The sequence below is a fragment of the Staphylococcus sp. HMSC063F05 genome, from assembly GCF_001837075.1.
Taxonomy (GTDB): Bacteria; Bacillota; Bacilli; order Staphylococcales; family Staphylococcaceae; genus Staphylococcus; species Staphylococcus epidermidis.
The window spans coordinates 17,917-70,367 of sequence record NZ_KV831340.1 but is presented as its reverse complement, the minus strand read 5'-3'; the positions used below and the strand labels follow the sequence as shown (position 1 = coordinate 70,367).

The following is a 52,451-nucleotide window of genomic DNA, read 5'->3' as shown; positions in this document are numbered from 1 at the left end:
TTTATGAAAACTCATTTACTGGCTATTTTGCTAGAAATTAGGTCCCAACCACTATTTTTATTATTTTTTATACCCTATATTTTTATTATTTTTTATACCCTAACATAGTGATATAGCAATGTTGGAATAAAATTTACATAAAAGTCATTTTGACATATTTAGGTATGTTAATTTAGACGTTTTTTTTAAATTCTAGTAGTTAATATGAAGTGCTGTAAACCTTACGTCCGTGCACTAAAATATAGATGACTAAAGTTGTAAATCCTAAAATACCCATGATTCCATATAATTGACTATAAGAAATCATATGTGTGAAAAGACCTAGTAAGGATGGTCCAAATCCAATTCCTATATCTAAACCAATAAAGTAAGTTGATGTAGCTAAGCCATATTTATTTGATGGAGATACTTTTATTGCGATAGCTTGCATACAAGATGACAAGTTACCATAACCAATTCCTAATGCGATACCTGCAATAAGTAATACCCATCCGTTAAAACTAAGCATCAGTAGAACAAAAGATAATACTAAAAAGATAAATGCTGGATAAACAACTACATTTTCGTTTTTATCATCCATCAATCTTCCAGCAATAGGTCTTGTTATGAGGGACGCAATAGCATAAAAAATGAAAAAGTAACTTGCTGATGTAACTAGATCTCTTTCAACAGCAAAAGCCTGTAAATAAGTTAAAATTGCAGCGTAAGTAACACCGATTAATAGCATGACGAATGCTACCGGAATGGCTTCTTTGGCTACAAAATGAGCCAAATTGAATCGTTTATGTGTAATTGTGTTTTCTTTAACTGTTGTGAAATTAATTTTAATTAACAGTGATAATAGACCACTTATGACACCTAAAATTACACAAATAGTAAATAAAATATTGATAGAAAAGGAATTCATCAATAACATACCAAAAAATGGGCCAATAGCGGTTCCCAACACCAAACTTAATGAGAATAAACTGATACCTTCACTTTTGCGTGTAGGTGGTGTAATATATGCTGCTATTGTTCCTGTAGCAGTTGTAGCAACCGCTGTTGCTAAGCCGTTCAGTAAACGCACCATCATTAAGAACCAAACAGAACCAGGTATAAAATAAAGTAGCTGTGTTACTACTAAACATATTAAACCAAAAATGAGAATTTTTTTTGGACCAAATCGATTGACGTATTTACCTGTTACAAATCGACCTATTAATGATCCTACTATAAAAAGTCCGACTACGAGTCCAGCAACAGAATCAGAAGCATGGTATTCTGATTTACTATAGCTCGCGATAACGACAATTAATAAATACATACATAGATAAACAAAAAAGTTAATAGCAAAGTTAATATTAAAACTCTTCGTAAAGATGGGGTCTTTAATTATTGTAGACTGATTCATTACTGTTCCTCCTTTATCATTGCTTCATGAATTTGAGACATCGCATTTGTAATATCAAATACTTGCTCATCAGTTAATCCAGTTTTTTTTATAATATCTTGTTGAATGACAGTGATCTTTTTATTAATAGTTTCAAAAAGTCTTTGGCCTTTGTCAGTTAAACTCAATAATTTCTCTCTCTTATCAACTCCTGTTTTTGTCATGACCCAACCATTGTCTAACAACACTTTAATCAACTTTCGTGTTGTAGGCTTTTCTATTGAACGACGATGAGAAATTTTTACAAGGGTAGTAGGTTGATAATTGGCAATATCTCTTAGCACAAGCCATTGGCCAGTATGAATCTGATGCTGATCTAATATAGGTTGTGTAAGTTTAATATAGGGTCTATATATACCTATAAAACTATTGAAAAATTCATTGGTTAAAATATCTAACACCTCATTGTTATATTAGTTAGCTTGGCTAACTATTTAAAAGACAGAGACAATTATATGACTAAAATGTGAATTTTGCAATGGTCTTAGATTCCTTTTTAATATTTAAAGTAATTAAAGTTAGATTTTGTTAAAATGAGCAATAACATGTGGAGGGGGGAGAAAGTTGAACTTAAAATTAGACCATATCATTCACTATTTACATCAATTAGAGTCATTTAAGTTTCCCGGAGAAATATTAGAATTGCAAAATGGTGGAAGACATCATCATTTGGGCACCTTTAATCAAATAGCACCGATTAAAAATAGTTATATCGAATTGCTAGATGTTGAAAATGAGTCAAAACTTAGCAATATAGCTAAAACTGAAGAAGGTCGTGTATCATTTGCTACAAAAATAGTGCAGGATCATTTTAAACAAGGGTTTAAAGGTATTTGTTTTAGAACAAAGGATATAAATCAGGTTAAAAGTACTTTAGAAAATAGAGGCGTTGATGTGATAGGTCCTATTGATATGGAAAGAGAAAATAAAAAAGGTCATCAAATTCGTTGGAGATTGCTATATATTGCTAACCCTGACTATACAGTCAAACCACCTTTCTTTATAGAATGGGATAACAACAAAAAGCAAAACCTATCACAAATACATAATTTCAACTTGTCATCGTTTAAAATTAAAGAGGTGATTATTACTAGCACTCAACGTGAAACAACAGTAAGTCTTTGGAAAGAATGGTATAACCTGAAAATAGTAAATGAAACGGCTACATCTACTGATTTCAAATTAGAAACTGATGAAGTTATCTATAAAATAGAAGACGGCAAAGATTCAGGTTTTCATACATTAATAATGACCGATATCAATGCCACAGCACCATATTCAATATTTATACGTGGTGCTAAATATCGTTTTGAGCCACCCAACTAGTATAAATATAGATAGGCACTGTGAATAATTAAACCGATGTGTATGAAAGCGAAAACGGTAGATAAAATACTTAGAATCAATTCATAGTTTGTGGTACGTAAAAAAATAAAAAAAATGGATATAATAAATATAAATGCTACGAAGATGACACGAAGACTAAAATATGAAATTGTTAGTGGGTGATTGATTGTAATAATGATTGCCACGAGATTTAGGATAATAAATAACAATAAAATAAACTTTCTCATATAAAAACCTCTTTACTAGTGGTTAGTAATCATTATATCAAGGGTAATAGTATTGAAAGAACTAAAACGGTTTGAAAGTGACATCGTCGACATCGTTCTCATTAAGATGTATAATTAAAATTACTGTAAAATAAAGGAGATATTTTAAACCATGGAAAAGATGAACATCACTAATCAACAACATGACGCATTTGTGAAATCTCATCCCAATGGTGATTTATTACAATTATCTAAGTGGGCAGATACGAAAAAATTAACAGGATGGTATTCAAGAAGAATTGCTGTCGGTGAAAATGGTCAAATTAAAGGTGTTGGCCAGCTACTATTCAAAAAAATACCTAAACTTCCATACACTTTATGCTATGTATCTAGGGGATTTGTAGCTGATTATAATAATAAAGAAGTGTTAGAAGCTCTACTTAGCTATGCTAAAGAAGTAGCAAAAGATGAAAAGTCGTATGCTATCAAAATAGATCCCGATGTCGAAGTAGATAAAGGTGCAGAAGCACTTAAAAATCTACGTGAGCTTGGGTTTAAACATAAAGGTTTTAAAGAAGGACTGTCTAAAGACTATATTCAACCAAGAATGACTATGATTACGCCTATTGACAAAACAGATGATGAATTAGTTCAAAGTTTCGAACGTCGAAATCGTTCAAAAGTAAGACTTGCACTGAAGCGTGGAACTAAAGTAGAACGATCAAATCGCGAGGGGCTTAAAATCTTTGCTAATTTAATGAAGATAACTGGGGAGAGAGATGGTTTTTTAACTCGAGATATTAGTTATTTTGAAAATATATATGATGCACTTCATGAAGACGGTGATGCAGAACTCTTCCTTGTTAAATTAGAGCCTAAGCCAGTATTAGATACGGTTAATCAAGATCTTGAAGCACAATTAGCTGAGAAAGAGAAATTACAATCAAAAAAGCAAGATAAAAAGACACTTAATAAACTTAATGATATTGATAATAAAATTAAGAAAACAAATGAATTAAAATCGGATTTAACAGAACTTGAAAAAAGCGAGCCAGAAGGTATTTACTTGTCAGGAGCGCTCTTAATGTTTGCAGGAAACAAATCTTACTATCTCTATGGCGCTTCCTCGAATGACTATCGTGATTTCTTACCAAACCATCACATGCAATTTGAAATGATGAAATATGCACGTGAGCATGGTGCAACAACCTATGACTTTGGTGGTACAGATAATGATCCTGATAAAGATTCAGAACATTATGGGTTGTGGGCTTTTAAACGAGTTTGGGGTACATATTTAAGTGGAAAAATTGGAGAATTTGATTATGTATTAAATCAACCGCTATATCATTTAGTTGAGAAAGTGAAACCTCGTTTAACGAAAGCTAAAATTAAAATATCACGTAAACTTAAAGGTAAATAACTACTACATTCAGATCTGAACGCTTCTATAGATAAATTGAGAGCGTTCAGATTTTTTATAAGAAAGGAAAAAATGAATGATTAAAAAATTATTACAATTTTCGTTAGGTAATAAATTCGCTATTTTTTTGATGGTAGTTTTAATTATATTAGGTGGCGTTTATTCAAGCGCCAAATTAAAACTTGAATTATTACCAGATGTTGAAAATCCAGTTATTTCAGTTCAAACTACAATGTCTGGAGCAACACCCCAGTCAACACAAGATGAAATAAGTAGCAAGATTGATAATCAAGTACGCTCGTTGGCCTACGTAAATAGTGTACAGACTGAATCTATACCTAATGCTTCTATAGTAACTGTAGAATACGATAATGGTACAGATATGGATAAAGCTGAAGAACAATTAAAAAAAGAAATCGACAAAATTAAGTTTAAAGATGGCGTTGGTGAACCCGAATTAACAAGGAACTCTATGGATGCTTTTCCAATTGTGGCATATTCTTTTACGAGTAATAATCAAAAGTTAAAAGACGTTACTAAAAAGTTAAATCAACAGCTCGTACCAAAATTACAAACCATTGATGGTGTACAAAATGCACAATTAAACGGTCAAACTAATCGTGAAGTATCGTTAAAGTTTAAACAAAAAAATTTAGATGAAAAAGGTTTAACTGCAAATGATGTTGAGAACTATATAAAAACGGCTACACGTGAAACGCCATTAGGACTTTTCCAATTTAATAAGAGTAATAAATCTATTGTTGTTGATGGTCAATTTAAATCTGTAGACGCTTTTAAAAATCTTAAAATCCCTTTATCTATTTCTGGACAAGCTGCACAAAATGATAGCGATTCCGACAGTGATAGTCTAATGCCAAGTGATAATACTCGCTCGACTAATAGTTCAACTCATATGGCACAGAAAGGCCAAATGCCATCTGTACCACTTAAAGATTTAGCAGATATTAGTGTCGGTGATGAACGTACTTCTATATCCAAGACAAATGGAAAAGATGCTGTTAACTTACAAATTATGAAATCACAAGATGCTAATACTGTGCAAGTTGCGAGAGAAGTTCAGAAAAAAGTAGATGAATTTGTACGTAATGAGAGTGGAATGAAATCTATTAAAACAATGGATACTGCTAAACCTATTGAAGACTCTCTTTATACTATGGTTGAAAAGGCCGCTCTCGGTACGATTGTTGCTATTATCGTTATTCTTCTGTTTTTAAGAAATATAAGAACTACAGCTATTTCAATTGTATCTATACCAATGTCAATATTAATTGCGCTCATAGCATTAAAATTAAGCAACGTATCATTAAATATTCTTACTTTAGGTGCATTAACGGTTGCAATCGGGCGAGTTATAGATGATTCTATAGTTGTCGTTGAGAATATATTTAGAAGATTATCTGATCCGAATGAGAAGCTCAAAGGTGAAAATTTAATTATAAGCGCTACTAGAGAAGTATTTAAACCTATTATGTCATCGACCCTTGTTACTATAGTAGTGTTTTTACCACTAGTGTTTGTGTCAGGTTCAGTAGGCGAAATGTTTAGACCATTTGCGCTAGCCATTACTTTTAGTTTATTAGCTTCACTACTTGTTTCGATTACCCTAGTGCCTTCTTTAGGTGCAACATTTTTTAAAAATGGCGTTAAAAATAGGGAACAAAAAGAAGGTCTAGGAACAGTTGGGAGAGCCTATAGAAGCGCTTTGAATTGGTCACTTAATCATAAATGGATTGTGCTTATAGTTAGTATTTTTATTTTAGTTGGAAGTGTGGTCATAGGCGCAAGAAATCTAGGAACGAGTTATATTTCAACTGGAGATAATAAATTTTTAGCTCTAACATATACTCCAAAACCTGGAGAAACACAGAAATCTGTGACACAACATGCTGAAAAAGTACAAAATTATTTAGATAAAAAAGATAAAGTAGAAACTGTTCAATATTCTATAGGTGGTCCTACACCACAAGATCCTACCGGTAGTACCAACAGCATGGCAATTATGATTAAATATCAATCTGACACGCCTAATTTTGATGAAGAGCCTGATAAAGTACTTAAACATATCGAGACATTTAAACAACCTGGAGAATGGAAAAATCAAGATTTAGGAACAGGAGCAGGTAATAATTCTGTTGAAGTAACTGTCAAAGGACCTAATACAAGTGCAATGAAAGATACAGTCAACCGTGTAGAGAAAATGATGACTGATATTAAAGGCATAACGAATGTTAAATCTGATTTATCACAGACGTATGACCAATATGAAATAAAAGTTGACCAAAATAAAGCTGCAGATAATGGTATTTCTGCTGCACAACTTGCGATGAATCTTAATGAAAACTTACCTGAGAAAACAATTTCTACAGTTAATGAAAAGGGTAAATCTATAGATGTAAAGGTCAAACAAAATAAGCAAACAGATTGGTCTTCTCAAAAAATTAAAAACATTAAACTAAATAAGCCTACGGGCGGTACGATTAAACTTAGTGAAATAGCATCTCTTAAAAAATCATATACACCAAGTAAACTGACTCAAGAAGATGGCGATTATGCTACGACTGTTACAGGTAAAGTGACTGATAAAGATGTGGGTGGTAAATCTCAACAAGTTATGGCTAAAGTGAAAGACCTTGAGAAACCTAGTCATATTAAAATTAATGTCGGCGGTGCAACTGATGACATTGATAAGGCTATTTCTCAGCTTGCTATGGCGATGATAGCAGCAATTATCATTGTTTATTTAATTTTAGTTATTACATTTAGAGGTGGTCTGGCACCATTTACAATCTTGTTCTCATTACCATTTACGGTTATCGGTGTAGTACTTGCACTCATCATTACCGGAGAAACTATTTCAGTTCCAAGTTTAATAGGTATGCTTATGTTAATTGGTATCGTTGTTACGAATGCTATAGTATTAATCGATCGTGTTATTAACAATGAAAAACAAGGTATGCCGATGAAACAGGCATTGATAGAAGCGGGTGGTACACGGATAAGACCTATATTAATGACAGCAATTGCAACAATAGGTGCACTAGTGCCGTTGTTATTTGGTCATGACAGTTCAATATTAATTTCAAAAGGTATGGCTGCAACAGTAATAGGTGGATTAATTTCTTCAACGCTACTCACACTCTTTGTAGTACCGGTTATATACGAAATTTTATTCACTTTAAAAAATAAAATTACTAAAAAGTTTAATATGTAAAAAAACGACTTAGGTAAGATGATTATACTTACCTAAGTCGTTTTTATTTTTTAATATAGTATAAAAATTAAAATAATAAATATAACAAATAATAAAAGTGATAAGATATTCAAGATACTAACACCTTTTTTATCATCTTTTAATTCTTTAAAACCAGTCACTTCAACATTACCAACTAAAAGCAATAAAACGACAAATACCCACCAATTTTCTTTAGGGAATTGTAACGTTGTCAAAGCAACTACAAATAGTAACAATATGCCCATAACAATTCTCAAGATTCGAGTTATGACAGAATGCATTTTAAAAATACTAATGTACGAAACAATTAAGTATAAAACAGGCAATAAAATAAGATAAAGTTTCATAAAGAGCCACCCTTTCTATTACGAATAATATATTAGCACGATAAAAATCATATGACTAGAATACGAGTAGAGATTAATTGGTTGTCGTAGCTTCATAAGTTGCTTTGCAAACCAAAATTTAAAAATTCTAGATATACGTGTTTATTAAATCAGTTATTGATTGTCAATATGATAACAATGTTTAAAACATTGATTTTTAGATTCTAATGTCATCTACAATTGGCAAAAAATTTTAATAAATTTTGTAGTTTAAATTTATACTTATGGGTTAAACAATCAACGTGCTAAATTTTAAGATTGTTGATTTAATTTTGAACGTATATAGGAGATTTCTTGTTCAATATTTTCAAGTTGTTTAAGTAGAGGGTCAATATCTTGATGAAGCGACTCACGTTTTTCTAAATCGTTTTGTAATCGTGTATAATCATATTTAAGTTCTGATAACTTTGAATTCAAGTCCATCGTATCATTCTCCTCTTCAAAGGGTTAATAGTAGTAATTTTTACATTTAATAAAGATTATATCACGAAATACGATACTTCTAAATAAGTGGGACACGATATCAAAGTACTCATTTGTATAAACTAGAAAGAAGGAATCAATGTGACTGAACAATTTGTCATAATTATATTATTAATAGCACTTGGTTATTTTCTTAAACGTATGAATTACTTGAAAGCAACTGATAGTCAAGTACTTTCAACTTTAGTGTTAAATGTTACATTACCTTCACTCGTTATAGTTAACTTAAATAGTGCAAAATTAGATGTATCTTTTTCAATATTACCTATAATGATGATTATTTACGGTATAGTAGCTAAAATTATTGTAATTTGGTTCTTTAGAAAATATGATAACCATATGCGTGGTTCTGTTGGTATGATGACTGGATCTATGAATATTGGTTTGTTTGCTTATCCGTTGGTTGAAGCGATATGGCCATCTAAAGGTATGATATATTTCGGAATGGTTGATATTGGTGGGGCCATTATCATGTTTGGTATTACTTATTTTGTAGGAAGTTATTTTAGCGAAGGTAGTGACCAATTTAACTTCAAATTTTTAGGAAAAAAATTAGTTCAATCAGTCCCATTAGTAACCTATATGATTATGTTTGGATTGAACATGTCTCATATTCATATATGGCAACCAGCTATTGATTTCTTTAGTGTATTATCAAAGGCGAATATGCCTTTATCCATGATATTATTAGGTGTAATGCTTAATTTTAGTATTGAGAGAGAATACCTCCCTGTAACAATTAAATATCTTTGTTTACATTACGGGTTAGGTATGTTAGCTGGAACACTAGTTCACTTTTTATTACCTGTATCTGATGATATGATTAAAACAACCTTGCTTATAACGTGGTTATTACCAGTAGGAGTAGCAATCATACCATATTCGATTCAATTCAAATATAAGACATTACCATTTGTTGGAATGGTAACTAATTTAACCATTATTATTAGCATTATCATTTTGTATATTTATCAAGCTGTATTTGTATAAAAATTGATTGCATAATCAATATACTTATTTATATAACTAAAAAAGCTATGAAGAAATGTATCATTGTAGATATCTTCATAGCTTTTTTATTATAGTTTGTCACTTATATTCAGTCGATGACTGATACTTTTTAAGACTACTATTCATTACTAATTTATGACATTTTATTTCTAGTTAAAATTGAAAAATGCTACTTAACCTTTACCACCCATAAATGCTGGATAGTTCATCATGCCACCATCAACGTACAATGTTGTACCGTGTATATAACTTGCAAGATCTGAAGATAGGAATAGTACTGCATTAGCTACATCTTGAGCATTTCCAATTTCACGTGCAGGTATCATTTTTATTGTTTCTTCACGCGTCGTTGGGTCAGAAAATTTTTCTTCAGTGTGTTCAGTAACAATTGCCCCAGGAGATATATTATTAATACGAATACCGTATTGGGCATATTCCATTGACATTGTTTCCATCATTAATTTTAAGCCACCTTTACTTGCGGCATAGTGTACATAATTAGGCCATGGAATAGTGTCATGAACACTCGAAATGTTAATAATAGTACCTTTCTTGTTTTCCTTTAAAAATTGATTGATGGCTTCTCTTGAACCCACAAAGGCGCCAGTTAAGTTTATGTCAATAACTTTTTGCCAGTCGTCAATCGACATTTCATGAGTTGGGATTGAATTTTCGAATCCAGCATTATTAATTATAATGTCTAAAGTTCCAAAGTGATTAATTGTTGTTTCAATCATTCGTTTAATATCTTCTTCAATTGAAACATCACCTTGAACCACCAATGTTTGACCACCAAATTTAGCAACAGTTTGTTTAATTTCCTCAATTTCATCATGATGTCGATCAGAACGGTAATTTATAACAACCTTGGCCTTAGCTTTACCAAAATTTTCCGCAATAGATTTGCCAATTCCAGTGGCAGCTCCAGTAATAAGAACCACTTTATTTTCTAATTCTTCAAACACTATGTTACCTCCCTAAAGTTTAAAATTCTATTTTAAGTTGCCTAAAATGATTGAAGCTATAACTATAACGATAATACCTGACCAAATACCAATCATTTGGCGACGATCTTTTTTCTCCCCTAGAATAAAGATACCCCCTAAAGTTGAAACAATAACAAGCAGTTGTGATAATGAGAAACTAGTTGCTACACCAACTTTAGGTTGTGAATAGAACATAAATAAGTTACCGATACCCCAGATAACACCTGGTATAAGATTTAGAGCAGTAGATTTAATTGAAGTATTATGGTTCATTGAAAGGATTAATCCTCCAATTGCCATACCAATTGATTGGAAGAAGAGAGCATCTGTACCACTTACTCCAAAAATATCTCCAAGAACGACATAACCTACGTAACCGATTGTTGATAGAAGTAATATTCCCATTGCTTTTTTAAATTCTGGGTTATCGGATTTGCCTTCGCTTTTGGCTTTAAGTGATGTTAAAGAAATACCTACAACCAATAAGATCATTGCTATAAGTCCCATCACTACTTGAACAATCGTGCTCCATTCACCTAAGAAAATAGCGCTAAATAGAGTGGTACCGACAAGTTGCATACCCGTTGAAATAGGCATCGTTTTAGATACACCTATTAAATGCACTGATTTTAATTGATTACCTTGACCAAAAGCCCATAGAGCTCCTGATACTAAACCGACAATAATTACTGTAAGGTTATCAAACGCTGCGTGTCCAGTAGCAAGTAGAGAAAATCCGATAAAAAGTGTACCTAAAGTTGTACCTCGAATCTGATTATATGGTCCACCACCTACAAAAACATTTATAATGACTACACTACCCCAAAACAGGGCTGGTAAAAGTGCTATCAAAAAATCTACAATTTGCACTTATTACTCACTCTCCTAAGAACAAAATTAAGTGTCCCAATTACACTCGAAATCATTCTATAGTAATTAAAAAAAGAAGTAAAAAACAACACCTTAAAAGTGTTGAAATTTTTAGTAAGTAAATATTCGTATTAAGTGATAATGTGTTTTTGAACTATATGATTGAACAAGATATGTATATATAACTATCTTAATTAATTTTATATATAGTAATTTACAAAAAGATACATGTTACAATGTATGTAATTCTATAACATGATGTATTTTATAAATGTGAAAGGAAAATTAAAATGAAATCTTTAATCTTAGCTGAAAAACCATCTGTCGGAAGAGATATCGCTAATGCTTTGAATCTTCAACAAAAAAGTAATGGTTATATAGAAGGGAAACAGTATATAGTAACTTGGGCATTGGGGCATCTTGTGACAAATGCAACGCCTGAACAATATAACCCTTCATATAAAGAATGGAATTTAGAAGACTTACCTATCATTCCTAAGAAAATGAAAACAGTAGTGATTAGTAAAACAAATAGACAATTTAAAATTGTAAAATCTTTAATTTTAGATAAAAATGTTAAAGAAATTATTATAGCAACAGATGCTGGACGAGAAGGTGAACTAGTAGCTCGTCTTATTTTAGATAAAGTAGGTAATAAAAAACCAATCAAGCGTTTGTGGATTAGTTCGGTTACAAAAAAAGCCATACAAGAAGGATTTAAACAGTTAAAAAATGGAAACGCGTATCAAAATTTATATGAAGCAGCACTTGCACGAAGTGAAGCAGATTGGATAGTAGGGATTAATGCAACACGTGCACTAACGACAAAATATGATGCACAATTATCATTAGGTCGTGTACAAACTCCAACAATACAAATAGTTAAATCAAGACAAGATGAGATTAACTATTTTAAACCAGAAAAATATTACACGTTATCCATTAATGTTGATGGTTACGATTTAAACCTTAAGCAACAAAAGCGATATAAAGATAAAAAAGAATTAGAATTGATTGAACATAAAATTAAACATCAAGAAGGAAAGATATTAGAAGTTAAAGGAAAAAATAAGAAATCTTACGCGCAACCTTTATTTAATTTAACAGATTTACAACAAGAGGCATATAAACGTTACAAGATGGGGCCAAAGGAGACACTAAATACATTACAACATTTATATGAGAGACATAAGTTAGTAACCTATCCCCGTACAGATTCTAATTATTTAACAGATGATATGGTCGATACAATTCAAGAACGGTTAAGAGCAATTTTAGCTACAGATTATAAATCTCATGTTCGAGATTTAATTTCTGAGTCCTTTTCTTCTAAAATGCATATTTTTAATAATCAAAAAGTTTCAGATCATCATGCGATTATTCCCACAGAGGTTAGACCATCTATTGAACAATTGAGTCAACGAGAGTTTAAAATTTATATGCTAATCGCAGAAAGATTTTTAGAAAATTTAATGAATCCTTATTTATATGAAGTTTTAACAATCCATGCACAACTGAAAGATTACAATTTTGTTTTAAAAGAGATAATACCTAAACAATTAGGATATAAAGCTTTAAAAGATCAAACCTCTTCGCATACTTTAACGCATTCTTTTAAAGAAGGTCAGTTATTTAAAGTACATCGTATTGAGATTCATGAACATGAAACAAAGGCACCGGAATATTTTAACGAAGGTTCATTACTTAAAGCCATGGAGAATCCACAAAATCATATTGATTTGAATGATAAAAAGTATGCAAAAACACTCAAACATTCGGGGGGGATTGGAACTGTAGCAACTAGGGCTGATATTATAGAAAAGTTATTTAACATGAATGCTTTAGAGTCGCGAGATGGCAAAATTAAAGTTACATCAAAAGGAAAACAAATTTTAGAATTGTCTCCAAGTGAATTAACCTCACCTATACTAACAGCCCAATGGGAAGAAAAATTAATGCTTATCGAAAAGGGGAAATATAATTCTCAGAAATTCATACAGGAAATGAAAAACTTTACATTTAAAGTAGTAAATAAAATTAAAAGCAGTGAGCAAAAATATAAACATGATAATTTAACAACAACCGAGTGCCCAACATGTGGTAAGTTTATGATAAAAGTCAAAACTAAAAATGGACAGATGCTTGTATGTCAAGATCCCAAATGTAAAACTAAGAAAAATATTCAACGCAAGACTAATGCACGTTGCCCTAATTGTAAGAAAAAAATGACTTTATTCGGTAAAGGGAAAGAAGCTGTTTATAGATGTGTATGTGGCCACACAGAAACTCAATCACAAATGGACAAAAGAATGAGAGATAAAACGAATGGTAAAGTTTCACGTAAAGAAATGAAAAAATATATAAATAAAAAAGAAGAAATCGACAATAATCCATTCAAAGATGCTCTGAAAAATCTCAAATTGTAGATAAATATCGAACTTCTTTGTGACTTTCAACTAAAAAGTTCGTTTTTGGTATTGTTTTTTAAGAAATTTGATATTAAACTATTAAAGTATTTCAAATAAAGGAGCATTCATTGTGAAAAAGTACTTCCAGTTCGATAAGCATGGGACAAGTTATAAAAATGAAATTTTAGGTGGAATTACGACCTTTCTATCAATGGCATATATTCTAGCTGTAAACCCGCAAATTTTAAGTTTAGCTGGTGTAAAAGGTGCAACAAGTGATATGAAGATGGATCAAGGTGCCATCTTTGTAGCGACAGCTTTAGCAGCGTTTGTTGGATCATTATTTATGGGATTAATTGCTAAATATCCAATTGCTTTAGCACCTGGTATGGGGTTAAATGCATTTTTTGCTTTTACAGTAGTATTAACTATGGGAATTCCTTGGCAAGTAGGATTAACAGGTGTTCTATTCTCTGGTATATTTTTTGCATTACTTACTGTTACTGGTTTAAGAGAAGTTATTATCAATGCTATCCCTCATCAAATGAAGCTAGCTGTTTCGGCAGGGATTGGTTTATTTATCACATTTGTGGGGTTACAAAGTTCAGGGATAATAATTAAAAGTGATTCAACTTTAGTAAAATTAGGACATTTGACTGAAGCACCAGTACTTTTAGCGATTTTCGGAATCATTGTTACGGTCATTTTATATGCTATGAAAATTCCTGGTTCAATTTTTATAGGAATGATTGTAACTGCCGTAGCGGGTATGCTAACTGGTCAAATTCATCCACCATCAGGAATAATTGGAGAAGTTCCAAGTATCAAGCCAACCTTTGGTGCGGCATTTGAATCATTTAAAGATCCTGGTCAACTGTTTACTATTCAATTCCTAATTGTTATTTTAACATTCTTGTTCATTGATTTCTTTGATACAGCTGGTACGTTAGTAGCTGTTGCCACGCAAGCAGGATTGATGAAAGATAACAAATTACCGAGAGCTGGAAGAGCGTTATTCTCTGACTCTTTAGCAACTATTGTAGGTTCTGTGTTTGGTACAACTACCACAACATCATATATTGAGTCTACTTCTGGCGTAGCTGTAGGGGCTAGAACAGGATTTGCAAGTATAGTCACGGGTATTTGTTTCTTATTAGCATTATTCTTTAGTCCGTTAATAGAAGTTGTAACAAGTGCAGTAACTACACCTGCTTTAGTTGTAGTAGGTGTATTGATGGCGGCTAATTTTGCTGATATAAATTGGAAGCAATTTGAAGTTGCAGTACCAGCTTTTATTACAATCATTATGATGCCATTGTCTTATTCTATTGCCACTGGTATTGCATGTGGATTTATTTTTTATCCAATAACAATGATTATCACTAAAAAGTATAAAGAAGTTCATCCAATTATGTACTTTTTAATGGCTTTGTTTATATTATATTTTATATTCGTTCATAAATAATAAAAAGGAGTTGAAACGTTGAAGTTTCAGCTCCTTTTTGTATAATAGTATGAATTTTAATCATTATCTCCTTTAATTCGTTTTTTATATTGAGTATAAACGACCCTTGCATTTTTATTAGGGATATAAGTGGGTGCAGCTAAGACAATAAATACGAAGAAAATCATTAAGAAGAATAAAATCCAATGAATTACCATACCTATAACTGGTAAGAACGCAACGAAGGATCCTATTAATCCTAAGAAAGGAATGACAAACATAGGTTTAATTGAGTTCTGTGAATCCACTAATAATATAATGATGAGCACAAGATATAGAAGAGCGTTAAACAACAATGGTTGCCATCCAAAACTTAGAATTACACTGCCACCTAGAAATGGAATACCATAGAAAAATTCACAGACAATAAGAAAGACTCCTATGATTGCCAAAGATATTTTCACTCCATTTTTCATTTTATCACTCCCATTCAACTACTATTATATATAATAATTGAGAATAATAATATTGATTTGATTTAGAATGTTTAACATTAGAAAATAAAAAGTAAAAAAATTTCTCTAAAATGGTTGAACAACATCATCATTTAAAGTACAATTATCAAGTATGTGTTAGACAGTTATATATAAGATTACTGGAAAACCTTGAATTATCAATGTTTTTCATGTATTATATTTAATGTTGGACTTTATGAAAAGCGATGAAGCGAAAGGTTACTGACACACCCGGCCGCTTTGCCATGGCGTTGTGTGAGATAGTTTTCGTGGAGAAGTCTATCACTTAAATGTAGACGAATAAGGAGGGAAAATTATGGCAAAACAAAAAATCAGAATCAGATTAAAAGCTTATGATCATCGTGTGATTGATCAATCAGCAGAAAAAATTGTTGAAACTGCAAAACGTTCTGGTGCAGATGTTTCTGGACCAATTCCATTACCAACAGAAAAATCAGTTTATACAATTATTCGTGCTGTGCATAAGGACAAAGATTCTCGTGAACAATTCGAACAACGTACTCATAAACGTTTAATCGACATTGTTAATCCAACACCTAAAACGGTAGATGCTCTAATGGGCTTAAACTTACCATCAGGTGTAGACATCGAAATTAAATTATAATAGAACAATATAGGAGGTGGACTTTCGATGACCAAAGGAATCTTAGGAAGAAAAATTGGGATGACACAAGTTTTCGGTGAAAATGGTGAATTAATCCCTGTAACAGTTGTAGAAGCTAGTCAAAACGTTGTATTACAAAAGAAAACTGAAGAAGTTGATGGTTATAATGCTATCCAAGTAGGTTTTGAAGATAAACAAGCATATAAGAAAGGTTCTAAATCTAATAAATATGCTAATAAACCAGCTGAAGGTCATGCTAAAAAAGCTGACACAGCACCTAAGCGCTTCATTCGTGAATTCCGCAACGTTAACGTTGACGAATACGAAGTAGGTCAAGAAGTCTCAGTTGATACATTCGAAACTGGTGACATCATTGATGTTACAGGCGTTTCAAAAGGTAAAGGTTTCCAAGGTGCTATTAAACGTCATGGACAAGGTCGTGGACCAATGGCTCACGGTTCTCATTTCCATAGAGCGCCAGGCTCTGTAGGTATGGCATCAGACGCTTCAAAAGTGTTTAAAGGACAAAAAATGCCAGGACGTATGGGTGGAAACACTGTTACTGTTCAAAACTTAGAAGTCGTTCAAGTTGACACTGAAAATAGTGTGATTTTAGTAAAAGGCAATGTACCTGGACCTAAAAAAGGTTTAGTAGAAATCACAACTTCAATAAAAAAAGGTAATAAATAATTAAGAAGCGAAAGGAGGAAATTGCATAATGGCTAATTATGATGTTTTAAAAGTAGACGGATCAAAATCAGGTTCAGTTGAATTAAACGATGCAGTATTTGCTATCGAACCTAATAATAGCGTTCTATTTGAAGCTATTAACTTACAACGTGCGTCATTACGCCAAGGTACTCACGCTGTTAAGAATCGTTCAGCAGTACGTGGTGGTGGACGTAAACCATGGAGACAAAAAGGTACAGGTCGTGCACGTCAAGGTACAATCCGTGCTCCACAATGGCGTGGTGGTGGTGTAGTATTCGGACCAACACCAAGAAGCTATGCATATAAAATGCCAAAGAAAATGCGTCGTTTAGCATTACGTTCTGCATTATCTTTTAAAGTTCAAGAAAATAGCTTTACAATTGTAGATACTTTTGGTTTTGAAGCACCAAAAACAAAAGAATTCAAAAATGTATTAACTACTCTTGAACAACCTAAGAAAGTATTAGTTGTAACAGAAAACGAAGATGTAAATGTTGAATTATCAGCACGTAACATTCCTGGTGTTCAAGTTACAACTGCTCAAGGATTAAATGTACTTGATCTAACAAGCGCTGACAGTGTAATCATTACAGAAGCAGCTGCGAAAAAAGTTGAGGAGGTGCTCGCATAATGGAAGCAAGAGATGTTCTTAAGCGCCCCGTAATCACTGAAAAATCTTCTGAAGCTATGGCAGAAGATAAATACACTTTCGATGTAGATACTCGTGCAAATAAAACACAAGTTAAAATTGCTGTTGAAGAAATCTTCGACGTTAAAGTTGATAGTGTAAATATTATCAACTACAAACCTAAGAAAAAACGTATGGGCCGTTACCAAGGCTATACAAACAAAAGAAGAAAAGCGATTGTTAAACTAAAAGAGGGTTCAATCGATTTATTTAACTAAAAAATTACCAATAAGGAGGTAAGCGACAATGGCTCTTAAAAAATATAAGCCAATTACAAATGGTCGTCGTAATATGACTACTTTAGATTTCGCTGAAATCACAAAAACAACACCTGAAAAGTCATTATTACAACCGCTACCGAAAAGAGCGGGACGCAATAACCAAGGTAAATTGACTGTTCGCCATCATGGTGGTGGACACAAACGTCAATACCGTGTTATCGATTTTAAACGTAACAAAGATGGAATCATTGCTAAAGTTGATTCAATTCAATATGATCCAAACCGTTCAGCAAACATTGCATTGCTAGTTTATGCTGATGGTGAAAAAAGATATATCATCGCACCTAAAGGATTACAAGTAGGTCAAACTGTCGAAAGTGGTGCTGAGGCAGATATCAAAGTTGGTAATGCTTTACCATTACAAAATATTCCAGTTGGGACAGTAATTCATAACATCGAGTTAAAACCTGGTAAAGGTGGACAACTTGCTCGTTCTGCTGGTGCTAGCTCTCAAGTATTAGGTAAAGAAGGTAAATATGTATTAATCAGATTAAGATCTGGTGAAGTACGTATGATTTTATCTACATGTCGTGCAACAATTGGTCAAGTTGGCAACTTACAACATGAATTAGTAAATGTTGGTAAAGCAGGACGCTCTAGATGGAAAGGCGTTCGCCCAACTGTACGTGGTTCTGTAATGAACCCTAATGATCACCCACACGGTGGTGGTGAAGGTCGTGCTCCAATCGGTAGACCATCTCCAATGTCACCATGGGGTAAACCTACGCTTGGTAAGAAAACTCGTCGTGGTAAAAAATCTTCTGACAAACTTATCGTTCGTGGACGTAAGAAAAAATAATATTAAAAACTTATTTGGGTGTGCGGCGTAAAGCTGCACGCACACAATAAGAAGGGAGGCGCCCAAATGGCTCGTAGTATTAAAAAAGGACCTTTCGTCGATGATCACTTAATGAAAAAAGTAGAAGCTCAAGACGGAAGTGAAAAGAAACAAGTGATTAAAACATGGTCTCGTCGTTCTACAATTTTCCCAAATTTCATTGGCCATACTTTTGCAGTATACGATGGACGTAAACATGTACCTGTATATGTCACTGAAGATATGGTAGGTCACAAATTAGGTGAATTTGCTCCTACACGTACTTTTAAAGGACATGCAGCAGACGACAAGAAAACAAGAAGATAATTTTAATAAGTAGAGGAGGAAATCCTGATGGAAGCAAAAGCGGTTGCTAGAACAATAAGAATCGCACCTCGTAAAGTAAGACTTGTTCTTGATTTAATCAGAGGTAAAAATGCTGGAGAAGCTATTGCTATTTTAAAATTAACTAATAAAGCTTCATCACCAGTAATCGAAAAAGTATTAATGTCCGCTTTGGCAAATGCTGAGCACAACTATGATATGAATACAGATGAATTAGTTGTAAAAGAAGCATATGCTAATGAAGGACCAACTTTAAAACGTTTCCGCCCACGTGCACAAGGACGTGCAAGTGCAATTAATAAACGTACAAGCCACATTACAATCGTCGTAAGTGACGGTAAAGAAGAAGCTAAAGAAGCTTAATAACTTTCTAAGGAGGGAATACTGTGGGTCAAAAAATTAATCCAATCGGACTTCGTGTCGGTGTTATCCGTGATTGGGAAGCAAAATGGTATGCTGAAAAAGACTTTGCTTCACTTTTACATGAAGACTTAAAAATCCGTAAATTTATTGATAATGAATTAAAAGAAGCGTCAGTTTCTCACGTAGATATTGAACGTGCAGCAAATCGCATCAATATTGCTATCCATACTGGTAAGCCAGGAATGGTTATTGGTAAAGGCGGTTCAGAAATTGAAAAACTTCGTAACAAATTAAATACCTTAACTGATAAAAAAGTACACATCAACGTAATTGAAATTAAGAAAATTGATATTGATGCACGTTTAGTTGCAGAAAATATTGCACGTCAATTAGAAAATCGTGCTTCATTCCGTCGTGTACAAAAACAAGCTATTACAAGAGCTATGAAAAATGGTGCTAAAGGTATCAAAACTCAAGTATCAGGTCGTTTAGGCGGAGCTGACATCGCTCGTGCTGAACAATACTCAGAAGGAACTGTTCCACTTCATACATTACGTGCTGACATTGATTATGCACACGCTGAAGCCGATACAACATATGGTAAATTAGGCGTTAAAGTATGGATATATCGTGGAGAAGTTCTTCCTACTAAGAACACTAGTGAAGGAGGAAAATAAAAATGTTACTACCAAAACGTGTAAAATATCGTCGTCAGCATCGTCCAAAAACAACTGGTCGTTCTAAAGGCGGTAACTACGTAACATTTGGTGAGTATGGATTACAAGCTACAACTACATCTTGGATCACATCTCGTCAAATCGAATCAGCTCGTATTGCAATGACACGTTACATGAAACGTGGCGGGAAAGTTTGGATTAAAATCTTCCCTCATACACCATATACTAAAAAACCTTTAGAAGTACGTATGGGTGCTGGTAAAGGTGCGGTTGAAGGCTGGATAGCAGTTGTTAAACCTGGTAGAATTTTATTCGAAGTAGCTGGTGTACCTGAAGAAGTTGCTCGTGAAGCATTACGTTTAGCAAGTCACAAACTTCCAGTAAAATCTAAGTTTGTAAAACGTGAAGAATTGGGTGGTGAAACAAATGAAAGCTAAGGAAATTAGAGACTTAACCACTTCAGAAATCGAAGAACAAATCAAATCTTCAAAAGAAGAGCTTTTTAACCTACGCTTTCAGTTAGCTACAGGTCAATTAGAAGAAACGGCACGTATTCGCACAGTAAGAAAAACGATTGCACGTCTAAAAACTGTTGCTCGTGAAAGAGAAATTGAACAAAGCAAGGCTAATCAATAATAATTGAAAGAGGAGGTTACGAAAGTGAGCGAAAGAAACGATCGTAAAGTTTATGTAGGTAGAGTTGTTTCAGATAAAATGGACAAAACAGTCACTGTTCTAGTGGAAACTTACAAAACGCACAAATTATACGGCAAACGAGTAAAATACTCTAAAAAATATAAAACTCATGATGAAAACAATTCAGCTAAATTAGGAGACATTGTTAAAATTCAAGAAACTCGTCCTTTATCAGCAACAAAACGTTTTCGTTTAGTAGAAATTGTTGAAGAGTCAGTAATTATTTAATCAAGATTAGAGATAAGGGAGGTTTAACGAATGATCCAACAAGAAACACGCTTAAAAGTAGCAGACAATTCTGGTGCTCGTGAAGTTCTTACAATTAAAGTATTAGGTGGATCTGGTCGCAAAACAGCGAACATTGGTGATATTATTGTATGTACTGTTAAAAATGCAACACCAGGTGGCGTTGTCAAAAAAGGTGACGTTGTAAAAGCTGTTGTAGTTCGTACAAAATCAGGTGTTCGTCGTGAAGACGGTTCATATATTAAATTTGACGAAAATGCATGTGTTATCATCCGTGATGACAAAGGCCCACGTGGTACTCGTATCTTTGGTCCTGTTGCTCGTGAATTACGTGAAGGAAACTTCATGAAAATTGTATCACTAGCTCCAGAAGTACTATAATACCAATCAAATAAATTCACATAATTTAAGGAGGTGCCCACATGCATATCAAAAAAGGTGACAACGTAAAAGTTATCGCAGGTAAAGACAAAGGTAAAGAAGGTAAAGTAGTAGCTACTGAACCAAAAAAAGGCCGTGTCGTTGTGGAAGGTGTTAACGTTATAAAAAAACACCAAAAACCAACTCAATTAAACCCTGAAGGTGGAATTTTAGAAACAGAGGCAGCAATCCATGTTTCTAACGTACAATTATTAGATCCTAAAACAAATGAACCTACACGTGTAGGATATAAAACAGTTGATGGTAAAAAAGTTCGTATCGCTAAAAAATCAGGCGAAGAAATTAAAGCTAATAATTAATAACTAGTTGAAAGGAGGATCCACTTTGAACCGTTTAAAAGAAAAATTTAATACAGAAGTTACTGAAAACTTAGTGAAAAAATTCAATTATAGTTCAGTGATGGAAGTACCAAAAATTGAGAAAATCGTTGTGAATATGGGTGTAGGTGACGCAGTTCAAAATTCTAAAGTTTTAGACAATGCTGTTGAAGAGTTAGAATTAATTACTGGTCAAAAACCATTAGTAACAAAAGCTAAAAAATCAGTTGCAACATTCCGTTTACGTGAAGGTATGCCAATCGGTGCGAAAGTCACTCTTCGCGGAGAAAGAATGTATGAATTCTTAGACAAACTCATTGCAGTTTCATTACCACGTGTACGTGACTTCCAAGGTGTTTCTAAAACAGCTTTTGATGGTCGTGGAAATTACACACTTGGTGTTAAAGAACAATTAATTTTCCCAGAAATTGACTACGATAAAGTAACAAAAGTTAGAGGAATGGATATTGTTATCGTAACAACTGCTAACACTGACGAGGAAGCTCGTGAATTGTTAACAAACTTCGGTATGCCATTTCGCAAATAATCTCTAAAAGGAGGCTAATAAAGTGGCTAAAACTTCAATGGTTGCTAAGCAACAAAAAAAACAAAAATTCGCTGTACGTGAATATACTCGTTGTGAACGCTGTGGTCGTCCACATTCTGTGTATCGTAAATTTAAATTATGCCGTATTTGTTTCCGTGAATTAGCTTACAAAGGTCAGATTCCTGGCGTACGTAAAGCTAGCTGGTAATAATAAGAGTCTGAAAGGAGGCAACAATCAATGACAATGACAGATCCAATCGCAGATATGCTTACTCGTGTAAGAAACGCTAACATGGTTCGCCACGAGAAATTAGAATTACCTGCGTCTAATATTAAAAAAGAAATTGCTGAAATCTTAAAGAGTGAAGGTTTCATTAAAAATGTTGAATATGTAGAAGACGATAAACAAGGTGTTATTCGTTTATTCTTGAAATATGGTCAAAACAATGAACGTGTTATCACAGGTTTAAAACGTATTTCTAAACCAGGTTTACGTGTTTACGCTAAAGCAAATGAAGTGCCAAAAGTATTAAATGGCTTAGGTATTGCATTAGTTTCAACTTCTGAAGGTGTTATCACTGATAAAGAAGCAAGAAAACGTAATGTTGGTGGAGAAATTATCGCATACGTTTGGTAATAAATAATAAGGAGGTGCCATAACATGAGTCGTGTTGGTAAGAAAATTATTGACATTCCTAGTGACGTAACAGTAACTTTTGACGGAAGTCATGTCACTGTAAAAGGTCCAAAAGGTGAATTAGAAAGAACTTTAAATGAAAGAATGACATTTAAACAAGAAGAAAACACTGTTGAAGTTGTAAGACCATCTGATTCTAAAGAAGACAGAACAGATCATGGTACAACTCGTGCTTTATTAAATAATATGGTACTAGGTGTTTCTCAAGGTTACGAAAAAACACTTGAGCTTGTTGGTGTAGGTTACCGTGCACAAATGCAAGGTAAAGATTTAGTACTTAATGTTGGATACTCTCACCCAGTTGAAATTAAAGCAGAAGAAGGCATTACTTTTGCTGTTGAGAAAAATACAACTGTTAAAGTATCTGGTGTTTCTAAAGAACAAGTTGGTGCGATTGCTTCTAACATTCGTTCTGTAAGACCTCCAGAACCTTATAAAGGTAAAGGTATTCGCTACCAAGGTGAATATGTACGCCGTAAAGAAGGTAAAACTGGTAAATAATAGATAACACTCTAAAGAAAGGAGTATTGAAATGATCAGTAAAATTGATAAAAACAAAGTACGTTTGAAAAGACATGCTCGTGTTCGTACTAAATTATCAGGTACAGCTGAAAAGCCACGTTTAAATGTGTATCGTTCAAACAAACACATCTATGCACAAATTATTGATGACGTTAAAGGCGTAACACTTGCTCAAGCATCATCACAAGATAAAGATATTGCAAACACATCAGCTTCAAAAGTTGACTTAGCAACTACTGTTGGTCAAGAAATTGCTAAAAAAGCTAACGATAAAGGTATTAAAGAAATCGTCTTCGATCGCGGAGGATATTTATACCACGGACGTGTTAAAGCTTTAGCTGATGCTGCAAGAGAAAATGGATTAGAATTTTAATTAAAGGAGGGACACATTCATGGCTCGTAGAGAAGAAGAAACTAAAGAATTTGAAGAACGCGTTGTTACGATTAACCGTGTTGCTAAAGTTGTAAAAGGTGGTCGTCGTTTCCGTTTCACTGCATTAGTGGTTGTTGGAGATAAAAATGGTCGTGTAGGTTTCGGTACTGGTAAAGCGCAAGAGGTACCAGAAGCTATCAAAAAAGCTGTTGAAGCAGCTAAAAAAGATTTAGTAGTTGTTCCACGTGTAGAAGGTACGACTCCTCATACTATAACTGGTCAATATGGGTCAGGTAGCGTATTTATGAAACCAGCTGCACCTGGTACAGGAGTTATCGCTGGTGGACCAGTTCGTGCCGTATTAGAGTTAGCAGGAATTACTGATATCTTAAGTAAATCTTTAGGATCAAATACTCCTATTAATATGGTTCGTGCGACTATCAACGGTTTACAAAACTTAAAAAATGCAGAAGATGTTGCTAAATTACGTGGCAAATCTGTAGAAGAATTATACAATTAAGGAGGGAAAATAAGTTATGGCTAAATTACAAATTACCCTCACTCGTAGTGTTATTGGTCGTCCTGAAACACAACGTAAAACTGTTGAAGCTTTAGGTCTTAAAAAGACTAATAGTTCAGTAGTTGTTGAAGATAACCCTGCAATTCGTGGGCAAATCAACAAAGTTAAGCATTTATTAACAATTGAAGAAGAAAAATAATTAAGGAGGTGCCGAAATGAAATTACATGAGTTAAAAGCAGCTGAAGGATCACGTCGTGTACGTAACCGTGTAGGTCGTGGTGCTGCAACTGGTAACGGTAAAACAAGTGGCCGTGGTCAAAAAGGTCAAAAAGCACGTTCAGGTGGTAAAGTAAGACCAGGATTTGAAGGTGGACAATTACCTTTATTCCGTCGTTTGCCTAAACGTGGTTTCACTAACATTAACCGTAAAGAATATGCTATTGTTAACTTAGACCAACTCAATAAATTTGAAGATGGTACTGAAGTTACTCCAGCTTTATTAGTAGAATCTGGTGTTGTTAAGAATGAAAAATCTGGTATCAAAGTACTAGGTAACGGTTCACTAGACAAGAAATTAACAGTGAAAGCTCATAAATTCTCAGCTTCAGCAGCAGAAGCTATTGATGCAAAAGGTGGAGCACACGAGGTGATCTAATGTTTCAAACGTTTGTACGTTTCTTTACAACTAAAGAAGTACGAAACAAGATTTTCTTCACTCTAGCAATGTTAGTTATTTTTAAAATAGGAACGTATATTCCTGCTCCAGGAGTTAATCCTGAAGCCTTTAATCATCCACAGGGATCTCAAGGTGCCACTGAGTTATTAAATACTTTTGGTGGCGGTGCCTTGAAACGTTTCTCAATATTTGCGATGGGAATCATGCCTTATATCACTGCATCCATCGTCATGCAATTACTGCAAATGGATATTGTTCCTAAATTTACAGAGTGGGCAAAACAAGGTGAAATGGGTAGAAGAAAAATTAATAACGTAACTCGTTATTTTGCTATAATTTTAGCTTTTATCCAATCTATAGGTATGGCTTTCCAATTTAATAACTATCTCAAAGGACAACTTATTATAGAAAAGTCTGTTATGAGTTATTTATTAATTGCAGTTGTATTAACAGCGGGAACAGCTTTCTTAATTTGGCTTGGTGACCAAATCACACAGTTTGGTGTTGGTAACGGTATTTCTCTTATCATCTTTGCAGGTATATTATCAACTTTACCTTCGAGTCTAGAACAATTTGCACAATCAGTGTTTGTAGGTCAAGACGATACTTCACTTGCTTGGCTGAAAATACTAGGATTGATTGTAGCCTTGATTTTACTAACAGTAGGCGCAATATTTGTTCTTGAAGCTAAACGTAAAATACCTATTCAATATGCAAAGAAACAATCTGCTCAACGATTAGGTTCACAAGCAACTTATCTACCTTTGAAAGTTAACTCTGCCGGTGTTATTCCAGTTATCTTTGCGATGGCGTTTTTCTTGTTACCAAGAACATTGACTTTATTCTTCCCGAAAGCAGAATGGGCACAGAATATTGCTGATACTGCCAACCCATCAAGTAATATTGGAATGATTATTTATGTAGTTTTAATTATTGCATTTGCATATTTTTATGCTTTTGTACAAGTTAATCCTGAAAAAATGGCAGATAACCTTAAAAAGCAAGGTAGTTATGTCCCAGGAATTAGACCTGGTGAACAAACAAAAAAATATATTACTAAAGTACTTTATAGATTGACTTTTGTTGGTTCAATTTTCTTAGCAGCTATAGCTATTTTACCTATAATTGCGACTAAATTTATGGGCTTACCACAATCAATTCAAATTGGTGGTACGAGTCTTTTGATCGTTATTGGTGTAGCTATTGAAACTATGAAAACTTTAGAAGCACAAGTCACTCAAAAAGAATATAAAGGCTTTGGTGGTAGATAATTTGTAGGAGGGCATTTATGAATATCATTTTAATGGGCTTACCTGGTGCAGGTAAAGGGACTCAGGCGAGTGAAATTGTTAAGAAATTCCCAATACCACATATTTCTACTGGTGACATGTTCAGAAAAGCGATTAAAGATGAAACAGATTTAGGAAAAGAAGCTAAATCATATATGGATCGTGGAGAATTAGTTCCTGATGAAGTTACTGTAGGTATCGTTAAAGAAAGAATTTCTGAAGACGATGCAAAAAAAGGATTCTTGTTAGATGGATTCCCAAGAACTATAGATCAAGCTGAGTCATTAAGTCAAATTATGTCTGAGCTTGATAGAGAAATTGATGCTGTCATTAATATCGAAGTTCCTGAGGAAGAATTAATGAATCGTCTTACAGGTCGTCGTATCTGTGAGAAATGTGGTACAACATATCATCTTGTATTTAATCCTCCAAAGGTTGATGGTATATGTGATATCGATGGTGGAAAGTTATATCAACGTGAAGATGACAATCCAGAAACAGTATCTAATCGTTTGAGCGTTAATGTTAAACAATCTAAGCCTATTTTAGAATATTACAACAACAAAGGTGTCTTGAAAAACATTGATGGTTCAAAAGATATTGACGAAGTAACCAACGATGTCATTGATATCTTAGATCATTTATAATAGATCAACACTATACGATCTATGTTTCAGTGAGTATTAGAGTAAATTTAACAGAATGAGTGACAAATAACGATATTTAATTCCCGTATTTTTGTTGAACTTATATTAAACCATCACGAATAGATTCGTATCGTTAAGTTGTCTATTGACGATTACCTTACTATTGCAAAAAGGGGGAAGTTAATCAATGGCTAAACAAGATGTAATTGAATTAGAAGGTACAGTACTAGATACTTTACCAAACGCAATGTTTAAAGTAGAATTAGAAAATGGTCATGAGATTTTAGCTCACGTAAGTGGTAAAATCAGAATGAATTACATTCGTATTCTACCTGGCGACAAAGTAACTGTTGAGATGTCTCCGTATGATTTATCGCGCGGTAGAATTACTTATCGTTATAAATAATCGTCACTCCATAATATAGGGAGGTATAAAAATGAAAGTAAGACCATCAGTAAAACCAATATGCGAAAAATGCAAAGTCATTAAACGTAAAGGTAAAGTAATGGTAATTTGTGATAATCCAAAACACAAACAAAGACAAGGTTAATAAAAGAGAGGTGTAAATTAATATGGCACGTATTGCAGGAGTGGATATTCCACGTGAAAAACGCATTGTTATCTCATTAACATACGTATATGGTATTGGTACTTCAACTGCTAATAAAATTGTAGAAGAAGCTAACGTATCAGCAGATACTCGCGTTAAAGATTTAACTGACGATGAATTAGGTCGTATCCGTGAAGTTGTAGATGGCTACAAAGTAGAAGGTGACTTACGCCGTGAACAAAACTTAAACATTAAACGTTTAATGGAAATTTCATCATACCGCGGAATTCGTCATCGTCGTGGCTTACCAGTTCGTGGACAAAAAACTAAAAACAATGCTCGTACACGTAAAGGTCCAGTTAAAACAGTAGCTAATAAGAAAAAATAATAGGTAAAGGAGGCAAAATTTAATGGCACGTAAACAAGTATCTCGTAAACGTAGAGTGAAAAAGAATATTGAAAATGGTGTAGCTCACATCCGTTCAACATTCAATAATACTATCGTAACTATCACTGATGAATTCGGTAATGCATTATCTTGGTCATCAGCTGGTGCATTAGGATTCAAAGGATCTAAAAAATCAACTCCATTTGCAGCTCAAATGGCTTCAGAAACAGCTTCTAAAACTGCTATGGAACATGGTTTGAAAACAGTAGAAGTAACAGTAAAAGGACCTGGTCCAGGCCGTGAATCTGCTATCCGTGCACTACAATCTGCAGGTTTAGAAGTAACTGCAATCAGAGACGTTACTCCAGTACCACACAACGGTTGTCGTCCACCAAAACGTCGTCGCGTATAATTTTTAAATGTATTGTTACAAGTCACTGAGCAAACAGTTTAAATCTAGTCGACGTATTTAAGGAGGATATTTGTAAATGATAGAAATTGAAAAACCTAGAATTGAGACAATTGAAGTTAGTGAAGATGCTAAATTCGGTAAATTCGTTGTTGAACCACTTGAACGTGGCTATGGTACTACACTAGGAAACTCCTTACGTCGTATCCTACTATCTTCATTACCAGGTGCAGCCGTTAAGTACATCGAGATTGAAGGAGTTTTACACGAATTTTCAGCAGTAGATAATGTAGTAGAAGATGTTTCAACAATCATTATGAACATTAAAAAACTTGCATTAAAAATTTACTCTGAAGAAGATAAAACTTTAGAAATTGATGTTAAAGATGAAGGCGAAGTAACTGCAAGTGACATTACTCACGACAGTGATGTTGAGATTTTAAATCCAGAGCTTAAAATCGCAACAGTGTCTAAAGGTGGACATCTTAAAGTGCGTCTTGTTGCTAATAAGGGTAGAGGTTACGCATTAGCTGAACAAAATAATACTAGTGATTTACCAATTGGTGTAATTCCTGTTGATTCACTATATTCACCTGTTGAACGTGTAAACTATACAGTTGAAAATACACGCGTAGGTCAAAGTAGTGATTTTGATAAATTAACTTTAGATGTTTGGACAAATGGTTCAATCACACCACAAGAGTCAGTATCATTAGCAGCTAAAATAATGACTGAACACTTGAATATCTTTGTAAGTCTAACTGATGAGGCTCAAAACGCTGAAATCATGATTGAAAAAGAAGAAGATCAAAAAGAAAAAGTACTTGAAATGTCTATTGAAGAATTAGACTTATCTGTACGTTCTTATAACTGCTTAAAACGCGCAGGAATCAATTCTGTACAAGAGTTAGCTGATAAATCTGAAGCTGACATGATGAAAGTGCGTAATTTAGGTCGTAAATCTCTAGAAGAAGTAAAATATAAATTAGAAGATTTAGGATTAGGATTAAGAAAAGAAGATTGATAAAGGAGGTTAACTCATGGGTTACAGAAAATTAGGTCGTACTTCTGATCAACGTAAAGCAATGTTACGTGACTTAGCAACTTCATTAATCGTTAGTGAACGTATCGAGACAACTGAAGCTCGTGCTAAAGAAGTTCGTAGTGTAGTAGAGAAATTGATCACACTTGGTAAAAAAGGTGATTTAGCATCTCGTCGTAATGCTGCTAAAACTTTACGTAATGTTGAAATTTTAAATGAAGATGACTCTACACAAACTGCTCTTCAAAAATTATTTGGTGAAATCGCTGAACGTTATAGTGAACGTCAAGGTGGTTACACTCGTATTCTTAAAGTAGGCCCTCGTCGTGGTGACGGCGCTGAATCAGTAATTATTGAATTAGTTTAATCTAATTTTAAGACACAAGTTATAACTTAGTTGTCTAACCTTAATAAATACACATTTACTACTTATATATAAAGCAAATGAGTGCAACGATAATGTTTGCCACATACAAATATTGTCTAGCTCAGAGTACCCCATCCAACTAAATAATTATTTAAGCGTGAACTCAACATTTGATGGGGTGCGCGCTTTTTTATTTAAGCTATAGTTAATAACACTATAGCTTTTTTTATAATTCATATTACAAATGATTAAATTATACATATCTGATATACAGTCAATTTGAATTATTGTAGAATGTTTAGTGATATAAAAATATTAGGAGTGGTTGATGTGAATGGGTCAAATCCTATCATTGAATTTAAAGATGTATCATTTCAATATCAAAGTGACGCTGCTTTCACATTAAATCGCGTTTCATTCTCAATACCAGCTGGACAATGGACTTCTATTGTAGGTCACAATGGTTCAGGAAAATCTACTATTGCTAAACTTATGGTAGGTATAGAAGAACCAAGTGAAGGACAAATTCTATTTCAAAATCTACCAGTAGACTCTCAAAATAAGCGAGAAGTGAGGAAACATATCGGAATTGTTTTTCAAAACCCCGATAATCAATTTGTAGGTTCTATAGTTAAATTTGATGTTGCTTTTGGTCTTGAAAACCAACTTGTTCCTTATAAAGAAATGGTATCTAAAGTTAATCAAGTATTAACTGAAGTAGATATGATAAATAAAGCCGATGATGAACCCCATTCACTTTCAGGAGGGCAGAAACAACGTGTTGCCATTGCTGGGGTACTTGCACTTAATCCTGATGTGCTGATTTTAGATGAAGCGACAACGATGCTAGATCCTCATGGAAAGTCATCTTTACTTAACCTTGTAAATGAAGTTAAAGTAAATAATCATGTTACAATTATTTCAATCACTCATGATTTAGATGAAGCAATGCATGCTGATCAAATCATTGTATTGAATAAAGGAACTGTTTTTAAACAAGGAACACCTCAAGATATTTTTAAGTGCGAAGATGCACTAATATCGGTTGGATTGGACTTACCATTTCCTTTGAAAATGAATCGACTTTTAGGTTTTGATTCAACTTATGTAACTTATGAAGGGTTGATTAAAAAATTATGAGTATACAATTTAATCAAGTGAGTTATATTTATCAACAAGGGACACCTTATGAATTTGAAGCTATTAAAAACGTTTCACTAACTCTTGAACAGGGCAAGTATTATGCAATTATTGGTCAAACTGGAAGCGGGAAATCCACTCTGATTCAACATTTGAATGCTTTATTAAAGCCCACTACAGGTTCAGTCAACATTAATGGTTTAGAAGTTACAAATAAAACTAAAGACAAGCACTTACGTCACATAAGAAAAGAAGTAGGTATAGTATTTCAATTTCCAGAATCCCAATTATTTGAAGATAGTGTTGAAAAAGAAATTGAGTTTGGACCTAAAAATTTTAATATGAACCTAAAAAATGTTAAAGATAAAGCATTTCAACTTCTTCTTGAATTAGGCTTTTCAAGAAATGTGATGTCATCCTCTCCATTTCAAATGTCGGGAGGACAAATGAGAAAAATAGCCATTGTTTCCATTTTGGCTATGGATCCACAAGTAATTATTCTAGATGAACCGACTGCTGGGTTAGACCCGAATAGTAAACACCAAGTCATGTCTTTAATAAAGAAAATACAAATAGAAGAAAATAAAACGATTATTCTTGTTTCACATGATATGGATGATGTAGCACGTTATTCCGATGAAGTTGTAGTAATGAATAAAGGGACGATCGTAGAAAAATCAAATCCTAGAAATTTATTTAATCAAAAAACGCAATTATTAAAGTGGCATATAGAGTTGCCTAAAGTAGTGAAATTACAGAAAGATATCGAAAAAAAATATAATATGTTATTTCCAAAGCTTGCCACGAATGAAGAAGAGTTTGTGAAGTTGTATAAGGAGTGGCATCATGAAAAATAAATTAATCATTGGACGATATCTTCCTATGCAATCAATTATTCATCAGCTTGATCCTAGAGCTAAGTTAATATTTGTCTTTTTCTTTATTCTTTTAATTTTTTTCTGTCATTCACTAGGTACATATGCATGGTTGTTTCTTTTTATAATATTATTTATTAAGTTAGCACGTATTCCTTTTTGGTTTTTAATTAAAGGATTAACACCTATCTTCTTCTTCTTGGTTTTCACTTTTTTTATGCATGTGTTATTTACTAATGGAGGTATCGTATTATTTCAATGGAAATTTATCACTATTGAATCAAATGGTGTTATGGAAGGAATTTATATATCACTAAGATTGATTTTTATAGTTATGATTGCAACAATCATGACACTTTCGACTAGTCCGATTGATTTAACAGATGCTTTTGAAAAATTATTTGCACCTCTTAAAGTGATTAAAGTACCAGTGCATCAATTAAGTATGATGATGTCTATTGCTCTAAGGTTTATACCAACGTTAATGGACGAATTAGAAAAAATTATACTTGCTCAAAAATCTAGAGGATCAGAAATAAGTTCAGGAAGTTTAATAACACGAATTAGAGCTTTTATACCCATCATGATTCCATTATTTATTTCAGCCTTTCAAAGAGCAGAAGAACTAGCTATAGCAATGGAAGTCAGAGGTTATGATATAAACATCAAACGAACAAGCTATAGGTTATTACATTGGCAATATAAAGACACATTAACAGTCTTACTTTTAATACCTATCGCTACTATATTATTTATTTTAAAATTTTCAGGAGTGTAAATATTGCGTATATTAGTTGAAATTGCTTATCAAGGTAACCAATTTTTAGGTTTTCAAATTCAGCAACAAGGACGAACTGTTCAACAACAATTTGAAAAGATTCTTAAACGAATGCATAAACATCATGTACGAATTCATCCCTCAAGCAGAACAGACAGGGGTGTGCATGCGTATCAGCAATTCTTTCATTTCGATACCGAATTGAATATTGATAACAAACAATGGCAATATGCGATGAATCGAGCTTTACCAGATGATATTTACGTTAAAAATGTACGAAATGTCGACGAGTATTTTCATTGTCGTTATGACTGCGTAGGCAAACGCTATCGTTACAAAGTTTATCAAGGTAATCATCGAAATCCTTTTAAGAGTGGTACTGAAACTTTTGTTTATGAAACATTAGACTATGATAAAATGAACAAAGCTGCTCAAGAATTTATAGGTACACATGATTTTACCGGTTTTTGTTCACAGAAAACAGAAGTTGAAAGCAAAGTAAGAACACTCTATCAGAGTGAAATTGTTGCTACTAAAAAGGGATTTGATTATGTCGTAACAGGTTCTGGATTTCTTTATAATATGGTCCGTGTATTGGTAGCTTTCTTAATTGAAGTAGGAAAAGGAAAGCGTGAACCTAATGACGTCCCTAAGCTCTTAGAGGACAAAAATAGAAATAATGTGCCTCTCACAGCTCCACCTGACGGATTATATTTAGAAAAGATTTATTTAAGCCCAGAAGAATTGATACAAGAATATGGGAAAGATATAAAAATACACTACAAAAAATCGTTGGAAAAACACTAATTGTCATTGACAAAAGTACTGTGAAATTATATGATTATTAACGGTATTGTTTTATATCACCCCACGATAAGCCCCGGAAACTTATTGTGTTACAAGATATATAAGCAAAGCAGAACAACAGTTAATGAAATAAATGAAATCTTACGCTTTTAAATCGTAACAATAATGATAGTTGTTAGTGCAATAAACATAGGTTCGAATGTGATTTATTCGTACTGCAATTAATGAACGAAGCATTTATTTTTAGGAGGACAATTATTATGCGTCAAACATTTATGGCAAATGAATCAAACATTGAGCGCAAATGGTATGTTATTGATGCTGAAGGCCAAACATTAGGTCGTTTATCATCAGAAGTAGCTGCTATATTACGCGGTAAAAATAAAGTAACTTATACACCACATGTTGATACTGGTGATTATGTAATTATCATTAATGCATCTAAAATTGAATTCACTGGTAACAAAGAACAAGACAAAATGTACCACCGTCATTCAAATCACCCAGGCGGTTTAAAATCAATCTCTGCTGGTGAATTAAAAAGAACAAATCCTGAACGTTTATTAGAAACTTCAATTAAAGGTATGTTACCAAGTACACGCTTAGGTGAAAAACAAGGTAAAAAATTATTTGTATATGGTGGCGCTGAACATCCACACGCTGCACAACAACCAGAAAACTACGAGTTACGTGGTTAATTAGAAGGAGGAAATTACATTGGCACAAGTTGAATATAAAGGCACAGGCCGTCGTAAAAACTCAGTAGCACGTGTACGTTTAGTACCTGGCGAAGGTAACATTACTGTTAACGAACGTGATGTACGTGACTACTTACCATTCGAATCATTAATTTTAGACTTAAATCAACCATTTGATGTTACAGAAACTAAAGGTAACTATGATGTTTTAGTTAACGTACACGGTGGCGGATTTACTGGACAAGCTCAAGCAATCCGACATGGAATTGCACGTGCTTTATTAGAAGCAGATCCTGAATACAGAGGTTCTTTAAAACGCGCTGGATTACTTACTCGTGACCCACGTATGAAAGAACGTAAAAAACCAGGTCTTAAAAAAGCACGTCGTTCACCACAATTCTCAAAACGTTAATTTTTGGCGAACAACATTTACACTTCCCGTTTATTGGGAAGTGTTTTTTTTATAATTTAAGACTGAGACAATTAGATGCCCCAGTCTTTATTGTTATGTAGGATTTAGATTATTCAATTAAAAAGCACTTTATTCAAGTTTTTTCAATACTATGCTATGCCCTAAAATTAAGAAAGTTTCATCAAGAAATTCTATGGATTTGACGTGTTTGATTTTGGAGCATGAGTAGTGGATTTTGAACTTAATTTGACTTCTATGTTACTTAACTATTACTATTTACAATTTCTTCTATAACACTAGTCATATCATCGTGTATAACTAAGCTAGCTGTATGATCATATGGAGTTGCATCTCTATTAATGATAACTAGGTTGTCACCTTTAAATTCTGATACAAAACCAGCAGCAGGTTGTACAACAAGTGATGAACCTAATACGATGAGCGTATCTGCATGTTGAATTTTATCTAATGCCTTGAAGACTGTTTTTTGATTTAACATCTCGCCGTATAAAACAATATCGGGTCTGATGACGTTACCACATTTTTCACAATATTTGAGATGATGTGTCATGACATATGATTTTGAGTACTCCTCATAACAGTTAATACAATAAAAGCGATTAAGTGTACCATGTAGCTCATCAATATTGTGACTACCTGCATCTTCGTGTAAACCATCTATATTTTGAGTGATGACGCCAAGTGATTTTTGCTGATTTTCCAGTTGTGCAATCCATTGATGAACAATATTAGGTTTTTTATCGGCAATTAAAAGTCTTTCATGATAAAAGTTTATAAAACTTTCTTTATTATCATGTAAATGATCAATGCTAAGCAAATACTCTGGAGACTGTCCATCTTTTGATATTTCATCATACAAGCCACCCATTGAGCGAAAATCTGGAATTCCGCTTGCAACTGAAACACCAGCTCCTGTAAAGAAAACAATTTGATTAGAGTTGTTTACGATATCTTTTAACTGTTGAATATCTGGTTTTTTCATTTGTTTTCACCTCATTATCATAGATATTATGTAAGTACTTATTTATTATCAACTACAATATAATTTAATATTAAAGAATTCATGTTATGATTTAAAGTAATGATTGAAGGTATTTCTAACTTTTTAATGAAAATCAGTAGTATTTTTGAAAATCAAAATAATCATATAAAAAGTAAAAGTTGATATTGAAAGCTACAATATAAATTTTAAATTCGTAAGATAGTAAATGATAAACTTCTAAAATAATGAATCTGTTTCAATATTATGATATATAGTAATTATAGGAAGTGAATAAATCAATGAACAAATATGATAGGTTAGATGAAATCACAAAATTAGTAAATAAACGAGGTTCTGTAAGAACAAATGAAATCGTCGAAGATCTAAATGTGTCAGATATGACTGTGCGCCGTGATCTCGCAGAGCTTGAAGAAAAAGGTGTTCTCACTAAAATACATGGTGGTGCTCGTAGTAATTCAGCTTTCCAATATAAAGAAATGTCTCATCAAGAAAAACATACACGTTTTATTGAAGAAAAACGATTTATAGCAAAGAATGCAGTAGATTTAATTGAAGATGGAGATACTATTTTCTTAGGTCCTGGTACTACAGTTCAAAAATTAGCTGAAGAAATAAATCATTATTCATTAACAATTATTACTAATTGTTTACCAGTATTTAATATATTAATAAAAAAACAAACGTTACATTTCAGAGTCTATTTATTAGGTGGGGAAATGCGTGATTTAACTGAAGCATTTGTAGGTGAGATGACAAATCAGTTATTAAGTCAACTAAGATTTAGTAAAATGTTTTTTAGTAGTAATGGTGTTAAAGATGGTCTAGCTATGACATCCTCAATAGAAGAGGCTTATACGCAACAAATTGCACTTAGTCATTCGTTGGAAAAATATTTACTGATTGACTCTTCAAAAATTGGTAAGGATGATTTTTCATCATTTTGTGAGCTTCGTGAACTCAATGCAGTTTTAACAGATAATAATGACTTGGAAAAGAAAGAAAAAATAGAATCATATGTTGAGGTTATTAGCTAAAGTCTTTAACATATTGTCTTTAAAGTGAATATAAATATATTTAAGCATCATAATAATGTCAATTAAACATTATTATTAAGCAATAAAATCAGATGATAAGAATTTTAAAATTAAATAAGTAGTTTAAGTAGAAGTAGCAATAAAGTTTTTTAAATTTATTGCTACTTTTTTGTTTAAATAAACATTTTGCATAGAGAAAAACAGCAATTTCTTTTTAAATCAACATATATCAAACAAAAATACGTGACAATTGTTTGTTATATGTTGATTATTTGTTTAAATATGTTTATAATTTAGGTGTAAAGATTTGAAAGCGCTTTTTCAAAAACACATGTGTTTAATCACCTTAATTCAAAAAAGGAGACTTATTATGACGATTATTATTGGTTCAGATGTAGATGGCAAACGCTTAAAAGAATTAATTAAAGATTATTTGGAAGACAACGATTATGATGTTTTAGATGTTACAGAAGGAAAAGATCTAGACTTTGTTGATTCAACAGTCTCTGTAGCTAAAGAAGTTCAAAAGTCCGACGACAATCTAGGTATTGCTATAGATGCCTATGGTGCAGGTAGTTTTATTGTAGCAACTAAAATTAAGGGAATGATTGCGGCTGAGGTTTCAGATGAGCGTTCAGCTTACATGACACGTAGCCATAATAATGCACGCATGATTACTATGGGAGCTGAAATTGTTGGAGATACGCTTGCTAAGAATGTCGCAAAAGAATTTGTCAATGGTCATTACGATGGTGGACGTCATCAAATCCGCGTAGATATGTTAAATAAAATGTGTTAATAGGAGGAATAAAAATGAAAATTGCAATAGGTTGCGATCATATTGTTACTGATACAAAAATGGAAGTTTCACAACACTTAAAATCACAGGGACATGAAGTGATAGATGTTGGAACTTATGATTTCACACGTACACATTATCCGATTTATGGAAAAAAGGTAGGAGAAAAAGTTGCGAGTGGTGAAGCAGATTTAGGTGTATGTATTTGTGGTACTGGTGTAGGAATTAGTAATGCTGCAAACAAAGTACCAGGTGTTAGAACTGCTTTAGTTAGAGATATGACATCAGCGCTTTATTCTAAAGAAGAGTTAAACGCCAATGTTGTAAGTTTTGGCGGTAAAGTAGCAGGTGAATTATTTATTTTCGACATCGTTGATGCATTCATTGAGGCAGAGTACAAACCTACTGAAGAAAATAAAAAATTAATTGCTAAAATCAATCATTTAGAAGCACATAACAATGACCAAGCTGATCCACATTTCTTCGACGAGTTCTTAGAAAAATGGAATAAAGGTGAATATCACGATTAAGGAAGATGTCCAATGATTTTAACATTAACTTTAAATCCCTCAGTTGATATATCTTATCCTTTAGATCAGTTTAATTTAGATACTGTTAATAGGGTATCTCAAACAAGCAAAACAGCAGGCGGTAAAGGATTAAATGTTACTAGAGTATTGTCTGAATTTGGTGAAGACGTAATAGCAAGTGGTTTTTTAGGTGGAGCATTAGGTCAATATATTGAAGAACAAATAGAAACTACTCGTATTAAACAAGCATTTTTCAAAATCAAAGGCGAAACACGAAATTGTATTGCAATACTACATGAAGGACAACAAACTGAAATCCTTGAAAAGGGTCCCACGATTGAACTTAAGGAATCAGAGGAATTCAAGTCACATCTATTAAAACTTTTCAAAGAAACTGATGTGGCTGTTATGTCTGGTAGTCTGCCCAAAGGACTTAATACTGATTATTATGCGGATATTGTGAGATTAGCAAAAGAACAAGGAATTTTGACCATTTTAGATAGCTCTGGTCAATCACTTGAGGAAGTTCTTATTAGTAATGTGAAACCTACAGTAATTAAACCCAATATAGATGAATTATCACAACTTTTAAATTACAAAGTAACCAATGATATTAAAGAATTGAAAGCGGCAGTAAGTCAGCCAATATTTAATGATATTGAATGGATTATTGTTTCATTGGGCAGTGAAGGTGCTTTTGCAAAACATAATCAAAAATTTTATAAGGTGAATATTCCCAACATTAAAGTAGTTAATCCTGTTGGGTCAGGAGATTCTACTGTAGCAGGTATTGCTTCTGGACTCATTCATCAACAAACCGATGAAGAGTTATTAAAAAAAGCAAATGCATTCGGAATGCTAAATGCAATGGAACAACAAACAGGTCATATTAATACAGATAAATTTGACGAAATATTCAAACAAATAGAAGTTATAGAGGTGTAATTTATGACAAAATCACAACAAAAAGTGTCATCAATTGAGAAATTAAGTAATCAAGAAGGTATTATTTCAGCTTTAGCATTTGATCAACGTGGTGCATTAAAAAGAATGATGGCAGAACATCAATCTGAAACACCAACAGTTGAGCAAATAGAACAATTAAAAGTACTTGTTTCTGAAGAATTAACTCAATATGCGTCTTCAATTTTATTAGATCCAGAATATGGTTTACCAGCATCAGATGCTCGAAATAATGACTGCGGACTATTACTTGCATACGAAAAAACTGGATATGATGTGAATGCGAAAGGTCGTTTGCCAGATTGCTTGGTAGAATGGTCTGCGAAACGTTTGAAAGAGCAAGGGGCCAATGCAGTTAAATTTTTACTTTATTATGATGTAGATGACACAGAAGAAATTAACATACAAAAGAAAGCATATATTGAACGAATTGGTTCAGAATGTGTTGCCGAAGATATTCCTTTCTTCTTGGAAGTTTTAACATATGACGACAATATTCCTGACAATAAAAGTGCAGAATTCGCTAAAGTTAAGCCACGTAAAGTTAATGAAGCAATGAAGTTATTCTCTGAAGATCGTTTTAATGTGGATGTACTTAAAGTTGAAGTACCTGTGAATATGAATTTTGTGGAAGGATTTTCAGAAGGAGAAGTTGTTTATACTAAAGAAGAAGCTGCACAACATTTCCGTGATCAAGATGCAGCTACTCACTTACCATATATTTATTTAAGTGCAGGTGTATCAGCAGAATTGTTCCAAGATACATTAAAATTTGCGCATGATTCTGGTGCGCAATTCAATGGTGTTTTATGTGGACGTGCCACATGGTCAGGAGCAGTTAAGGTATACATTGAAGAAGGAGAGCAAGCTGCCAGAGAATGGTTGCGTACGGTAGGATTTAAGAATATTGATGTTTTGAATACAGTATTGAAAACAACAGCTACATCATGGAAAAACAAATAATGTAAGGGAGGATATTCAAATGAATAGAGATGAGGTACAATTACTCGGATTTGAAATTGTTGCCTATGCTGGGGATGCACGTTCAAAATTATTAGAAGCTTTAAATGCTGCTAAAGATAGTGAATTTGATAAAGCAGAACAACTTGTAGAGGAAGCGAATGAATGTATTGCTAATGCACATAAAGCACAAACCAATCTTCTAGCTCAAGAGGCTAAAGGCGAGGATATCGCATATAGTATCACTATGATTCATGGTCAAGACCATTTAATGACAACATTACTTTTAAAAGATTTAATGAAGCATTTAATTGAATTATACAAAAAAGGGAGCTGACCCCTATGAATAAATTAATAGCATGGATAGAAAAAGGAAAGCCATTCTTTGAAAAAATATCACGAAATATTTATTTAAGAGCGATTCGTGATGGATTTATTGCTGCTATTCCAATTATCTTATTCTCAAGTATATTTATTTTAATTACCTATGTACCAAATGTGTTTGGTTTTACTTGGAGTAAAACTATGGAAGGTATATTGATGAAACCCTATAACTATACAATGGGAATAGTTGGTTTGCTTGTAGCAGGAACCACAGCTAAATCTTTAACTGATTCTTACAATCGAAAACTAGATAAAACGAATCAGATTAACTTTATTTCGACAATGATGGCAGCTATTTGTGGATTTTTATTCTTAGCTGCTGATCCTGTTAAAGATGGTGGATTTTCAAGTGCATTTATGGGAACAAAAGGTTTATTGACAGCCTTTATTTCTGCGTTTATTACCGTGATTGTTTATAATTTCTTTGTCAAAAGAAATATTACCATTAAAATGCCTAAAGAAGTACCACCAAATATATCTCAAGTATTTAAAGATATTTTCCCTTTATCAGCCGTAATTTTAATTTTGTATGCTTTAGACTTACTTTCTAGAGCAATAGTCCACACGAATGTAGCAAATGCAGTATTAAAAGTATTTGAGCCACTATTTACTGCGGCAGATGGTTGGATTGGGGTAACACTCATATTCGGTGCGTTTGCGTTCTTCTGGTTTGTAGGTATTCATGGACCTTCTATTGTTGAACCAGCGATTGCAGCAATTACTTATGCGAACCTTGAAACAAATTTACACTTAATACAAGCTGGAGAACATGCTGATAAAGTAATTACACCGGGTACACAGATGTTCGTAGCAACTATGGGAGGAACCGGTGCAACATTAGTTGTTCCATTTATGTTTATGTGGTTAACAAAATCAAAAAGAAATAAAGCGATAGGTAGAGCATCAGTCGTACCTACATTCTTTGGTGTCAATGAACCCATACTTTTTGGTGCACCACTAGTACTAAATCCGGTATTCTTTATACCTTTTATTTTTGCACCTATAGTAAATATATGGATTTTTAAATTTTTTGTTGATGTTTTAAATATGAATAGTTTTAGTATCTTTTTACCTTGGACTACTCCTGGTCCACTCGGTATTGTTATGGGGACTGGATTTGCATTTTGGTCATTTGTGTTAGCAATATTACTTATTGTTGTTGATGTGATTATTTACTATCCATTCTTAAAAGTATACGATGAACAAGTGCTTGAAGAAGAATTAGGAAATAAAGAAGCAAATAATGAATTAAAAGAAAAAGTATCAGCAAACTTTGATACGAAAAAAGCCGATGCTATTTTAGCAACTGCAGGGGCAAGTGAAGCGGATACTGATGATACATCTTCAGTTGATGAAACAACTTCTACATCCTCTACAGATACTATTAGTGAACAAACAAATGTTTTAGTTTTATGTGCAGGTGGAGGTACAAGTGGTTTACTAGCTAATGCTTTAAATAAAGCTGCTGAAGAGTATGAAGTACCAGTAAAAGCAGCAGCAGGTGGTTATGGTGCACATATGGATATTATGAAAGATTATCAATTAATTATCTTAGCACCACAAGTTGCTTCGAATTTTGAAGATATTAAACAAGATACTGATCGCTTAGGAATTAAATTAGCCAAAACTGAAGGCGCTCAATATATCAAGTTAACAAGAGACGGTGAGGCGGCTTTAGAATTTGTAAAACAACAATTTAACAATTAAAAAGGAGTTTTATATATGACTAAGAAATTACCTGATGACTTTATTTTTGGTGGAGCAACCGCTGCTTATCAAGCAGAAGGAGCTACTCAGACTGATGGTAAAGGGCGTGTCGCTTGGGACACGTATTTAGAGGAGAATTATTGGTACACAGCTGAACCAGCAAGTGATTTTTATAACAGATATCCTGTTGACTTGGAATTAAGTGAACGCTTTGGTGTAAATGGTATACGTATCTCAATTGCTTGGTCTCGTATTTTTCCTAAAGGTTACGGTGAAGTGAATCAAAAAGGTGTCGAGTATTATCATAATCTTTTCAAAGAATGTCATAAACGTCATGTTGAACCTTTTGTAACATTACATCACTTTGACACACCAGAGGTACTTCACAAAGATGGAGATTTCTTAAATCGTAAAACAATAGACTATTTTGTAGATTATGCTGAATTTTGTTTTAAAGAATTTCCAGAAGTTAAGTATTGGACAACATTCAATGAAATTGGGCCGATTGGTGATGGTCAATATTTAGTTGGTAAATTCCCTCCAGGTATCAAATATGACTTTGAAAAAGTATTCCAATCTCATCATAATATGATGGTTGCACACGCACGTGCTGTTAAACTTTTTAAAGATGAAAATTATAAGGGAGAAATAGGTGTTGTCCATGCATTACCTACAAAATATCCATATGATCCATCTAATCCTGAAGATGTGAGAGCAGCCGAACTTGAAGACATTATTCATAATAAATTTATTTTAGATGCAACATACCTTGGTAAGTACTCACGTGAAACGATGGAAGGAGTACAACACATCTTATCTGTGAATGGTGGTCAATTAGAGATTTCTGATGAAGACTACAAAATTTTAGATGAAGCTAAGGATTTAAACGATTTCTTAGGTATTAATTATTATATGAGTGACTGGATGCGTGGTTTTGAAGGCGAATCTGAAATAACACATAATGCCACTGGTGATAAAGGTGGATCTAAGTATCAACTTAAAGGTGTAGGACAACGTGAATTTGATGTTGATGTTCCTAGAACCGATTGGGATTGGATGATTTATCCACAAGGTTTATATGACCAAATTATGCGTGTAGTAAAAGATTATCCGAATTATCATAAGATTTATATTACTGAAAATGGATTAGGATATAAAGATGTATTCGACGAAAAAGAAAAAACAGTACATGACGATGCACGAATTGACTATATTAAACAGCATCTAAGTGTGATAGCAGATGCGATTGCAGATGGTGCCAATGTTAAGGGATACTTCTTATGGTCTCTTATGGATGTATTTTCATGGTCAAATGGTTATGAAAAAAGATACGGTTTATTCTACGTTGATTTTGAAACACAAGAAAGATTCCCTAAGAAAAGTGCATATTGGTACAAAGAACTTGCAGAAAGTAAAGAAATTAAATAAAAGCTAAATATTAACTAGTAAATAAGTCATCTAACTAAGAGCACTTATTAAAGTATTTAAAACAAAAACGATTATTTCCAATGAAAATGATTTGGAAATAATCGTTTTTTAATACGTATATTCATTTTCAAGTAAAGTAGTTTAAAATGAAGTTATGTCTAATTGTGATATATCTTATCGAACCAAGATTATTTTAAAGTAATCCCATAAATCAAATAATTTATTACTAATAATAGTATAATTAATAAATAAACATGAAGAGGGCTAATGATGAAGTCAAAATTCACAATTCTATTATTTACAATCTTTTCTACAACAGTATTAGTTTTGGTTATTATTTATAACAAAACTCAATCCCAATCATACATTTCGACTCACTATTCTAATAATAAAATAAAAACAACAGCAACACTTTTTTTACATGGTTATGGTGGTAGCGAACGCTCAGAAACGTTTATGGTCAAACAAGCGTTAAATAAAAATGTAACCAATGAGGTGATAACCGCTAGAGTGAGTAGTGAAGGAAAAGTATATTTTGATAAAAAATTAAGTGAAGATGCAGCAAACCCTATTGTCAAAGTAGAATTTAAAGATAATAAAAATGGAAATTTTAAAGAAAATGCTTATTGGATTAAAGAAGTTCTATCACAACTAAAAAGTCAATTTGGAATTCAACAATTTAATTTTGTAGGACATTCAATGGGGAACATGTCATTTGCTTTTTACATGAAAAATTATGGGGACGATCGACATTTGCCACAACTTAAAAAGGAAGTTAATATAGCGGGAGTTTATAACGGGATTTTGAATATGAATGAGAACGTGAATGAAATTATCGTTGATAAACAGGGGAAACCAAGTAGAATGAATGCCGCATATCGGCAATTGTTATCACTGCATAAGATTTATTGTGGTAAGGAAATAGAAGTTTTAAATATCTACGGAGATTTAGAAGATGGCTCACATTCAGATGGACGTGTGTCAAATAGCTCTTCTCAATCGCTTCAATATTTACTAAGAGGTAGCACTAAGTCTTATCAAGAAATGAAATTTAAAGGTGCAAAGGCACAACATAGTCAATTACATGAGAATAAAGATGTTGCAAATGAAATCATACAATTCTTATGGGAAACTTAAAAGTAGTAAACAAAACGCACGATTGAATGATAACTTGACTTTCAAGTGAATCAATCGTGCGTCTTTTAGTAATAGTCTAAAATTCATCGCGTGAACAAGATGGAATCAATTCATTCGCAATTAACTCAATTAATTCTATTCTAGCGTCTTCACCAAATACATGAGGTAAGATGATGATTTCATCCACTTTAAATTGTTGATGAAGTAAGGTAAGTTGTTCCGCAACATCATTTGGCATTCCGTATATGATTTTCGATTTCATCTTTTCAAGCTTTTCTAATTCTCGTTGACTATAATGCTTGTTCTGTGCTGTTTCAATCGATGGATAACTCTTAGGTTGATTTAAATAGTTAATACGCATCAACCAAAGTTGAAGCGTATGTAGCAATTGTTTAACTCTAGATAAATTAGAAGCTGTTACCACAAAAGTTGCTAAAATAACATATGGTTTCGCATTATTAATTTCACCATGATAAGCTTTAAAATATTTTCTATAAGTGCTTATAGCTTCATGAAGGTCTGTCTCAGATTGTCCCATTCGTGCAATAACAAAAGGTAGTCCGCGCTGAGCAGCTAATTTTGCGCTTCTATTACTCATACCTAAAATATATAGTTGAGGAAATGAAGTAACCATAGGTGTAGCTAATAATGATTTAAAACGATGGTCTTGAGTTGTATCGTTATTGAAGTATTTAAGCAAATCAGTAATCTGAGTATTGAATGGTAATTTTTCATTTTTGTTTTCATTTAGTGCTGCATTAACATTTTTAAAGCTTGGCGAACGTCCGATAGCCATATCGATACGTTGGGGGTGTCTTGCTGCCATAATTTTAAATTGCTCAGCTACTTTATAAGGACTATAATGTGGTAACATCACACCTCCACTACCAACTCTGATGTGTTGTGTGTGTTCTAAAATCGACATCATTATTATTTCAGGTGCACTCGAAACGACAGAATAAACTTGATGATGTTCTGCAACCCAGTATCGTAAGTACCCAAGTTTCTCAGCGTGTTGGGCTAATTTAATACTATGCTTTAGGGCGTCATTTGGGGTACGCCCTTCGAACAACGGGACATAATCAAGTAAACTTAATCTCATGAACACACATCTCCTCTTCATTTATATTCAGGATACTATAAATATTATTATACAAATGATATGTAATGATTGCGATTGAATTGTTTAGGGTAACACAATAGCATAAACTACTATTATAAGGATGATGATGATATGAATAATGAACAAATAGTATTTAATAAAGTACCAGACGGAATGCCACAAGACGATACATTTAAATATGAAGATATAGATGTTATTGAACCTTCAGAAAATGAATTGCAATTGAAAACATTATATATATCGGTTGATCCATATATGAGAGGACGTATGACAAATGCTGATTCTTATGTAGATCCGTTCAAACAAGGGGAACCGTTCAATGGACATACGGTATCTAAAGTTTTGAAATCCAAGGATAGTAATTTTGATGAAGGTGATATAGTAGTGGGTATGCTACCTTGGAGAAAAATAAATACAGTAAATAGTGAGTATGTTAACAAAGTACCTACTTCTGACGTACCATTACATCTTTATCTTAGTGTGTTGGGGATGCCTGGTCAGACTGCTTATCATGGATTACTTGATATTGGACAACCTAAAGAAGGTGAAACAGTAGTTATTTCAGCAGCTTCAGGTGCAGTTGGTTCAGTTGTGGGCCAAATTGCGAAGCTTAAAGGTTGCAGAGTCGTTGGTATAGCTGGTGGAGATAAAAAAGTGAACTATCTAAAAAATGAACTTCGTTTTGATGCTGGTATCGATTACAAAAAAGATAATTTCCCTGAAGCGTTAAAAGAAGCGGTGCCTAACGGTATAGATGTCTACTTCGAAAATGTAGGTGGATATATTGGCGATGAAGTCTTCAAACATCTCAATACACATGCAAGAATTCCTGTTTGTGGTGCGATTTCATCCTATAATCATCCAGAAAAAGATATTGGACCACGCATTCAGCAAACATTGATTAAAAATCAAGCAATGATGAGAGGTTTCATAGTAGCAGAATTCGCTGATGGTTTTAAAGAAGCGAGCAAACAATTAGCTCAATGGGTTCAAGAGAATAAAATTAAAACACAAGTTTCAGTAGAAGATGGTTTTGATAAAGTGCCGCAAGCCTTTAGAAATCTGCTAACTGGTGATAATTTTGGTAAACAAGTTATTAAAGTGGCAAGTGAATAAAAGCAAAGCATTAATTTACTTGTCGATAAAACGTTTGCACTATAAGTGGTAAATTGAAGTGATATAATAAAATTAAATAATTTTAAAGAGGTGGCACTATGAAAGCGATAGGATTTAAGTCTTCATTCCAATTAGATGAAGGAAATTGTTTTGAGGAATTTAACTTTGATATACCTCATCCATCCGGCCATGAATTATTAGTCAAGGTTCAAAGTATTAGTGTGAATCCTGTTGATACAAAACAGCGTACAATGCCAGTTGACAAAGTGCCACGTGTACTTGGCTTTGATGCTGTTGGTGTGATTGAAAAGATAGGAGATCAAGTGTCAATGTTTCAAGAAGGGGACGTCGTTTTTTATTCAGGTTCTCCTAACCAAAATGGTTCGAATGAAGAATATCAATTAATAGAGGAATATTTAGTAGCTAAAGCACCTACAAATTTGAAAAGTGAACAAGCAGCTAGCCTACCTTTAACTGGGCTAACAGCTTATGAAACGCTTTTCGATGTTTTTGGAATTTCAAAAGAACCATCTGAAAATAAAGGTAAATCATTGTTAATAATTAATGGAGCAGGTGGTGTAGGTAGTATTGCAACACAGATAGCGAAATTTTATGGGTTGAAGGTTATTACAACTGCTTCGAGAGAGGATACTATAAAGTGGTCTGTTAATATGGGTGCTGATGTTGTACTGAATCATAAGAAAGATTTAAGTCAACAATTTAAAGATAATCATATTGAGGGTGTTAACTATATCTTTTGTACATTCGATACAGATATGTATTATGAAATGATGGTTAACTTAGTTAAACCTAGAGGACATATTGCGACAATTGTCGCATTTAATTCGCAACAAGATTTAAATTTATTGAAATCTAAAAGTGTAACATTTACGCATGAATTTATGTTTTCAAGACCATTACACCATACAGATGATGTAATCAAACATCATGAATATCTTAAGGATATAACAGAAAAGGTTGAACAGGGATATTATCAACCAACTACCACGAAAGTTATCGACGGATTAGATGTAGATAGCCTTTATGAAGCGCATCAAATTTTAGAGTCTCATTCTATGATTGGTAAGCTTGTTATCAATCTTAAGTAAAAAACGTCATAAAAATCTTAGTATATGCATGAAAAGGTGATAACATTTAATATCCTAATTCAGTTTGAAGATTTAATATGAAACGTAATCCATACGAGACAAGCGTTTATTTTAACTCAGTGATTAATTATTAATACACTATAAAAGCCTGGATCAATTGATGTTCCAGGCTTTTATATTTGTCATTTGAAAATTATTAATCATTTCAAACAGAGTGTGATAGAACATGTATATTTAATCTTTTGATGTAATGTATTAGTCGATTATAACCATGAATTTTAATTTAACCACTTTTACTTTATTTGAATGATGATATTCTTACTTAAGTCTACTATTTGTATCAATCGTGTTTAAATATGTTTAGTTCCTGCCTGGTGATTAATATCATTTTATATAAGTTAGTGTAATATTTTGTTCTTATACGCAGTCAACATAAAGTCATTACAATATAGCTTATAGTGACTGTATTACCATTTTCATGAATGGTTATTTCAATTATTCGATTCTAATACAAATATCCAATAAAAGAACAACCTAGACGTTATCAGACATATATAACACCAGACAAGAAAAAACATATATTAAAATTTAAAGCTCTATAATGAAATTAAAATTAATTTGCTTAATTCTGGTTTTCAATTAAAAAAATAGGGAATAATGACTGTAAGCTGTACTTCTTTAAATATATTTTAATTAAGATATCAATTTGAATTATTAATGTTTTAAAAAATATTTATAGGGTACCTAATTGATGTATAATCTAAAATTAACTTTTGCTAAGGAGGTGACGTGCGAGGTGAAAAGACTTAAGAATTTTATTCTCGGCTTACTCATTGTGGCTATAGTTGGCTTCCTATTATTTATGTATATAGATGATAGTCGCATTCAAAGTTATCAAGACTACTTCTTACAATTTAATTGGTTCCAACCACTATTGATTGGGCTTGCAGGATTACTTATATTAATCGGACTTATATTAGTACTTAGTATTTTTAAACCTACGCATCGCAAACCTGGACTTTATAAAAACTTTGATGATGGACATATTTACGTATCACGTAAAGCTGTTGAAAAAACAATTTACGATACAATCGCTAAATATGATCAAGTTAGACAACCAAATGTTGTAAGTAAGCTTTATAACAAAAAGAATAAATCATTTATTGACATCAAAGCAGATTTCTTCGTACCAAACCATGTTCAAGTTAAGAGTTTAACAGAGAGTATCCGTGCTGATATCAAAAGTAATGTTGAACACTTTACTGAAATTCCTGTTAGAAAATTAGAAGTTAACGTACGTGATCAGAAAACATCTGGTCCACGTGTATTGTAAGGGAGGGATACCATGGCTGATAATAACAATCAAAACGGACAAGACGCTACTCAACAATTTATAAATATTTTAAAATCGTTTAAATGGCGTATTATTGGATTTTTAGCATTTTTAATTATAGCTATATTATTCCTAACTCTCGGATTCTGGAAGACAATTTTAATTATAGTGTTATGTTTAATAGGAATCGGTATCGGGTATATTAAAGACCGTACACAAGATTTCTTAAACTTCCTAAATAGATGGAGTTAGACTCAGATATTAAGAAGTTTCTAATCAATTAATTTATGAATAAAACTAATTTAAAAATAAAGGAGAATGTATTATGGCAGTAGATAACAATAAAGCTAAACAAGCATATGATAATCAAACAGGTGTTAATGAACAAGAAAGAAAAGAGCAACAACAAGCTCAAAATAATCAACCTCAATTTGAAAACAAATTAACTTTCTCAGATGAAGTAGTTGAAAAAATTGCAGGTATTGCAGCACGTGAAGTTAAAGGAATTTTAGACATGAAAGGTGGCTTCACAGATAGCTTTACTAACGCTTTCTCAAACGGTAACAATGTAACTACAGGCGTATCTGTAGAAGTTGGAGAAAAACAAGCTGCTGTAGATTTAAAAGTTATTTTAGAATATGGTGAATCTGCACCTAAAATTTTCCGTAAAGTGACAGACTTAGTTAAAGAACAAGTAAAATATATTACTGGTTTAGAAGTTGTTGAAGTTAACATGCAAGTTGACGACGTAATGACAAAAAAAGAATGGCAACAAAAAAATGAAAAAGATAACAAAGAAAACAATGAAAGAGAAGGTTTAAAATAATCAATCTCTTGATGTATACCAAAAAAGCACTTGAGCATGACGCTCAAGTGCTTTTTGATTTTATAAATCATTCTTTCTATGAAGTGGATTATTCACTTTAATATACGTATATTCATGTGCTTGATCCTCTAAACGCATTGTTGTGACACACTTATAATCGATTTCGGATGCGAAAATAGTGCGCTTGATGTTGTTGAGATGTTGTTTTGAAATGTGAATCATGTGATTAAAAATGTCTTCTACTGTTTGTGAAATAATTTGCCATATTTCTTGTTCAAGGACTTTACTATTAGAATATTTAGCTATTGTAATAACGAGTTCACCTAAATGATTTTGAACTGTTGAATAGAACATTTTATTAAATACTGATGTTTTAGAATTTGTAAGGATTCTAGATTTTTCATGGAAATGTCTAGTGGTAAATCCAGCATTATTCAATTGTTCATTATCAATACGTAATCCTTCAAAGTCCCTGATATAAATCATATTTAGTGAGCCATCTTTATTAAAAGTTGCCACTGAATTTTGTAAATGTGCCTCTAGCGAAATTCCATATTTTGAATAAAGAGGGATAACTAAGCCAAGAAGAGCTTTGCTATAGTCTTTAATCCATTGTTTCGCTGCTTCTTCATAATTTTTATATTGATGCGTATTTTGATACGTTTTGATTAACGTACAGATTGGTGCTTCAGTATTATAGGGATAGGTCGCAACCAAACTTGATGGAATTACTGGCACTGTTTCATTAGATATAAATTGATATAAATTATTTCTAAACAAAGTCCCTAATTGTTCACTTCGATCTGTTTGAATTGACTCATTGTCGTTTCGATTATAAAAGTGTATCCCTGCATTTTCATCGATATAAGTAGATTGATAATGTGAAAAATCTTCATCTTTTGACATAATCTCTCTTAAAATTTGCGTCACTAATGGTCCATTATATGTCGTCTGTTCAGACAATGTTCGAATCTCACCGGTTATATGTACATTCGTCGATAACTTGATGTGCGGGGATAAATCAGGTTGTTTAGGTACTAACGTTCTAAATGATAGACCGGCATAGTATGGTACCGAATGATTACTTATCAATATTAACTTTTCATTTAGTTCATCCCGATAATCACTTTGTAAAATATGTTTTATTTGCCAAGGGTGAACCATCATTAAATGATAATTTTGTAAATTAAAATCTTCGCCAAATTCTTTTTCTAAGGTTTTAATTAAGTCGGGAAACATTTGCTTTACGGCAACATTGTAATCTACATTCAATGATTGAATACGACTTATACTTTTATGAATAAACACGGCTTTTAGATAAATAACATTACCAAATTCTGATGAATACATAAAGTTTTCCTCAGCATTCATTCCTTTTCTTAACTTAGCACCAGGATGAAGGGGATGACCTTCGATGACAGATTGTTCGGAACGCAAGTAACTATCATTTGCATTTTTAATAAGGTTATATAATGGCGCTCTTTCATTACGCATCGTATAGTGCTGGAAACTTAAAGCAAAAGTCATATTAGCTGCACTATTATTTAAATCATTTCTAAATTGTACGCTAGCCTCGTTATTTAAGTTTTCATCTTCAATTAATATCCAATCTAATATTTGATTAGGATGTAGTACACGTTCAAAATCATCTTCTTTACTTAGATTCTTAAAATAAAAAGGTCCTTCAACATCAATGCGATCGAATGCATGCATTCCAGTTATTGGTGCATACAAATAAATATTAGATATTGGAAAATAGATTTCTAAAATGGCAATCACATTAACTCCGTATCCAGCAAACTGATGTCGATTAAGTATACGACTATGATCGCGACTTTTTACTAAATTCTCCCTATGTAAAGATGTAATTAAACGTTGACTTACTTTATCACGTCCATCTAATAAATGATCAATATAATTAGAAGACCAATTAGGATCATGATGTTTAAGAAAGTCATATACATTATGTTCATCTTCAGTCATTATTATATTTTGTTTATTTATAAATTGATTGAAATTCATAATTCACCTCTAAAAAATATTTTACAAAAATAAATAACATTTGTATAATCCATATTAATGATAATGATAATTATTATCAATGAAAAAGACAGGTGGAATTTGATGGCAAAATATTTCTTTTCCAGTTCTTTTCTGTTATTTTTAGGAAATTGGATTGGTCAAGTGGGTTTAAATTGGTTCGTACTCACAACATATCATAATGCTGTATATTTGGGTTTAGTTAATTTCTGTCGTCTTATACCTATT

At 32.8% G+C, this 52,451-nt stretch carries 65 protein-coding genes and 1 pseudogene; 56 read left to right on the top strand and 10 right to left on the bottom strand.

Features of this window, described 5'->3' with window-relative positions:
- Positions 1 to 199: 199 nt before the first annotated feature.
- Both HMPREF2576_RS06610 and HMPREF2576_RS06605 read right to left on the bottom strand, forming a co-directional pair.
- On the bottom strand, positions 200 to 1,393 hold the full coding sequence (locus tag HMPREF2576_RS06610) for an MFS transporter (RefSeq protein WP_002468894.1): 1,194 nt from the start codon (positions 1,391 to 1,393) through the stop codon (positions 200 to 202).
- The gene (locus HMPREF2576_RS06605) at positions 1,393 to 1,833 is read right to left on the bottom strand and encodes a MarR family winged helix-turn-helix transcriptional regulator (protein WP_001829772.1); all 441 of its coding nucleotides are present in this window, start codon (positions 1,831 to 1,833) and stop codon (positions 1,393 to 1,395) included. The genes HMPREF2576_RS06610 and HMPREF2576_RS06605 overlap by 1 nt, the downstream gene beginning before the upstream one ends.
- Positions 1,834 to 1,996: 163 nt before the next feature.
- On the opposite strand from HMPREF2576_RS06605, the gene HMPREF2576_RS06600 reads away from it, so the two are divergent.
- The 3 genes from HMPREF2576_RS06600 to HMPREF2576_RS06590 all read left to right on the top strand — a co-directional run bounded on the left by HMPREF2576_RS06600 (position 1,997) and on the right by HMPREF2576_RS06590 (position 7,640).
- A complete protein-coding gene (locus HMPREF2576_RS06600; RefSeq protein WP_002468896.1) occupies positions 1,997 to 2,758 on the top strand; it encodes a VOC family protein in 762 nt (253 codons plus the stop codon).
- Positions 2,759 to 3,157: 399 nt separating this feature from the next.
- The gene (locus tag HMPREF2576_RS06595; RefSeq protein ID WP_002468891.1) at positions 3,158 to 4,408 is read left to right on the top strand and encodes a lipid II:glycine glycyltransferase FemX; all 1,251 of its coding nucleotides are present in this window, start codon (positions 3,158 to 3,160) and stop codon (positions 4,406 to 4,408) included.
- A gap of 76 nt (positions 4,409 to 4,484) precedes the next feature.
- The gene (locus tag HMPREF2576_RS06590; RefSeq protein ID WP_001829753.1) at positions 4,485 to 7,640 is read left to right on the top strand and encodes an efflux RND transporter permease subunit; all 3,156 of its coding nucleotides are present in this window, start codon (positions 4,485 to 4,487) and stop codon (positions 7,638 to 7,640) included.
- A gap of 50 nt (positions 7,641 to 7,690) precedes the next feature.
- Here the strand turns inward: HMPREF2576_RS06590 and mspA are convergent, their stop codons facing one another.
- Positions 7,691 to 8,008, bottom strand: a complete 318-nt coding sequence (mspA, locus tag HMPREF2576_RS06585; protein ID WP_002438539.1) for a membrane stabilizing protein MspA — start codon at positions 8,006 to 8,008, stop codon at positions 7,691 to 7,693.
- Between the two features lie 291 nt (positions 8,009 to 8,299).
- Positions 8,300 to 8,470 carry an SE1832 family protein gene (locus tag HMPREF2576_RS06580; RefSeq protein WP_001829790.1) on the bottom strand — a complete coding sequence of 57 codons (171 nt, stop codon included), beginning with the start codon at positions 8,468 to 8,470 and terminating at the stop codon, positions 8,300 to 8,302.
- Positions 8,471 to 8,611: 141 nt separating this feature from the next.
- Here HMPREF2576_RS06580 and HMPREF2576_RS06575 point away from each other — a divergent pair, with 141 nt between their 5' ends.
- The gene (locus HMPREF2576_RS06575; RefSeq protein ID WP_001829745.1) at positions 8,612 to 9,520 is read left to right on the top strand and encodes an AEC family transporter; all 909 of its coding nucleotides are present in this window, start codon (positions 8,612 to 8,614) and stop codon (positions 9,518 to 9,520) included.
- Positions 9,521 to 9,714: 194 nt separating this feature from the next.
- Here the strand turns inward: HMPREF2576_RS06575 and HMPREF2576_RS06570 are convergent, their stop codons facing one another.
- Positions 9,715 to 10,506, bottom strand: coding sequence for a glucose 1-dehydrogenase (locus HMPREF2576_RS06570; RefSeq protein ID WP_001829726.1), 792 nt, complete (start codon positions 10,504 to 10,506; stop codon positions 9,715 to 9,717).
- 27 nt (positions 10,507 to 10,533) lie between these two features.
- On the bottom strand, positions 10,534 to 11,397 hold the full coding sequence (locus HMPREF2576_RS06565; protein ID WP_001829716.1) for a GRP family sugar transporter: 864 nt from the start codon (positions 11,395 to 11,397) through the stop codon (positions 10,534 to 10,536).
- A gap of 290 nt (positions 11,398 to 11,687) precedes the next feature.
- Between HMPREF2576_RS06565 and HMPREF2576_RS06560 the strand changes: the two genes are divergently transcribed.
- The gene (locus tag HMPREF2576_RS06560) at positions 11,688 to 13,823 is read left to right on the top strand and encodes a DNA topoisomerase III (RefSeq protein ID WP_001829767.1); all 2,136 of its coding nucleotides are present in this window, start codon (positions 11,688 to 11,690) and stop codon (positions 13,821 to 13,823) included.
- Between the two features lie 112 nt (positions 13,824 to 13,935).
- Positions 13,936 to 15,270 carry an NCS2 family permease gene (locus HMPREF2576_RS06555; protein ID WP_001829757.1) on the top strand — a complete coding sequence of 445 codons (1,335 nt, stop codon included), beginning with the start codon at positions 13,936 to 13,938 and terminating at the stop codon, positions 15,268 to 15,270.
- Between the two features lie 56 nt (positions 15,271 to 15,326).
- On the opposite strand, the gene HMPREF2576_RS06550 is transcribed toward HMPREF2576_RS06555, so the two are convergent.
- Positions 15,327 to 15,725, bottom strand: a complete 399-nt coding sequence (locus HMPREF2576_RS06550) for a hypothetical protein (RefSeq protein WP_001829776.1) — start codon at positions 15,723 to 15,725, stop codon at positions 15,327 to 15,329.
- Between the two features lie 355 nt (positions 15,726 to 16,080).
- Between HMPREF2576_RS06550 and rpsJ the strand changes: the two genes are divergently transcribed.
- The 35 genes from rpsJ (at position 16,081) to rpsI (ending at position 34,710) form a co-directional block, all read left to right on the top strand.
- Complete coding sequence (gene rpsJ, locus HMPREF2576_RS06545; protein ID WP_001118666.1) at positions 16,081 to 16,389, top strand: 30S ribosomal protein S10; 309 nt, start codon at positions 16,081 to 16,083, stop codon at positions 16,387 to 16,389.
- A gap of 27 nt (positions 16,390 to 16,416) precedes the next feature.
- Positions 16,417 to 17,079: a 50S ribosomal protein L3 gene (gene rplC, locus HMPREF2576_RS06540; RefSeq protein ID WP_001829727.1), complete on the top strand. Its 663-nt coding sequence runs from the start codon at positions 16,417 to 16,419 to the stop codon at positions 17,077 to 17,079.
- A gap of 28 nt (positions 17,080 to 17,107) precedes the next feature.
- Complete coding sequence (gene rplD / locus HMPREF2576_RS06535; RefSeq protein ID WP_001829775.1) at positions 17,108 to 17,731, top strand: 50S ribosomal protein L4; 624 nt, start codon at positions 17,108 to 17,110, stop codon at positions 17,729 to 17,731.
- The gene (gene rplW / locus HMPREF2576_RS06530) at positions 17,731 to 18,006 is read left to right on the top strand and encodes a 50S ribosomal protein L23 (RefSeq protein ID WP_001829755.1); all 276 of its coding nucleotides are present in this window, start codon (positions 17,731 to 17,733) and stop codon (positions 18,004 to 18,006) included. Before rplD ends, rplW begins: the two co-directional genes overlap by 1 nt.
- 28 nt (positions 18,007 to 18,034) lie before the next feature.
- On the top strand, positions 18,035 to 18,868 hold the full coding sequence (gene rplB, locus HMPREF2576_RS06525; RefSeq protein WP_001829788.1) for a 50S ribosomal protein L2: 834 nt from the start codon (positions 18,035 to 18,037) through the stop codon (positions 18,866 to 18,868).
- Positions 18,869 to 18,934: 66 nt separating this feature from the next.
- Positions 18,935 to 19,213, top strand: a complete 279-nt coding sequence (gene rpsS, locus HMPREF2576_RS06520; RefSeq protein ID WP_001829710.1) for a 30S ribosomal protein S19 — start codon at positions 18,935 to 18,937, stop codon at positions 19,211 to 19,213.
- A gap of 27 nt (positions 19,214 to 19,240) precedes the next feature.
- On the top strand, positions 19,241 to 19,594 hold the full coding sequence (rplV, locus tag HMPREF2576_RS06515) for a 50S ribosomal protein L22 (protein WP_001829734.1): 354 nt from the start codon (positions 19,241 to 19,243) through the stop codon (positions 19,592 to 19,594).
- A 23-nt stretch (positions 19,595 to 19,617) separates the two neighbouring features.
- Positions 19,618 to 20,271 carry a 30S ribosomal protein S3 gene (gene rpsC, locus HMPREF2576_RS06510; protein WP_001829791.1) on the top strand — a complete coding sequence of 218 codons (654 nt, stop codon included), beginning with the start codon at positions 19,618 to 19,620 and terminating at the stop codon, positions 20,269 to 20,271.
- A gap of 2 nt (positions 20,272 to 20,273) precedes the next feature.
- Positions 20,274 to 20,708 (top strand): 50S ribosomal protein L16, encoded by a 435-nt coding sequence (gene rplP, locus HMPREF2576_RS06505; RefSeq protein WP_001829782.1) that lies wholly within the window; start codon positions 20,274 to 20,276, stop codon positions 20,706 to 20,708.
- On the top strand, positions 20,698 to 20,907 hold the full coding sequence (rpmC, locus tag HMPREF2576_RS06500) for a 50S ribosomal protein L29 (protein ID WP_000644737.1): 210 nt from the start codon (positions 20,698 to 20,700) through the stop codon (positions 20,905 to 20,907). The genes rplP and rpmC overlap by 11 nt, the downstream gene beginning before the upstream one ends.
- Before the next feature lie 24 nt (positions 20,908 to 20,931).
- Complete coding sequence (gene rpsQ, locus HMPREF2576_RS06495) at positions 20,932 to 21,195, top strand: 30S ribosomal protein S17 (RefSeq protein ID WP_001829723.1); 264 nt, start codon at positions 20,932 to 20,934, stop codon at positions 21,193 to 21,195.
- 30 nt (positions 21,196 to 21,225) lie between these two features.
- Positions 21,226 to 21,594 carry a 50S ribosomal protein L14 gene (gene rplN, locus HMPREF2576_RS06490; protein WP_001829742.1) on the top strand — a complete coding sequence of 123 codons (369 nt, stop codon included), beginning with the start codon at positions 21,226 to 21,228 and terminating at the stop codon, positions 21,592 to 21,594.
- Positions 21,595 to 21,635: 41 nt separating this feature from the next.
- On the top strand, positions 21,636 to 21,953 hold the full coding sequence (rplX, locus tag HMPREF2576_RS06485) for a 50S ribosomal protein L24 (protein ID WP_001829762.1): 318 nt from the start codon (positions 21,636 to 21,638) through the stop codon (positions 21,951 to 21,953).
- A 25-nt stretch (positions 21,954 to 21,978) separates the two neighbouring features.
- A complete protein-coding gene (gene rplE, locus HMPREF2576_RS06480) occupies positions 21,979 to 22,518 on the top strand; it encodes a 50S ribosomal protein L5 (RefSeq protein ID WP_001829778.1) in 540 nt (179 codons plus the stop codon).
- Between the two features lie 22 nt (positions 22,519 to 22,540).
- A complete protein-coding gene (locus tag HMPREF2576_RS06475; protein ID WP_001829713.1) occupies positions 22,541 to 22,726 on the top strand; it encodes a type Z 30S ribosomal protein S14 in 186 nt (61 codons plus the stop codon).
- A 30-nt stretch (positions 22,727 to 22,756) separates the two neighbouring features.
- Positions 22,757 to 23,155 (top strand): 30S ribosomal protein S8, encoded by a 399-nt coding sequence (rpsH, locus tag HMPREF2576_RS06470; protein WP_001829768.1) that lies wholly within the window; start codon positions 22,757 to 22,759, stop codon positions 23,153 to 23,155.
- A 24-nt stretch (positions 23,156 to 23,179) separates the two neighbouring features.
- The gene (rplF, locus tag HMPREF2576_RS06465) at positions 23,180 to 23,716 is read left to right on the top strand and encodes a 50S ribosomal protein L6 (protein ID WP_001829740.1); all 537 of its coding nucleotides are present in this window, start codon (positions 23,180 to 23,182) and stop codon (positions 23,714 to 23,716) included.
- Positions 23,717 to 23,747: 31 nt separating this feature from the next.
- Positions 23,748 to 24,110 carry a 50S ribosomal protein L18 gene (gene rplR / locus HMPREF2576_RS06460; RefSeq protein WP_001829747.1) on the top strand — a complete coding sequence of 121 codons (363 nt, stop codon included), beginning with the start codon at positions 23,748 to 23,750 and terminating at the stop codon, positions 24,108 to 24,110.
- Between the two features lie 19 nt (positions 24,111 to 24,129).
- A complete protein-coding gene (rpsE, locus tag HMPREF2576_RS06455; RefSeq protein WP_001829701.1) occupies positions 24,130 to 24,630 on the top strand; it encodes a 30S ribosomal protein S5 in 501 nt (166 codons plus the stop codon).
- Positions 24,631 to 24,646: 16 nt separating this feature from the next.
- Positions 24,647 to 24,829: a 50S ribosomal protein L30 gene (rpmD, locus tag HMPREF2576_RS06450; protein WP_001829711.1), complete on the top strand. Its 183-nt coding sequence runs from the start codon at positions 24,647 to 24,649 to the stop codon at positions 24,827 to 24,829.
- A gap of 16 nt (positions 24,830 to 24,845) precedes the next feature.
- Positions 24,846 to 25,286 carry a 50S ribosomal protein L15 gene (rplO, locus tag HMPREF2576_RS06445; protein WP_001829796.1) on the top strand — a complete coding sequence of 147 codons (441 nt, stop codon included), beginning with the start codon at positions 24,846 to 24,848 and terminating at the stop codon, positions 25,284 to 25,286.
- Positions 25,286 to 26,578, top strand: coding sequence for a preprotein translocase subunit SecY (gene secY, locus HMPREF2576_RS06440; protein WP_001829707.1), 1,293 nt, complete (start codon positions 25,286 to 25,288; stop codon positions 26,576 to 26,578). The genes rplO and secY overlap by 1 nt, the downstream gene beginning before the upstream one ends.
- 17 nt (positions 26,579 to 26,595) lie before the next feature.
- Positions 26,596 to 27,243, top strand: a complete 648-nt coding sequence (locus HMPREF2576_RS06435; protein WP_001829774.1) for an adenylate kinase — start codon at positions 26,596 to 26,598, stop codon at positions 27,241 to 27,243.
- Between the two features lie 187 nt (positions 27,244 to 27,430).
- Positions 27,431 to 27,649 carry a translation initiation factor IF-1 gene (gene infA / locus HMPREF2576_RS06430; RefSeq protein ID WP_001829792.1) on the top strand — a complete coding sequence of 73 codons (219 nt, stop codon included), beginning with the start codon at positions 27,431 to 27,433 and terminating at the stop codon, positions 27,647 to 27,649.
- A gap of 31 nt (positions 27,650 to 27,680) precedes the next feature.
- A complete protein-coding gene (rpmJ, locus tag HMPREF2576_RS06425; protein WP_001829709.1) occupies positions 27,681 to 27,794 on the top strand; it encodes a 50S ribosomal protein L36 in 114 nt (37 codons plus the stop codon).
- A gap of 22 nt (positions 27,795 to 27,816) precedes the next feature.
- Positions 27,817 to 28,182, top strand: coding sequence for a 30S ribosomal protein S13 (gene rpsM, locus HMPREF2576_RS06420; RefSeq protein WP_001829703.1), 366 nt, complete (start codon positions 27,817 to 27,819; stop codon positions 28,180 to 28,182).
- A gap of 22 nt (positions 28,183 to 28,204) precedes the next feature.
- Positions 28,205 to 28,594 (top strand): 30S ribosomal protein S11, encoded by a 390-nt coding sequence (rpsK, locus tag HMPREF2576_RS06415; protein ID WP_001829725.1) that lies wholly within the window; start codon positions 28,205 to 28,207, stop codon positions 28,592 to 28,594.
- A gap of 76 nt (positions 28,595 to 28,670) precedes the next feature.
- Positions 28,671 to 29,615 carry a DNA-directed RNA polymerase subunit alpha gene (locus tag HMPREF2576_RS06410; protein WP_001829787.1) on the top strand — a complete coding sequence of 315 codons (945 nt, stop codon included), beginning with the start codon at positions 28,671 to 28,673 and terminating at the stop codon, positions 29,613 to 29,615.
- 16 nt (positions 29,616 to 29,631) lie between these two features.
- Complete coding sequence (gene rplQ, locus HMPREF2576_RS06405) at positions 29,632 to 30,000, top strand: 50S ribosomal protein L17 (RefSeq protein ID WP_001829718.1); 369 nt, start codon at positions 29,632 to 29,634, stop codon at positions 29,998 to 30,000.
- A 330-nt stretch (positions 30,001 to 30,330) separates the two neighbouring features.
- Positions 30,331 to 31,140, top strand: coding sequence for an energy-coupling factor transporter ATPase (locus HMPREF2576_RS06400; protein WP_001829728.1), 810 nt, complete (start codon positions 30,331 to 30,333; stop codon positions 31,138 to 31,140).
- Complete coding sequence (locus tag HMPREF2576_RS06395) at positions 31,137 to 31,997, top strand: energy-coupling factor transporter ATPase (protein WP_001829765.1); 861 nt, start codon at positions 31,137 to 31,139, stop codon at positions 31,995 to 31,997. Before HMPREF2576_RS06400 ends, HMPREF2576_RS06395 begins: the two co-directional genes overlap by 4 nt.
- Positions 31,987 to 32,793 carry an energy-coupling factor transporter transmembrane component T family protein gene (locus HMPREF2576_RS06390; RefSeq protein WP_001829702.1) on the top strand — a complete coding sequence of 269 codons (807 nt, stop codon included), beginning with the start codon at positions 31,987 to 31,989 and terminating at the stop codon, positions 32,791 to 32,793. The genes HMPREF2576_RS06395 and HMPREF2576_RS06390 overlap by 11 nt, the downstream gene beginning before the upstream one ends.
- A 3-nt stretch (positions 32,794 to 32,796) precedes the next feature.
- Positions 32,797 to 33,600: a tRNA pseudouridine(38-40) synthase TruA gene (truA, locus tag HMPREF2576_RS06385; protein WP_001829771.1), complete on the top strand. Its 804-nt coding sequence runs from the start codon at positions 32,797 to 32,799 to the stop codon at positions 33,598 to 33,600.
- 260 nt (positions 33,601 to 33,860) lie between these two features.
- On the top strand, positions 33,861 to 34,298 hold the full coding sequence (gene rplM, locus HMPREF2576_RS06380) for a 50S ribosomal protein L13 (RefSeq protein ID WP_001829751.1): 438 nt from the start codon (positions 33,861 to 33,863) through the stop codon (positions 34,296 to 34,298).
- A 19-nt stretch (positions 34,299 to 34,317) separates the two neighbouring features.
- Positions 34,318 to 34,710 carry a 30S ribosomal protein S9 gene (gene rpsI / locus HMPREF2576_RS06375; RefSeq protein ID WP_001829714.1) on the top strand — a complete coding sequence of 131 codons (393 nt, stop codon included), beginning with the start codon at positions 34,318 to 34,320 and terminating at the stop codon, positions 34,708 to 34,710.
- 262 nt (positions 34,711 to 34,972) lie between these two features.
- Here rpsI and HMPREF2576_RS06370 read toward each other — a convergent pair whose 3' ends face one another.
- Positions 34,973 to 35,713 (bottom strand): NAD-dependent protein deacylase, encoded by a 741-nt coding sequence (locus HMPREF2576_RS06370; protein WP_001829706.1) that lies wholly within the window; start codon positions 35,711 to 35,713, stop codon positions 34,973 to 34,975.
- A gap of 299 nt (positions 35,714 to 36,012) precedes the next feature.
- Between HMPREF2576_RS06370 and HMPREF2576_RS06365 the strand changes: the two genes are divergently transcribed.
- The 9 genes from HMPREF2576_RS06365 (at position 36,013) to HMPREF2576_RS06325 (ending at position 44,676) form a co-directional block, all read left to right on the top strand.
- Positions 36,013 to 36,768, top strand: coding sequence for a DeoR/GlpR family DNA-binding transcription regulator (locus tag HMPREF2576_RS06365; RefSeq protein ID WP_001829761.1), 756 nt, complete (start codon positions 36,013 to 36,015; stop codon positions 36,766 to 36,768).
- Positions 36,769 to 37,138: 370 nt separating this feature from the next.
- Positions 37,139 to 37,567, top strand: a complete 429-nt coding sequence (gene lacA / locus HMPREF2576_RS06360) for a galactose-6-phosphate isomerase subunit LacA (protein WP_001829760.1) — start codon at positions 37,139 to 37,141, stop codon at positions 37,565 to 37,567.
- A 14-nt stretch (positions 37,568 to 37,581) separates the two neighbouring features.
- Complete coding sequence (lacB, locus tag HMPREF2576_RS06355) at positions 37,582 to 38,097, top strand: galactose-6-phosphate isomerase subunit LacB (protein ID WP_001829777.1); 516 nt, start codon at positions 37,582 to 37,584, stop codon at positions 38,095 to 38,097.
- Positions 38,098 to 38,109: 12 nt separating this feature from the next.
- The gene (locus tag HMPREF2576_RS06350; RefSeq protein WP_001829786.1) at positions 38,110 to 39,042 is read left to right on the top strand and encodes a tagatose-6-phosphate kinase; all 933 of its coding nucleotides are present in this window, start codon (positions 38,110 to 38,112) and stop codon (positions 39,040 to 39,042) included.
- 3 nt (positions 39,043 to 39,045) lie between these two features.
- The gene (gene lacD / locus HMPREF2576_RS06345) at positions 39,046 to 40,023 is read left to right on the top strand and encodes a tagatose-bisphosphate aldolase (RefSeq protein ID WP_001829784.1); all 978 of its coding nucleotides are present in this window, start codon (positions 39,046 to 39,048) and stop codon (positions 40,021 to 40,023) included.
- A 19-nt stretch (positions 40,024 to 40,042) separates the two neighbouring features.
- Positions 40,043 to 40,357, top strand: coding sequence for a PTS lactose/cellobiose transporter subunit IIA (locus tag HMPREF2576_RS06340; RefSeq protein WP_001829758.1), 315 nt, complete (start codon positions 40,043 to 40,045; stop codon positions 40,355 to 40,357).
- A gap of 5 nt (positions 40,358 to 40,362) precedes the next feature.
- A complete protein-coding gene (locus HMPREF2576_RS06335; protein WP_001829731.1) occupies positions 40,363 to 42,111 on the top strand; it encodes a lactose-specific PTS transporter subunit EIIC in 1,749 nt (582 codons plus the stop codon).
- A gap of 15 nt (positions 42,112 to 42,126) precedes the next feature.
- Entirely contained in the window at positions 42,127 to 43,539 is a 1,413-nt protein-coding gene (gene lacG, locus HMPREF2576_RS06330) for a 6-phospho-beta-galactosidase (protein ID WP_001832731.1), read from the top strand.
- 270 nt (positions 43,540 to 43,809) lie between these two features.
- Positions 43,810 to 44,676, top strand: a complete 867-nt coding sequence (locus HMPREF2576_RS06325) for an alpha/beta hydrolase (protein ID WP_002438596.1) — start codon at positions 43,810 to 43,812, stop codon at positions 44,674 to 44,676.
- A gap of 76 nt (positions 44,677 to 44,752) precedes the next feature.
- Here HMPREF2576_RS06325 and HMPREF2576_RS06320 read toward each other — a convergent pair whose 3' ends face one another.
- Complete coding sequence (locus HMPREF2576_RS06320; RefSeq protein WP_001829769.1) at positions 44,753 to 45,778, bottom strand: LLM class flavin-dependent oxidoreductase; 1,026 nt, start codon at positions 45,776 to 45,778, stop codon at positions 44,753 to 44,755.
- Positions 45,779 to 45,910: 132 nt separating this feature from the next.
- Between HMPREF2576_RS06320 and HMPREF2576_RS06315 the strand changes: the two genes are divergently transcribed.
- From HMPREF2576_RS06315 to HMPREF2576_RS06295, 5 genes are all read left to right on the top strand, one after another.
- Entirely contained in the window at positions 45,911 to 46,915 is a 1,005-nt protein-coding gene (locus HMPREF2576_RS06315; protein ID WP_001829756.1) for an NADP-dependent oxidoreductase, read from the top strand.
- A gap of 98 nt (positions 46,916 to 47,013) precedes the next feature.
- A complete protein-coding gene (locus tag HMPREF2576_RS06310) occupies positions 47,014 to 48,024 on the top strand; it encodes a zinc-binding alcohol dehydrogenase family protein (protein ID WP_002438598.1) in 1,011 nt (336 codons plus the stop codon).
- 796 nt (positions 48,025 to 48,820) lie between these two features.
- A complete protein-coding gene (gene amaP, locus HMPREF2576_RS06305; RefSeq protein ID WP_001829712.1) occupies positions 48,821 to 49,357 on the top strand; it encodes an alkaline shock response membrane anchor protein AmaP in 537 nt (178 codons plus the stop codon).
- Positions 49,358 to 49,369: 12 nt separating this feature from the next.
- Positions 49,370 to 49,609: a DUF2273 domain-containing protein gene (locus HMPREF2576_RS06300; RefSeq protein WP_001829717.1), complete on the top strand. Its 240-nt coding sequence runs from the start codon at positions 49,370 to 49,372 to the stop codon at positions 49,607 to 49,609.
- A gap of 73 nt (positions 49,610 to 49,682) precedes the next feature.
- Positions 49,683 to 50,183, top strand: a complete 501-nt coding sequence (locus HMPREF2576_RS06295) for an Asp23/Gls24 family envelope stress response protein (protein WP_001829780.1) — start codon at positions 49,683 to 49,685, stop codon at positions 50,181 to 50,183.
- A 60-nt stretch (positions 50,184 to 50,243) separates the two neighbouring features.
- On the opposite strand, the gene HMPREF2576_RS06290 is transcribed toward HMPREF2576_RS06295, so the two are convergent.
- Positions 50,244 to 52,205: an IucA/IucC family protein gene (locus HMPREF2576_RS06290; RefSeq protein WP_070856358.1), complete on the bottom strand. Its 1,962-nt coding sequence runs from the start codon at positions 52,203 to 52,205 to the stop codon at positions 50,244 to 50,246.
- A gap of 102 nt (positions 52,206 to 52,307) precedes the next feature.
- Here HMPREF2576_RS06290 and HMPREF2576_RS12150 point away from each other — a divergent pair.
- Positions 52,308 to 52,451 (top strand): annotated as a pseudogene (locus tag HMPREF2576_RS12150) (MFS transporter); the annotation flags it as partial.

Bases quoted from the DNA above. Each gene is read 5' to 3' on its own strand.
- HMPREF2576_RS06610 (WP_002468894.1), bottom strand. From the start codon at position 1,393: ATGAATCAGTCTACAATAATTAAAGACCCCATCTTTACGAAGAGTTTT.
- HMPREF2576_RS06595 (WP_002468891.1), top strand. From the start codon at position 3,158: ATGGAAAAGATGAACATCACTAATCAACAACATGACGCATTTGTGAAA.
- HMPREF2576_RS06590 (WP_001829753.1), top strand. From the start codon at position 4,485: ATGATTAAAAAATTATTACAATTTTCGTTAGGTAATAAATTCGCTATT.
- mspA (WP_002438539.1), bottom strand. From the start codon at position 8,008: ATGAAACTTTATCTTATTTTATTGCCTGTTTTATACTTAATTGTTTCG.
- HMPREF2576_RS06580 (WP_001829790.1), bottom strand. From the start codon at position 8,470: ATGGACTTGAATTCAAAGTTATCAGAACTTAAATATGATTATACACGA.
- HMPREF2576_RS06560 (WP_001829767.1), top strand. From the start codon at position 11,688: ATGAAATCTTTAATCTTAGCTGAAAAACCATCTGTCGGAAGAGATATC.
- HMPREF2576_RS06550 (WP_001829776.1), bottom strand. From the start codon at position 15,725: ATGAAAAATGGAGTGAAAATATCTTTGGCAATCATAGGAGTCTTTCTT.
- rpsJ (WP_001118666.1), top strand. From the start codon at position 16,081: ATGGCAAAACAAAAAATCAGAATCAGATTAAAAGCTTATGATCATCGT.
- rplC (WP_001829727.1), top strand. From the start codon at position 16,417: ATGACCAAAGGAATCTTAGGAAGAAAAATTGGGATGACACAAGTTTTC.
- rplD (WP_001829775.1), top strand. From the start codon at position 17,108: ATGGCTAATTATGATGTTTTAAAAGTAGACGGATCAAAATCAGGTTCA.
- rplW (WP_001829755.1), top strand. From the start codon at position 17,731: ATGGAAGCAAGAGATGTTCTTAAGCGCCCCGTAATCACTGAAAAATCT.
- rplB (WP_001829788.1), top strand. From the start codon at position 18,035: ATGGCTCTTAAAAAATATAAGCCAATTACAAATGGTCGTCGTAATATG.
- rpsS (WP_001829710.1), top strand. From the start codon at position 18,935: ATGGCTCGTAGTATTAAAAAAGGACCTTTCGTCGATGATCACTTAATG.
- rplV (WP_001829734.1), top strand. From the start codon at position 19,241: ATGGAAGCAAAAGCGGTTGCTAGAACAATAAGAATCGCACCTCGTAAA.
- rplP (WP_001829782.1), top strand. From the start codon at position 20,274: ATGTTACTACCAAAACGTGTAAAATATCGTCGTCAGCATCGTCCAAAA.
- rpmC (WP_000644737.1), top strand. From the start codon at position 20,698: ATGAAAGCTAAGGAAATTAGAGACTTAACCACTTCAGAAATCGAAGAA.
- rplN (WP_001829742.1), top strand. From the start codon at position 21,226: ATGATCCAACAAGAAACACGCTTAAAAGTAGCAGACAATTCTGGTGCT.
- rplX (WP_001829762.1), top strand. From the start codon at position 21,636: ATGCATATCAAAAAAGGTGACAACGTAAAAGTTATCGCAGGTAAAGAC.
- rpsH (WP_001829768.1), top strand. From the start codon at position 22,757: ATGACAATGACAGATCCAATCGCAGATATGCTTACTCGTGTAAGAAAC.
- rplF (WP_001829740.1), top strand. From the start codon at position 23,180: ATGAGTCGTGTTGGTAAGAAAATTATTGACATTCCTAGTGACGTAACA.
- rplR (WP_001829747.1), top strand. From the start codon at position 23,748: ATGATCAGTAAAATTGATAAAAACAAAGTACGTTTGAAAAGACATGCT.
- rpsE (WP_001829701.1), top strand. From the start codon at position 24,130: ATGGCTCGTAGAGAAGAAGAAACTAAAGAATTTGAAGAACGCGTTGTT.
- rpmD (WP_001829711.1), top strand. From the start codon at position 24,647: ATGGCTAAATTACAAATTACCCTCACTCGTAGTGTTATTGGTCGTCCT.
- rplO (WP_001829796.1), top strand. From the start codon at position 24,846: ATGAAATTACATGAGTTAAAAGCAGCTGAAGGATCACGTCGTGTACGT.
- secY (WP_001829707.1), top strand. From the start codon at position 25,286: ATGTTTCAAACGTTTGTACGTTTCTTTACAACTAAAGAAGTACGAAAC.
- HMPREF2576_RS06435 (WP_001829774.1), top strand. From the start codon at position 26,596: ATGAATATCATTTTAATGGGCTTACCTGGTGCAGGTAAAGGGACTCAG.
- infA (WP_001829792.1), top strand. From the start codon at position 27,431: ATGGCTAAACAAGATGTAATTGAATTAGAAGGTACAGTACTAGATACT.
- rpmJ (WP_001829709.1), top strand. From the start codon at position 27,681: ATGAAAGTAAGACCATCAGTAAAACCAATATGCGAAAAATGCAAAGTC.
- rpsM (WP_001829703.1), top strand. From the start codon at position 27,817: ATGGCACGTATTGCAGGAGTGGATATTCCACGTGAAAAACGCATTGTT.
- rpsK (WP_001829725.1), top strand. From the start codon at position 28,205: ATGGCACGTAAACAAGTATCTCGTAAACGTAGAGTGAAAAAGAATATT.
- HMPREF2576_RS06410 (WP_001829787.1), top strand. From the start codon at position 28,671: ATGATAGAAATTGAAAAACCTAGAATTGAGACAATTGAAGTTAGTGAA.
- rplQ (WP_001829718.1), top strand. From the start codon at position 29,632: ATGGGTTACAGAAAATTAGGTCGTACTTCTGATCAACGTAAAGCAATG.
- HMPREF2576_RS06395 (WP_001829765.1), top strand. From the start codon at position 31,137: ATGAGTATACAATTTAATCAAGTGAGTTATATTTATCAACAAGGGACA.
- HMPREF2576_RS06390 (WP_001829702.1), top strand. From the start codon at position 31,987: ATGAAAAATAAATTAATCATTGGACGATATCTTCCTATGCAATCAATT.
- rplM (WP_001829751.1), top strand. From the start codon at position 33,861: ATGCGTCAAACATTTATGGCAAATGAATCAAACATTGAGCGCAAATGG.
- HMPREF2576_RS06370 (WP_001829706.1), bottom strand. From the start codon at position 35,713: ATGAAAAAACCAGATATTCAACAGTTAAAAGATATCGTAAACAACTCT.
- HMPREF2576_RS06365 (WP_001829761.1), top strand. From the start codon at position 36,013: ATGAACAAATATGATAGGTTAGATGAAATCACAAAATTAGTAAATAAA.
- lacA (WP_001829760.1), top strand. From the start codon at position 37,139: ATGACGATTATTATTGGTTCAGATGTAGATGGCAAACGCTTAAAAGAA.
- lacB (WP_001829777.1), top strand. From the start codon at position 37,582: ATGAAAATTGCAATAGGTTGCGATCATATTGTTACTGATACAAAAATG.
- HMPREF2576_RS06350 (WP_001829786.1), top strand. From the start codon at position 38,110: ATGATTTTAACATTAACTTTAAATCCCTCAGTTGATATATCTTATCCT.
- lacD (WP_001829784.1), top strand. From the start codon at position 39,046: ATGACAAAATCACAACAAAAAGTGTCATCAATTGAGAAATTAAGTAAT.
- HMPREF2576_RS06340 (WP_001829758.1), top strand. From the start codon at position 40,043: ATGAATAGAGATGAGGTACAATTACTCGGATTTGAAATTGTTGCCTAT.
- HMPREF2576_RS06335 (WP_001829731.1), top strand. From the start codon at position 40,363: ATGAATAAATTAATAGCATGGATAGAAAAAGGAAAGCCATTCTTTGAA.
- lacG (WP_001832731.1), top strand. From the start codon at position 42,127: ATGACTAAGAAATTACCTGATGACTTTATTTTTGGTGGAGCAACCGCT.
- HMPREF2576_RS06325 (WP_002438596.1), top strand. From the start codon at position 43,810: ATGAAGTCAAAATTCACAATTCTATTATTTACAATCTTTTCTACAACA.
- HMPREF2576_RS06320 (WP_001829769.1), bottom strand. From the start codon at position 45,778: ATGAGATTAAGTTTACTTGATTATGTCCCGTTGTTCGAAGGGCGTACC.
- HMPREF2576_RS06315 (WP_001829756.1), top strand. From the start codon at position 45,911: ATGAATAATGAACAAATAGTATTTAATAAAGTACCAGACGGAATGCCA.
- HMPREF2576_RS06310 (WP_002438598.1), top strand. From the start codon at position 47,014: ATGAAAGCGATAGGATTTAAGTCTTCATTCCAATTAGATGAAGGAAAT.
- HMPREF2576_RS06300 (WP_001829717.1), top strand. From the start codon at position 49,370: ATGGCTGATAATAACAATCAAAACGGACAAGACGCTACTCAACAATTT.
- HMPREF2576_RS06295 (WP_001829780.1), top strand. From the start codon at position 49,683: ATGGCAGTAGATAACAATAAAGCTAAACAAGCATATGATAATCAAACA.
- HMPREF2576_RS06290 (WP_070856358.1), bottom strand. From the start codon at position 52,205: ATGAATTTCAATCAATTTATAAATAAACAAAATATAATAATGACTGAA.